The organism is Streptomyces sp. NPDC021100 (genome assembly GCF_044333095.1).
Taxonomy (GTDB): Bacteria; Actinomycetota; Actinomycetes; order Streptomycetales; family Streptomycetaceae; genus Streptomyces.
On sequence record NZ_JBIRQH010000010.1, the window covers coordinates 169,290 to 225,794 of the forward strand.

General features: G+C 75.4%; 52 protein-coding genes and 1 pseudogene (2 of these 53 running past the window's edge). 28 read left to right on the forward strand and 25 right to left on the reverse strand.

Features of this window, described 5'->3' with window-relative positions; all coding sequences use genetic code 11:
* Positions 1 to 1,283 carry the 5' portion of a class I adenylate-forming enzyme family protein gene (locus ACH4PU_RS19940; RefSeq protein WP_398273299.1) on the reverse strand. 316 nt of this gene lie to the left of the window's left edge, so the window shows 1,283 of its 1,599 coding nt (coding positions 1-1,283); it begins with the start codon at positions 1,281 to 1,283; the stop codon falls past the left edge of the window.
* Positions 1,284 to 1,329: 46 nt separating this feature from the next.
* Positions 1,330 to 1,890: an SRPBCC family protein gene (locus ACH4PU_RS19945; protein WP_398273301.1), complete on the reverse strand. Its 561-nt coding sequence runs from the start codon at positions 1,888 to 1,890 to the stop codon at positions 1,330 to 1,332.
* A gap of 178 nt (positions 1,891 to 2,068) precedes the next feature.
* On the opposite strand from ACH4PU_RS19945, the gene ACH4PU_RS19950 reads away from it, so the two are divergent.
* Together ACH4PU_RS19950 and ACH4PU_RS19955 are read left to right on the forward strand one after the other, a co-directional pair.
* Positions 2,069 to 3,136: an amidohydrolase family protein gene (locus ACH4PU_RS19950; RefSeq protein WP_398273304.1), complete on the forward strand. Its 1,068-nt coding sequence runs from the start codon at positions 2,069 to 2,071 to the stop codon at positions 3,134 to 3,136.
* On the forward strand, positions 3,126 to 3,926 hold the full coding sequence (locus ACH4PU_RS19955; protein WP_398273306.1) for an arylamine N-acetyltransferase: 801 nt from the start codon (positions 3,126 to 3,128) through the stop codon (positions 3,924 to 3,926). Before ACH4PU_RS19950 ends, ACH4PU_RS19955 begins: the two co-directional genes overlap by 11 nt.
* Positions 3,927 to 3,962: 36 nt before the next feature.
* On the opposite strand, the gene ACH4PU_RS19960 is transcribed toward ACH4PU_RS19955, so the two are convergent.
* Positions 3,963 to 4,358: a YybH family protein gene (locus ACH4PU_RS19960; protein ID WP_398273308.1), complete on the reverse strand. Its 396-nt coding sequence runs from the start codon at positions 4,356 to 4,358 to the stop codon at positions 3,963 to 3,965.
* 235 nt (positions 4,359 to 4,593) lie between these two features.
* On the opposite strand from ACH4PU_RS19960, the gene ACH4PU_RS19965 reads away from it, so the two are divergent.
* The 4 genes from ACH4PU_RS19965 to ACH4PU_RS19980 all read left to right on the forward strand — a co-directional run bounded on the left by ACH4PU_RS19965 (position 4,594) and on the right by ACH4PU_RS19980 (position 9,769).
* Complete coding sequence (locus ACH4PU_RS19965; protein ID WP_398273311.1) at positions 4,594 to 5,262, forward strand: flavodoxin family protein; 669 nt, start codon at positions 4,594 to 4,596, stop codon at positions 5,260 to 5,262.
* A 46-nt stretch (positions 5,263 to 5,308) separates the two neighbouring features.
* Positions 5,309 to 6,085, forward strand: coding sequence for a VOC family protein (locus ACH4PU_RS19970; protein ID WP_398273314.1), 777 nt, complete (start codon positions 5,309 to 5,311; stop codon positions 6,083 to 6,085).
* Positions 6,086 to 6,617: 532 nt separating this feature from the next.
* On the forward strand, positions 6,618 to 7,868 hold the full coding sequence (locus tag ACH4PU_RS19975) for a 3-deoxy-7-phosphoheptulonate synthase (RefSeq protein ID WP_398273317.1): 1,251 nt from the start codon (positions 6,618 to 6,620) through the stop codon (positions 7,866 to 7,868).
* Complete coding sequence (locus ACH4PU_RS19980) at positions 7,865 to 9,769, forward strand: anthranilate synthase family protein (RefSeq protein ID WP_398273320.1); 1,905 nt, start codon at positions 7,865 to 7,867, stop codon at positions 9,767 to 9,769. Before ACH4PU_RS19975 ends, ACH4PU_RS19980 begins: the two co-directional genes overlap by 4 nt.
* A 108-nt stretch (positions 9,770 to 9,877) precedes the next feature.
* Here the strand turns inward: ACH4PU_RS19980 and ACH4PU_RS19985 are convergent, their stop codons facing one another.
* From ACH4PU_RS19985 to ACH4PU_RS19995, 3 genes are all read right to left on the reverse strand, one after another.
* Positions 9,878 to 10,846 (reverse strand): zinc-binding dehydrogenase, encoded by a 969-nt coding sequence (locus tag ACH4PU_RS19985; protein ID WP_398273323.1) that lies wholly within the window; start codon positions 10,844 to 10,846, stop codon positions 9,878 to 9,880.
* Positions 10,847 to 10,889: 43 nt separating this feature from the next.
* Positions 10,890 to 11,882, reverse strand: coding sequence for an ornithine carbamoyltransferase (argF, locus tag ACH4PU_RS19990; RefSeq protein WP_398273326.1), 993 nt, complete (start codon positions 11,880 to 11,882; stop codon positions 10,890 to 10,892).
* 156 nt (positions 11,883 to 12,038) lie between these two features.
* The gene (locus tag ACH4PU_RS19995; protein WP_398273329.1) at positions 12,039 to 12,857 is read right to left on the reverse strand and encodes a LysR family substrate-binding domain-containing protein; all 819 of its coding nucleotides are present in this window, start codon (positions 12,855 to 12,857) and stop codon (positions 12,039 to 12,041) included.
* A gap of 53 nt (positions 12,858 to 12,910) precedes the next feature.
* On the opposite strand from ACH4PU_RS19995, the gene ACH4PU_RS20000 reads away from it, so the two are divergent.
* Entirely contained in the window at positions 12,911 to 13,312 is a 402-nt protein-coding gene (locus ACH4PU_RS20000) for a DUF5997 family protein (protein WP_398273332.1), read from the forward strand.
* 349 nt (positions 13,313 to 13,661) lie between these two features.
* Positions 13,662 to 14,762 carry a mechanosensitive ion channel family protein gene (locus ACH4PU_RS20005; RefSeq protein WP_398273335.1) on the forward strand — a complete coding sequence of 367 codons (1,101 nt, stop codon included), beginning with the start codon at positions 13,662 to 13,664 and terminating at the stop codon, positions 14,760 to 14,762.
* 202 nt (positions 14,763 to 14,964) lie between these two features.
* On the opposite strand, the gene ACH4PU_RS20010 is transcribed toward ACH4PU_RS20005, so the two are convergent.
* Complete coding sequence (locus tag ACH4PU_RS20010; RefSeq protein ID WP_398273338.1) at positions 14,965 to 15,753, reverse strand: dienelactone hydrolase family protein; 789 nt, start codon at positions 15,751 to 15,753, stop codon at positions 14,965 to 14,967.
* Positions 15,754 to 15,821: 68 nt separating this feature from the next.
* On the opposite strand from ACH4PU_RS20010, the gene ACH4PU_RS20015 reads away from it, so the two are divergent.
* Positions 15,822 to 16,640, forward strand: coding sequence for a helix-turn-helix transcriptional regulator (locus ACH4PU_RS20015; protein WP_398273341.1), 819 nt, complete (start codon positions 15,822 to 15,824; stop codon positions 16,638 to 16,640).
* Between the two features lie 909 nt (positions 16,641 to 17,549).
* On the opposite strand, the gene ACH4PU_RS20020 is transcribed toward ACH4PU_RS20015, so the two are convergent.
* Positions 17,550 to 19,952: a chitinase C-terminal domain-containing protein gene (locus ACH4PU_RS20020; RefSeq protein WP_398273499.1), complete on the reverse strand. Its 2,403-nt coding sequence runs from the start codon at positions 19,950 to 19,952 to the stop codon at positions 17,550 to 17,552.
* A 374-nt stretch (positions 19,953 to 20,326) separates the two neighbouring features.
* Here ACH4PU_RS20020 and ACH4PU_RS20025 point away from each other — a divergent pair, with 374 nt between their 5' ends.
* Entirely contained in the window at positions 20,327 to 20,617 is a 291-nt protein-coding gene (locus tag ACH4PU_RS20025; protein ID WP_185945129.1) for a GlsB/YeaQ/YmgE family stress response membrane protein, read from the forward strand.
* A gap of 215 nt (positions 20,618 to 20,832) precedes the next feature.
* The gene (locus ACH4PU_RS20030; RefSeq protein ID WP_398273345.1) at positions 20,833 to 21,126 is read left to right on the forward strand and encodes a hypothetical protein; all 294 of its coding nucleotides are present in this window, start codon (positions 20,833 to 20,835) and stop codon (positions 21,124 to 21,126) included.
* Positions 21,127 to 21,356: 230 nt separating this feature from the next.
* On the opposite strand, the gene ACH4PU_RS20035 is transcribed toward ACH4PU_RS20030, so the two are convergent.
* Positions 21,357 to 22,592: an MFS transporter gene (locus ACH4PU_RS20035; RefSeq protein WP_398273348.1), complete on the reverse strand. Its 1,236-nt coding sequence runs from the start codon at positions 22,590 to 22,592 to the stop codon at positions 21,357 to 21,359.
* Between the two features lie 68 nt (positions 22,593 to 22,660).
* Positions 22,661 to 23,488, reverse strand: a complete 828-nt coding sequence (locus ACH4PU_RS20040) for an SDR family NAD(P)-dependent oxidoreductase (protein WP_398273351.1) — start codon at positions 23,486 to 23,488, stop codon at positions 22,661 to 22,663.
* A gap of 176 nt (positions 23,489 to 23,664) precedes the next feature.
* On the opposite strand from ACH4PU_RS20040, the gene ACH4PU_RS20045 reads away from it, so the two are divergent.
* On the forward strand, positions 23,665 to 26,955 hold the full coding sequence (locus ACH4PU_RS20045) for a BTAD domain-containing putative transcriptional regulator (protein WP_398273354.1): 3,291 nt from the start codon (positions 23,665 to 23,667) through the stop codon (positions 26,953 to 26,955).
* A gap of 335 nt (positions 26,956 to 27,290) precedes the next feature.
* Positions 27,291 to 28,433: a PP2C family protein-serine/threonine phosphatase gene (locus ACH4PU_RS20050; protein ID WP_398273357.1), complete on the forward strand. Its 1,143-nt coding sequence runs from the start codon at positions 27,291 to 27,293 to the stop codon at positions 28,431 to 28,433.
* Between the two features lie 234 nt (positions 28,434 to 28,667).
* Here ACH4PU_RS20050 and ACH4PU_RS20055 read toward each other — a convergent pair whose 3' ends face one another.
* Positions 28,668 to 30,692: an NAD-binding lipoprotein gene (locus ACH4PU_RS20055; protein WP_398273360.1), complete on the reverse strand. Its 2,025-nt coding sequence runs from the start codon at positions 30,690 to 30,692 to the stop codon at positions 28,668 to 28,670.
* 269 nt (positions 30,693 to 30,961) lie between these two features.
* On the opposite strand from ACH4PU_RS20055, the gene ACH4PU_RS20060 reads away from it, so the two are divergent.
* Positions 30,962 to 32,620 (forward strand): amidase family protein, encoded by a 1,659-nt coding sequence (locus ACH4PU_RS20060; protein WP_398273363.1) that lies wholly within the window; start codon positions 30,962 to 30,964, stop codon positions 32,618 to 32,620.
* 111 nt (positions 32,621 to 32,731) lie between these two features.
* On the forward strand, positions 32,732 to 33,688 hold the full coding sequence (locus ACH4PU_RS20065) for a DNA-binding protein (protein WP_398273366.1): 957 nt from the start codon (positions 32,732 to 32,734) through the stop codon (positions 33,686 to 33,688).
* Positions 33,689 to 33,695: 7 nt separating this feature from the next.
* Here the strand turns inward: ACH4PU_RS20065 and ACH4PU_RS20070 are convergent, their stop codons facing one another.
* Positions 33,696 to 34,091, reverse strand: coding sequence for an ArsR/SmtB family transcription factor (locus ACH4PU_RS20070; RefSeq protein ID WP_398273369.1), 396 nt, complete (start codon positions 34,089 to 34,091; stop codon positions 33,696 to 33,698).
* A gap of 164 nt (positions 34,092 to 34,255) precedes the next feature.
* On the opposite strand from ACH4PU_RS20070, the gene ACH4PU_RS20075 reads away from it, so the two are divergent.
* From ACH4PU_RS20075 to ACH4PU_RS20100, 6 genes and pseudogenes are all read left to right on the forward strand, one after another.
* A complete protein-coding gene (locus tag ACH4PU_RS20075) occupies positions 34,256 to 35,704 on the forward strand; it encodes an MFS transporter (RefSeq protein WP_398273373.1) in 1,449 nt (482 codons plus the stop codon).
* A 182-nt stretch (positions 35,705 to 35,886) separates the two neighbouring features.
* On the forward strand, positions 35,887 to 36,075 hold the full coding sequence (locus ACH4PU_RS20080; protein ID WP_398273377.1) for a hypothetical protein: 189 nt from the start codon (positions 35,887 to 35,889) through the stop codon (positions 36,073 to 36,075).
* A gap of 230 nt (positions 36,076 to 36,305) precedes the next feature.
* Positions 36,306 to 36,839, forward strand: a complete 534-nt coding sequence (locus ACH4PU_RS20085) for a hypothetical protein (RefSeq protein WP_398273380.1) — start codon at positions 36,306 to 36,308, stop codon at positions 36,837 to 36,839.
* Between the two features lie 101 nt (positions 36,840 to 36,940).
* Positions 36,941 to 37,683: pseudogene (locus tag ACH4PU_RS20090) on the forward strand (VWA-like domain-containing protein); the annotation flags it as partial.
* Positions 37,684 to 37,732: 49 nt separating this feature from the next.
* On the forward strand, positions 37,733 to 38,605 hold the full coding sequence (locus ACH4PU_RS20095; protein WP_398273383.1) for an endo alpha-1,4 polygalactosaminidase: 873 nt from the start codon (positions 37,733 to 37,735) through the stop codon (positions 38,603 to 38,605).
* 114 nt (positions 38,606 to 38,719) lie between these two features.
* Complete coding sequence (locus ACH4PU_RS20100; protein WP_398273386.1) at positions 38,720 to 39,703, forward strand: DUF1259 domain-containing protein; 984 nt, start codon at positions 38,720 to 38,722, stop codon at positions 39,701 to 39,703.
* A 14-nt stretch (positions 39,704 to 39,717) separates the two neighbouring features.
* Here the strand turns inward: ACH4PU_RS20100 and ACH4PU_RS20105 are convergent, their stop codons facing one another.
* Complete coding sequence (locus tag ACH4PU_RS20105; RefSeq protein WP_398273391.1) at positions 39,718 to 40,221, reverse strand: metallophosphoesterase family protein; 504 nt, start codon at positions 40,219 to 40,221, stop codon at positions 39,718 to 39,720.
* A gap of 117 nt (positions 40,222 to 40,338) precedes the next feature.
* Between ACH4PU_RS20105 and ACH4PU_RS20110 the strand changes: the two genes are divergently transcribed.
* The gene (locus tag ACH4PU_RS20110; protein WP_398273396.1) at positions 40,339 to 40,722 is read left to right on the forward strand and encodes a DUF6332 family protein; all 384 of its coding nucleotides are present in this window, start codon (positions 40,339 to 40,341) and stop codon (positions 40,720 to 40,722) included.
* Here ACH4PU_RS20110 and ACH4PU_RS20115 read toward each other — a convergent pair.
* The 8 genes from ACH4PU_RS20115 to ACH4PU_RS20150 form a co-directional block, all read right to left on the reverse strand.
* The gene (locus ACH4PU_RS20115) at positions 40,665 to 41,576 is read right to left on the reverse strand and encodes a glycoside hydrolase family 19 protein (RefSeq protein ID WP_398273502.1); all 912 of its coding nucleotides are present in this window, start codon (positions 41,574 to 41,576) and stop codon (positions 40,665 to 40,667) included. The two genes, ACH4PU_RS20110 and ACH4PU_RS20115, sit on opposite strands and share 58 nt — an antisense overlap.
* A 342-nt stretch (positions 41,577 to 41,918) precedes the next feature.
* Positions 41,919 to 43,004, reverse strand: a complete 1,086-nt coding sequence (locus ACH4PU_RS20120) for a lanthionine synthetase LanC family protein (protein ID WP_398273399.1) — start codon at positions 43,002 to 43,004, stop codon at positions 41,919 to 41,921.
* 259 nt (positions 43,005 to 43,263) lie between these two features.
* Positions 43,264 to 43,395, reverse strand: coding sequence for a hypothetical protein (locus ACH4PU_RS20125; RefSeq protein WP_260630472.1), 132 nt, complete (start codon positions 43,393 to 43,395; stop codon positions 43,264 to 43,266).
* 41 nt (positions 43,396 to 43,436) lie between these two features.
* Entirely contained in the window at positions 43,437 to 43,592 is a 156-nt protein-coding gene (locus ACH4PU_RS20130; RefSeq protein WP_398273404.1) for a hypothetical protein, read from the reverse strand.
* 44 nt (positions 43,593 to 43,636) lie between these two features.
* On the reverse strand, positions 43,637 to 46,417 hold the full coding sequence (gene lanL / locus ACH4PU_RS20135; RefSeq protein WP_398273407.1) for a class IV lanthionine synthetase LanL: 2,781 nt from the start codon (positions 46,415 to 46,417) through the stop codon (positions 43,637 to 43,639).
* A 76-nt stretch (positions 46,418 to 46,493) separates the two neighbouring features.
* The gene (locus tag ACH4PU_RS20140; protein WP_398273410.1) at positions 46,494 to 48,419 is read right to left on the reverse strand and encodes an acyl-CoA dehydrogenase; all 1,926 of its coding nucleotides are present in this window, start codon (positions 48,417 to 48,419) and stop codon (positions 46,494 to 46,496) included.
* Between the two features lie 194 nt (positions 48,420 to 48,613).
* A complete protein-coding gene (locus ACH4PU_RS20145) occupies positions 48,614 to 48,985 on the reverse strand; it encodes a hypothetical protein (protein ID WP_398273413.1) in 372 nt (123 codons plus the stop codon).
* Positions 48,986 to 49,203: 218 nt separating this feature from the next.
* Complete coding sequence (locus tag ACH4PU_RS20150; RefSeq protein ID WP_398273416.1) at positions 49,204 to 50,115, reverse strand: LysR family transcriptional regulator; 912 nt, start codon at positions 50,113 to 50,115, stop codon at positions 49,204 to 49,206.
* Positions 50,116 to 50,216: 101 nt separating this feature from the next.
* Between ACH4PU_RS20150 and ACH4PU_RS20155 the strand changes: the two genes are divergently transcribed.
* Positions 50,217 to 50,483, forward strand: coding sequence for a YciI family protein (locus tag ACH4PU_RS20155; RefSeq protein ID WP_398273419.1), 267 nt, complete (start codon positions 50,217 to 50,219; stop codon positions 50,481 to 50,483).
* Positions 50,484 to 50,559: 76 nt separating this feature from the next.
* On the opposite strand, the gene ACH4PU_RS20160 is transcribed toward ACH4PU_RS20155, so the two are convergent.
* Entirely contained in the window at positions 50,560 to 50,919 is a 360-nt protein-coding gene (locus tag ACH4PU_RS20160; RefSeq protein ID WP_398273422.1) for an SH3 domain-containing protein, read from the reverse strand.
* Positions 50,920 to 51,054: 135 nt separating this feature from the next.
* Positions 51,055 to 51,594: a hypothetical protein gene (locus ACH4PU_RS20165; RefSeq protein ID WP_398273425.1), complete on the reverse strand. Its 540-nt coding sequence runs from the start codon at positions 51,592 to 51,594 to the stop codon at positions 51,055 to 51,057.
* 211 nt (positions 51,595 to 51,805) lie between these two features.
* On the opposite strand from ACH4PU_RS20165, the gene ACH4PU_RS20170 reads away from it, so the two are divergent.
* Positions 51,806 to 52,330, forward strand: coding sequence for an EF-hand domain-containing protein (locus ACH4PU_RS20170; RefSeq protein WP_398273428.1), 525 nt, complete (start codon positions 51,806 to 51,808; stop codon positions 52,328 to 52,330).
* Here the strand turns inward: ACH4PU_RS20170 and ACH4PU_RS20175 are convergent.
* Positions 52,327 to 52,512, reverse strand: a complete 186-nt coding sequence (locus ACH4PU_RS20175; RefSeq protein ID WP_398273431.1) for a hypothetical protein — start codon at positions 52,510 to 52,512, stop codon at positions 52,327 to 52,329. The two genes, ACH4PU_RS20170 and ACH4PU_RS20175, sit on opposite strands and share 4 nt — an antisense overlap.
* A 112-nt stretch (positions 52,513 to 52,624) precedes the next feature.
* Here ACH4PU_RS20175 and ACH4PU_RS20180 point away from each other — a divergent pair, with 112 nt between their 5' ends.
* Positions 52,625 to 53,227 (forward strand): flavodoxin family protein, encoded by a 603-nt coding sequence (locus ACH4PU_RS20180; protein WP_398273435.1) that lies wholly within the window; start codon positions 52,625 to 52,627, stop codon positions 53,225 to 53,227.
* Positions 53,228 to 53,257: 30 nt separating this feature from the next.
* Here ACH4PU_RS20180 and ACH4PU_RS20185 read toward each other — a convergent pair whose 3' ends face one another.
* On the reverse strand, positions 53,258 to 54,121 hold the full coding sequence (locus ACH4PU_RS20185) for a UbiA family prenyltransferase (RefSeq protein ID WP_398273438.1): 864 nt from the start codon (positions 54,119 to 54,121) through the stop codon (positions 53,258 to 53,260).
* Positions 54,122 to 54,339: 218 nt separating this feature from the next.
* Here ACH4PU_RS20185 and ACH4PU_RS20190 point away from each other — a divergent pair, with 218 nt between their 5' ends.
* The 3 genes in view from ACH4PU_RS20190 to ACH4PU_RS20200 are tightly spaced (at most 12 nt apart) and all read left to right on the forward strand, a layout consistent with a single transcriptional unit that may run on beyond the window.
* The gene (locus tag ACH4PU_RS20190; protein ID WP_398273441.1) at positions 54,340 to 55,401 is read left to right on the forward strand and encodes a type III polyketide synthase; all 1,062 of its coding nucleotides are present in this window, start codon (positions 54,340 to 54,342) and stop codon (positions 55,399 to 55,401) included.
* A gap of 12 nt (positions 55,402 to 55,413) precedes the next feature.
* Positions 55,414 to 55,938, forward strand: a complete 525-nt coding sequence (locus ACH4PU_RS20195) for an isoprenylcysteine carboxyl methyltransferase family protein (RefSeq protein ID WP_398273506.1) — start codon at positions 55,414 to 55,416, stop codon at positions 55,936 to 55,938.
* On the forward strand, positions 55,935 to 56,505 hold the 5' portion of the coding sequence (locus tag ACH4PU_RS20200) for an NAD(P)/FAD-dependent oxidoreductase (protein ID WP_398273444.1). It continues 443 nt past the right edge of the window; the window shows 571 of its 1,014 coding nt (coding positions 1-571); the start codon lies at positions 55,935 to 55,937; its stop codon lies beyond the right edge, outside the window. Before ACH4PU_RS20195 ends, ACH4PU_RS20200 begins: the two co-directional genes overlap by 4 nt.

Below are 56,505 nucleotides of genomic sequence, written 5' to 3' on the forward strand. Positions count from 1 at the left end.
GGTATCTCGTCCACCTCCCGGTCCGTCAGGTGCAGACAGCCCCAGCGGGTGCGGTAGCCGAGGTCGCCCATCCGCCACCACCCGTCGTCGCTCTGCCGCGAGAACCGCTCCGGCTCGCCCAGATAGGTACGGATCCGCCCGTCGCTGCTGACCTCGATCCAGCCGGGCGAGGACGCCGTGGGCCGCCGCCCGTCCCGGCTCACCACGCGCACCCCGGTCATGCCCGGGAACGGGACGCCCACGCAGCGCCCGTCCGCGTCGGGGGAGCGGCGCCTGCCGTAGGCGCGGGCGACGGTCGGGCCCACCTCGCTCTGCCCGTAGATCTGGCCGAAGCGCGGGAACCGGCGGCCGGACGCGCCGACGAGCGTCCGCACCGTGCGCGGGTGCAGCGCGTCGAACGTGCTGCTGAACAGCTTGACGTTGGCCAGCGGGCGTCGCGGGTCGTCCGCCAGCCGCTCCCAGCTCAGATACGTGTTCGGGTGCGCTTCGAGGACGGCCGGGCGCAGCCGGGCGAAGAGGCCGGCCACCCGCTCCGGATCGGCGTCCGCCAGGACGGCCACCGGGAAGCCGCGCAGCAGCGCCAGGGCCAGGGCGGTGACCAGCCGCGAGTGGACGAACGAGACGTGGATCGCCACCGGCTCCCGCCGCCGCATCAGCGCCGTGGCCAGGGCCTGCGGCCGGTAACGGGCCTGCAGGCTGTGCCCGGTGTGCACGGCCAGCTTGGGCTCTCCGGTGGTTCCCGAGGTGTGGGTGACCAGCGCGGGCCGGTCCGGCGGCACCGGCACCTCCGGCACCCGCGGCGCGCCCGCCCACCCGGCGAGCGACGGCGCGCGGGCGTCCCGGCCGGCGGCCAGCAGCACCCGAGAGGCGAGCCCGAACACCGCGTCGGGCAGCACACCGGCCAGTGTGGCGGCGTCCGTGACCAGCACCGGACGCTCGATCCGGCGCAGCAGCCCGGCCACCGTCGCGCCGTCCAGCCCGGGGGAGAGCAGGACCGGGACGCCGCCGATCCGCGCCACGGCGGCGGCCAGCAGGAAGATGTCGAACGCGTCGCTCTTGCGGACCACCACGTGGTCCTCCGGCCGCACTCCCGCCCGCCACAGCCGGGCCGCGAAGTCGTCGACCAGGTCGGCGACTTCGGGCAGGGTCAGGGTCCGTCCCCGCTCCGGGGCGATGTCGAGGTCGTGGTCGAGGAGCAGGACGTTCGACGGGTACCGGGCGGCGGCCCGCTCGAACAGCGAACCCAGCCGGATGCCCCGGTTCCCTATGCGCTGCAGCAGCATGGCGTCGCCTCGATTCCGATTCCGGAGATGTCCGCGGAGGTGCCGGTCAGCGGGGTTCCAGGGCGCGTTTCAGCCGCGCCGCCGTCGCGGCCATGTCCCGCTCCAGCTTGGCCCCCCACTCGGTGAGGAACCGCTTCCGGTCCGCCTCGTCCATGCCGGCGGTGATCCCGCGGATGCCCTCCGTGGGCGCCCCCATCCGGAAGTGGTGGGTGAGCCGGGTGGCGCCGCCCGGGGCGGGCGCGAGGGTGTAGCCCCAGACGCTGTCCTGGATCCGGCCGGCGCTGTCCAGCATCGCCCACGCGAACCGGCGGCCCGGCTCGGCGACCACCACCTCGGCCCGCGTCGTCCACTCGCCGCGCACCACCGGCGCCCAGGCCACCACGTCGGCCGCGCGCCGGTTGCGGCCCGCGAACACCGTGCCCACCGCGCCGGCGGGGCCGCCCTCCCACTCCCCGCCCACGCACTCCTCGCTCCACCGGTGGCAGCCGGGGAGATCGCTGACCGCCGCGTACACGGTCTCCGGGGGCGCGGGGACGAGGACGCCGGTGCTGATCTCGAAGAGGGGAGCGGTGCCGTCGTCCGCGGTCGTGCGGTTCCCTGCCGTCATACGAGCCAGCGTCGGGGCGGCCGGGCGCCCGCGGCAACGCACCCGCCCGGGGATTCGTCAGGTGTCCGGCGGGAGCCGCCGAGAGGTGACAGACTCCCGCCGCCGCCCGTCGACGGCCCGCGGCGGCGGACCGTACGGTCGCTGCGACGTGCCGAGCCGTCGAAGCGGAGGAACCGCCATGGGGACGAGCACGCCGGGCACCGCCGGGACACCCTGGTCCGGCGCCATCGACGTCCACCACCACACCCTCCCCGCCTGGTACGCCCGGGAGCTGGAGCGGCTCGGCTTCTCCACCGTCCTGCCGGGCGTCGACCCGCCGGCCTGGACCGTCGACACCGCCCTGGAGACCATGGACCGGCAGGGCGTCCGCGCGGCCGTCCTCAACGTCTGGCCGGGCGTCCCCGCCGTCGGCACCGCCACCGGCGCCCGGCTCGCCCGCCGCGTCAACGAACACCTCGCCGGCCTCGTCGCCGGCCACCCCGACCGGTTCGGCGCCTTCGCCGTCCTGCCGCTGCCCGACGTCGACGCCGCCCTCGCGGAACTGGCGTACGCGCTGGACGTCCTGCGCCTCGACGGCGTCTCCCTCGTCACCCACTACGCCGGTACGTACGTCGGCGACCCCCGCCTGGACGCCTTCCACGCCGAGGCCGCCCGGCGCGGCACCCCCCTGTTCATCCACCCGACCGCGCCCCCGGCCGGCGGACAGCCCACCTTCGGACTGCCGCTCTCGCTCTGCGAGTTCACGTTCGAGACCGTACGGGTGGCCACCCAGCTCCTCTACCACCGCACCCCGGAACGCCACCCCGGCCTGCGGATCATCCTCTCCCACGGCGGCGGGGGCCTCGCCTACCACGCCACCCGGCTCACCCTCGGCCCCCTCGTCAGCGCCGGCCTCGGGCAGCGGCTGCCCGCCGACCCGATCGGCCTGCTCCGGAGCCTGTACGTGGACACCGCCATGGTCGGCGACCGGCATGCCTTCCCGGCGGTACGCGCCTTCGCGCGCCCCGACCGGATGCTGGTGGGCACCGACTTCCCGTTCATGCCCGCGTCCTTCGGCGAGGGCAACGGCCGCCACATCGTGGAACACGGCGGCCTCGGCGCCGAGGAACTGGCGCTGCTCGAACACGGCAACGCCGCGGCCCTCTTCCCGCGCCTGGCCGGGGAGGCGGCCGCGGCGCAAGGGACGGGCGCCCGCCCCGACGACCGGACAGCAGACCAGAAAGGGGACCGTCAGCGTGCTCGATGACACCGCGGTGACCGCGTACCTGGACCGCATCTCCGCCCCGCGCCCGGCCGGCGCCACCCTGGACGCCCTGCGCCGGCTCCAGGAACGCCACCTGCTCTCGGTACCGTTCGAGAACCTCGGCTACCACCTGGGCGAGGACATCCACATGGACGAACGGGTCGTCGACAAGATCGTCGGCCGGCGCCGCGGCGGCGGCTGCTACGAGGTCAACCCGGCGCTGGGCCTGCTGCTGCGGAGCCTCGGCTACGAGGTCTCGATCATGCCGGGCCGCGTCTGGATCCACGGCGAACTCACCCCGCCCCTCTGCCACCTGACCCTCAAGGTGCGCGCCGGGGGCCACGCCCTCCTCGTCGACGTGGGCTTCGGCCGCAACAGCCGGCACCCGCTGTCCCTGGAGACCGACGCCGAACAGCCCGACCCGCACGGCACCTTCCGCGTCCAAAGCGCCGACGACGGCGGCATCGACGTCCTCCTCGACGGCACCGCCCTCTACCGCGTGTACGACATCCCCTGCACGGTCGCCGACTTCGGACCGACGCTGTGGTGGTACCGCACCGCGCCCGACTCCCCGTTCCTGCAGAACCTGTTCTGCTCGATGCCGACCGAGACCGGGCGGGTCACCCTCAAGGAGGACCGGTTCACGCTGGTCGACGGGGACCTGCGGGAGAAGCGGCAGGTGACCGACGCCCGGGAACTGCTGGAGACCTACGAGAAGTGGTTCGGCATCAAGCTGGACCGGCTCCCCGTGAAGGCCGCCCCCACGACCACGGCCCCGATGTCCTTCGACTGAGGGGCGGCGGGGGTGCGTCCGGCGCGGGCGCGGCCGTCAGTCCGTACCCGACGGGTTCGAGATCAGATACCGCCAGCGCCCGTCCGGGCCCCGCCGCGCCACGTCGGTGGCCGTGCCCTCGACGTGGACGTGCCCGCCGTCCGGGCCCGTCCCGTCGTGCGCATAGTCGTTGATCAGCAGGGCGGTGTCGCCGACCACGTAGACCCGCCGCAGCGAGACGCTGATCGGGATCCGCCGCCGCACCACGTCCGGCAGCGCGGCGCGCCGCCGCGCGCCGGCCACCGCCTCCCCGGGCCGGCGCACATGCAGGGCCTCCGGCTCGAACAGCGCGTCGAGCAACGCGGTGTCCCGCGCGTTGAAGGCCGCCGCGAACACCCGCGGCAGGTCGGCCGCGGAGACGGGAAGGCGGGCGTCGTCCTGAGGACCGGTCATGCCCCCGAGTACAGCAGCGCCCGGCCGGCGCGGGACAGCCGCCGGCCGGGATGTCTGTCAGCTCCGCGCCGCGACGGCCGTCCGCCGACCTGACAGATCGGACGGCCGGGCGGTGGGCGGCGGCACCGCCCGGGCGGCACGATGGATTCCGCGCCGTCCGCGGCCCGCTCCCACCGGGGTCCGCCGGGCGGCCCCACACCGCCGTCACGGCACCGGTCCACGAGGAGCGAACCTCTTGACCACCATCACCATCCTCTTCCACTCCCGCAGCGGGAACACCTACCAACTCGTCGAAAAGGCCGCGGAGACCGCGGCCTCGGCGGACGCCGAGGTACGCGTCCGCAAGGTCGCCGAACTCCCCGACCCCATGATCCTCGACAAGAAGGCCTACCAGGAGCTGACCGAGGCCACGGCCGACGTTCCCGAGGCGACCCTCGACGACCTCCTCTGGGCCGACGCCATCATGATCGGCACTCCGGTCCACTACGGCCTGCCCGCCCCGCAGATCCTCCACTTCATCGACCACACCGGGCCCGTCGCCATCCCCGGCCGGCTCATGGACAAGGCCGTCTCCGCCTTCGCCTCCGGATCCATGCCGCACGCCGGCCAGCAGGCGGCGATCCTCGCCCTGCACAACGCCATCTGCCACTGGGGCGCCGTCATCGTGCCCAACGGCTCGGCCGCCGCCGTCCTCCACCGTCCCGGCAACGGTGCCCCCTACGGCACCGGCACCATCTCCCGCCACGAGCCGCGCAACGTCACCGACGACAACCTCGGCGCCATCGAGTACCAGACCCTGCGCACCCTCCAGATCGCCCGGGCCCTGCGCCGCGGTCTGGAACCGGAACCGCGCATCACCATGGTCAGCGACGAACGCCTCCGCACCTTCGGCCTCGACATCTGACCGCGCCCCGCCGCGCCCGGCGCGGACGGGACCACGAGGAGCCGGCATGACACCGCGCGACACGCCCTGGCCGCACGGCACGCCGTGCTGGGTGGAGATCCGCGTCGACGACCCCGTCGGGACCGCCGGGTTCTACCGGGGGCTGTTCGGCTGGGAACTCCACGACCAGGGAGCGGAGTTCGACCACTACCTCACCGCCGCCCTCGACGGCCGGCCGGTCGCCGACATCGGCCCCCGCCGCACCGCCGCCCCCGGCAACCCCGACGGCTGGCTGGTCTGCCTCGCGGCCCGCGACGCCGACGCCGCCGCCCGGCGGGTCACCGGACACGGCGGCACTCTGCCGGTGCCCGTCCACGTCATCGGCTCGCACGGCCGGTTCGCCGTCGCCGCCGACCCCATCGGCGCCGCCTTCGGCATCTGGCAGGAAGGCGACTACTTCGGGGCCCGGATCGGCGGCGTGCCCGGGGCGGCCGTGTGGCATCAGTGCGTCACCCCGGACCCGGCCGCCGCCACCGCCTTCCACACCGCGGTCTTCGGCCGCCCCTGGACCCGGGACGGCGACGGCGGCCACCGCACGCTCCTCGACCCCGACGGCCGGGCCGTGGCCGGCGCGGGACCGGCCGAGCACCCGTTCCGGGAGCCCGGTCCGGCGCACTGGGAGGTCACCTTCGGCGTCGCCGCGCTGGACGGCGCGCTCACCCGCGTCACCGGGCTGGGCGGGGCCGTCCTCGCCGGGCCCTCCGCCACGGCGCGGGGAGCGACCGCCCTGGCGGCCGACCCACTGGGGAACCGGTTCCGCGTGGCGGAGGTCGCGAGGGGCTGACCTCGGTGGCTGAACTCCCGCGCTGGTTGCGGATGTCGGAATGCCGGGACGGGGGCGCGCCGCCGTCGGATGTCCTCCGCCGGGCCACGTCAGCGCCGCCGGCCGGCCCGGATGCTCCGCCCTCCGGGCCGGCCCGGCCGGACGCCCGCCGGTCGGCCGGGCGGTCGGCCGGACGGAAGCGCCGGTCGGTTCGAACGCGTCGTCGTGGCCCGGAAGTGTCGCCGCGGCCCGGATGGGTCGCCCGCCGGTCGGAACGGGCTGCCCGCCGGCCCGGACGAACTGCCCGCCGGCCGAATGTGTCGCCGGCCGGTCCGGGCGTGCCACCGGTCCGGGCGCACCGCCCGGCGCGGCCCCACCGCCCGCGGCAGGCGATCCCGCGCCGACCGGCAGCTGACAGACTCCGCCCGACCTGACGAACCGGCACCGCCGCCGCTGGGTGCGCCCCCACGGCCGGTCCAGGCTGGAGAGGTGCATCCTTCACTCCACCCGCCACGCCGCCCACGACCCGGCCGGCCCGACCGACGGAGCCGGCGTGACCGGTGAACCACTGCTCTCCCTGCCCCTGGAGACCGCCCGCCAGCAACCGCGCTGGGACGACCCCGACCAGGTCCGGCGGGTCCGCGAGACCCTGGCCGGACGGCCGGGACCGGTCGCCGAGGACGGCGTGCGCGCCCTCCACGCACGGCTGGCCCGCGTCGCCGCCGGCGAGGCCGAGGTGGTCCAGGCCGGCGACTGCGCCGAGGACCCCGACGAGTGCACGGCCGCCCACGTGGCCCGCAAGACCGCCGTCCTCGACCTGCTCGCCGGAGCCGTGAAACTCGCCGGCGGCCGGCCGGTCCTGCGCGTGGGCCGGATCGCCGGACAGTTCGCCAAGCCGCGCTCCCGGCCCACCGAACGCGTCGGCGGCCGCGTCCTGCCCGTCTACCGCGGCCACATCGTCAACGGCCCGGCCCCCACCCCCGAGGAGCGCCGCCCCGACCCCCTGCGCCTGGTCACCGCCTACATGGCGGCCGTCGACATCATGGGCCACCTCGGCCACCCCGGCCGGGACGACCCCACCCGGATCGACCAGCCGGTGTTCACCAGCCACGAGGCGCTGCTGCTCGACTACGAACTGCCCTTACTGCGCCGGACCGCCGACGGCGGTCTGCTGCTGTCCTCGACGCACTGGCCGTGGATCGGCGAGCGCACCCGCCAGGCGGACGGCCCGCACGTACGGCTGCTGGCCGAGGTGGTCAACCCGGTGGCGGTCAAGATCGGGCCGGACACCGGAACCGGCGAACTCCTGGCGCTCTGCCGGGCGTTGGACCCCGATCGCCGGCCGGGGCGGCTGACGCTCATCGTACGGATGGGCGCCGACCTCGTGGCCGGGCGGCTGCCCGCCCTGGTCCGCGCGGTCCACGCCGCCGGCCACCCGGTCGTCTGGCTCACCGACCCCATGCACGGCAACACCGTGATCACCCCGCGGGGACGCAAGACCCGGTACGTCCGCACGCTCCGGCGCGAGATCCGCGCCTTCCGGGCCGTGCTGGCCGACGCCGGCGCCTTCCCGGGCGGCGTCCACCTGGAGACCACCCCCGACCGCGTCACCGAGTGCGTCCACGACGCGCGGGAGGCCGACCGCGCCGGCGAGGTCTCCACCACCTTCTGCGACCCCCGGCTCACCCCGGAACAGGCCCTGGAGGTCCTGACCGCCTGGGGCGAGCCGACCGGGCCCGTCCCGCCGGCGCGGGCGGCCGGAGCGGCACCGCCGCGCCCGGCGGCGGAAGGGCGGCCGTCATGACGGACGGCGCCGCGCTCCTCGACCGCGTCCTGGCCCCCGACCCGCCGCCCTTCGCCCTCCTCTACCGCCCCGGCACCGCCGGCGGCGACCGGATCGACGTCCTGACCGGCACTCTCACCACCCCCCGGCGCGTCGCCGACCTCCCGCTGCCCGCCACCGCCCACGGCCCGGCCGCCGCCGACGTCCTCGCCGTCCTGCCCTACCGGCAGCTGGCCGAACGCGGCCTGGCCGCCCCCGACGACGGCACGCCCCTGCTCGCCCTCACCGTGCGCGAACAGGCCGCCGTCGGACGCCGGGCCCTCCTCGCCCGCGTCCCGGACACCCCCCTCCGCCTGACGGGCGGGCACTTCGACCTCGACGACGACGCCTACGCGCGGCTCGTCCGCACCCTCGTGGACGAGGAGATCGCCGCCGGCGCCGGCGCCAACTTCGTCCTCAAGCGCCGCTTCCTCGCCGACGTCACCGACTGGTCCCCGGCCGCCGCCACCGCCTTCTTCCGCCGCCTGCTGGTCCGCGAGTCGGGCGTCCACTGGACGTTCCTCGTCCACACACCCGGCCGCACCCTGGTCGGCGCCAGCCCCGAACGCCACGTCACCCTGCGCGCCGGCACCGCCGTGATGAACCCCATCAGCGGCACCTACCGCCACCCCGGCACCGGACCCACCCTCGCCGGCGTCCTGGACTTCCTCGCCGATCCCAAGGAGACCTACGAGCTGTTCATGGTCCTCGACGAGGAACTGAAGATGATGGCGGCGGTCTGCGACCGCGGGATCCGGGTACGCGGCCCCTTCCTGAAGGAGATGGCCCGCCTCGCCCACACCGAGTACCTCATCGAGGGCCGCACCGACCGCGACGTCCGCGACATCCTGCGCGCCACCCTGTTCGCCCCGACCGTCACCGGCAGCCCGCTGGAGAGCGCCGCCCGCGTCATCAGCCGCCACGAACCCCACGGTCGCGGCTACTACAGCGGGGTGATCGCCCTCATCGGCCGCGACGGCCGTGGCGGCCGCGCCCTGGACTCCGCCATCCTCATCCGCACCGCCGACGTCGACCCCCGCGGCCGGCTGGCCATCGGAGTGGGCGCCACCGTCGTCCGAGACTCCGACCCGGCGGCCGAGGCCGCCGAGACCCGGGCCAAGGCCCGCGGCCTGCTGGCCGCCCCGTCGCCCGGCGGCGGGACCGCCCTGGCCCGGCACCCCGCCGTACGCTCCGCCCTCCGCGCCCGGAACGCCGGCCTCGCCCGCTTCTGGCTCCACGGGCCCGGTCCCGTCCCCCGCGACGGCGGCTTCCTGGCGGGCCGCCGGATCCTGGTGATCGACGCCGAGGACGGCTTCACCGCGATGATCGCGCACCAACTGCGCGCCGAGGGCGCCCTGGTGACCGTCCGCCGCCACGACCGTCCCAGCCCCCTCTCCGATGTCACCGGCCACGACCTCGTCGTCACCGGACCCGGCCCCGGCGACCCCCGCGACCTCGCCGACGCCCGGATCGCCCGCCTGCACCACCTGACCGGCCGCCTTCTCTCCGCCCGCCGGCCCTTCCTGGCCGTCTGCCTCAGCCACCAGATCCTCGGCCACCGCCTGGGACTCGTCCCGCGCCGCCGGCCCGCACCCCACCAGGGCGTGCGGAAGGAGATCGACCTCTTCGGCCGCCGCGAGCACGTCGGCTTCTACAACAGCTACGCGCTCCACAGCCCCGCCGGCCGGCTGGACCTCCCGGGCACCGGGCGGGTGGACGTCTGCCGGGACTCCGTCACCGGCGAGGTGCACGCCCTGCGCGGCCCGCACTTCGCCGGCGTGCAGTTCCACGCCGAGTCCGTCCTCACCCCGGGCGGCCTGCGCGTCCTCCGGCCGCTGCTCACCGGCCTGTTCGAGGCACCGCGGCACCGGGTCCGCCCCTGAGACGGCCGCGATTTCTGAGGCCGCCACGACTCCTGAGATGACCTCGTCCTCTGAGATGGCCGCGCCTCCTGAGACGGCCGCGTCCTCCGAGACCACCGCGGCCGCGCCTCACCGGACGTCCAGCACTACCCGGCGGCCGCGCAGCCGGCCCGACTCCAGCATCCGGTGCGCCTCGGCGGTCGCGCTCAGCGGCAGCCCGACCACCTCCCGGGGGCGCAGCCGGCCGGCGGTCAGCACGGCGTCCACACACCCGGCCGCCGCCGCCAGTTCGGCCACCGTGGCGTTGGTGAGGGCGAAGCCCACGACCGAGCGGTCCGCCACGTAGAGCGGCCCGACGGGCAGCACCGGCCGGCTCGCCATCCCGGCCAGCAGTACCAGCCGGCCGCGCGGCGCCAGCGCCTCCACCGCGGCGGGCACGTCGTTGGCCCCCGCCGCGTCGGCGTACAGGTCGACGCCGCCGGGGCACACCCGCGCCAGTCCGCCGGCCGCCGCCTCCCGCCGGTCCAGCACCACCTCGGCGCCCAGCGCGCGGCAATGGGACTCGTCGGCGGCCCGGGCGACCGCCACGACCCGGGCCCCCGCCGCGGCGGCCACGGCCACCATCGCCGACCCCACGTTGCCCGCCGCGCCCACCACGGCCACCGTCCGCCCCGGCCGCAGCCCGCCGTGCGTGACCAGGCCCAGGTAGGCGGTGGCCACCGGGTGCACCAGCGTCACCGCGAGCCGGGGGTCCACCCCGGGCGGCAGCCGGTAGAGCCGCTCCGCGGGCACCGCCGCCAGCTCCGCCGCCGCGCCCTGCCGGCCGCCGTGGCCCATGCTGTTGCACCACACCGGGGTACCCGCCGGGAACCCGGCGGCGCCCGCGCCCGCCACCCGTCCGACCAGGTCGCGGCCGACCACGAAGGGGAACTCCACCGGCGTGCGCACGGCGCCGGAGCGGACGAAGGCGTCCACGTGGTTGACGGTCGTCGCCGCCACCTCCACCAGCACCTCGCCCGGGCCGGGGCGCGGCGCGGGCAACTCCCCGAAGCGGATGGCCTCCGCCGGTCCGAACTCCTCGATGTACGCGGCGTCCACGCGGCCATTCTGGCCGTCCCGCCCGGCGCTGTCCCGTCCCCGCTCAGGCCGGCCGCAGGCGGGCCGCGGTGATCAGGGTGTGGAGCACCGCCTGGGCGGTGGGGAGGCGGTTGGCGGCCTGCTGCCAGGCCAGGCAGCGGGGGCCGTCGAGGACGTCCGAGGTGATCTCCTCGCCGCGGACGGCGGGCAGGCAGTGCAGCACCACGGCGTCACCGGGGGCGTGCGCCAGGAGCCGGCCGTCCACCCGGTAGCGGGCCAGGTGCCGCCGGCGCTCGGCGGCCTCGTCGCGCCGGTCCATGGGCACCCACACCTCGGCGTAGACGGCGTGTGCGCCCCGGACGGCGTCCTCCGGATCCTCGGTCAGGGACACGGACCCGCCCGTGCGCCGCATCGTCTCGCGCGCCTCGTCCAGCAGGCCGGGATCGGTCCCGTAGGCGGCGGGACGGGCGATGGTCAGGTGCATGCCGGTGGCGGCGCAGGCGGAGAGGAAGGAGTTGCAGGTGTTGCTCCCGCCGTCGCCGACGAAGGCGGCCCGCAGACCCTTCAGCATCCCGAAGTGCTCCCGCAGGGCGAGCAGATCGGCGAGGGACTGACACGGGTGGTGGCTGTTGCTCAGCGCGTTGACGACCGGCACCGCGGACACCTCGGCCATCCGCTCCACGACGCCGTGTTCGAAGGTGCGCACGGCGACGGCGTCGAGGTACGACGACAGGACCCGGGCCGTGTCGGCGACGGTCTCGCCGTGGCCGAGCTGGAGCTCGTCCCGGTTCAGCACCACGGCGGCCATGCCGAGCCGCTGGGCGGCGGCGGCCAGCGACACCCGCGTCCGCGTGGACGGCTTCTCGAAGACGCATCCGACGGCCCCGCCCCGCAGGCTGTCCGCCCACCCCAGCGGCTCCCGTTTCATGGCCTCCGCCCGGTCCAGCAGGGTCCGCAGGACGCCCGGGTCCAGGTCGCCGACCCGCAGCAGGTGGTCCGGGACCGCGCCGTCCGCGGCGGGGGCTTCCCGGCGGGCCGCCGGTGACGGTCGGGTCATCGCGCGCCTCCGGGTCGGGGGTCCGCCGCCGCGGGTCCGCCGGCGGGCTCTGCCCCGAGTCTGGCCCGGGTGCGGGGGACCGGCACTCCGCCCGCGCCGCGCGGGTGAACCGTGCGCGGGCACCCGCGGACGCGGACCCTCGCGGACGGGGACCGGTCAGCGGCCCCCGCGCCGCCGGCCGCCGGCGGAGCGCTGGGCGCCGCCCTTGCCGCCGCCCTTCGCGGTGTTCTTCCCGGCGCCCTTCCCACCGCCCTGTCCCGCGGTCTTCCTGCCGCCCTGCCCGGCGGCCTTCCGGGGCGCGCCGCCGCCCTTCCGGCCGGCGGCCCCCGCCCCGCCCGTCCGGCGCTCCTGGGCCGACGGCAGTTTGGGCCCGCGCGTGCTGTTGGCGGTACGGCCGCGGACGACGCCGATGAAGTGCTCGACGAGCTCCGTGGTCCGCTCCTCGGGCCAGGACAGGGCGACCCGCGACTGCGGGGCGTCGGTCAGCGGCCGGTAGGTGAGGTCCTTGCGGTGGTGCAGCCGAGCGAGGGACTGCGGGACGACGAGGACGCCGATGCCGGCCGCGACCAGCTCGACGGCGTCCGCGGTCGTGGCGGGCCGCTCCAGCGCGGGCCGGCCCGGCAGCCGCTCCCAGCCCAGGGCGTCGTCCAGCGGGTGCAGGACGATGTCGTCGGCGAGATCGGCGACCGTCGCTTCGTCCACCGCCGTGAGCAGGTGGTCCTTGGGGACGATCACCACGGTGGTCTCGGTGTACAGCGGGATGGCGCTCAGGTCCGTCCCGTCCACCGGGAGCCGGAGCAGCGCGGCGTCGGCGCCGTCGGCGCGGAGCACGCCGGGCGCCTCGTGCGGGGGCACCGACAGCAGGGTCAGCGGCACCTCGGGCAGGCGGTCGTTCCAGATACGCACCCATTTGTCGGGTGTCACTCCCGGGACGTAGGCGAGCCGGAACGTGGGGGAGTCTTGCGAGCCTGTCACCCGCCCAGGTTACCGGTCACGGAGCGTGCCGATCGCCCCGTACCCTTGGTCGCATGACCACGCACAAAACCGCCCAGACGATGAAGCCCGCGACCGCGGCGAAGAAGCTGGGGGTGTACCTGGAAGCCACCCCCGCCTCGTTCCGGGAGGGTGTGGTCTCCCGCCAGGAGCTGAACGCGCTCCAGGCCGACCCGCCGGAGTGGCTGCAAGACCTGCGGCGCGACGGGCCGCACCCCCGGCCGGTGGTCGCCGCGAAGCTCGGCGTCTCCATCGCGGGCCTCGCCCGGGGCGGCGTCACCGAGGCGCTCACCACGGAGCAGATCGAGGCGCTGAAGCAGGAGCGGCCCGAGTGGCTGGAGCGCGAGCGCACCACGCAGGCCGGGGTCCGCAAGGAGGCGCAGCGGATCAAGGAGCGGGACGCCCAGCGGGCCGCCGCCGAGTCCGCCGGTTCCTGATCGCTTTCCTCCTCCGTACTTCCGCTGGCCCGGCCCGGGACCCCTCCCGGGCCGGGCCCGCCGTCTTTCCGGCCGCCTTCCGTCCCGCCCTTCCGGCCTGCCCTTCCGGAATCCGGCCGAATCAGCGCGTCCGGTTTGATGGCTTGTCATCGGCTATGCCCTGACGGCCGGTCAGAACCGGCCCCGGCCGTGGTGCAGGATGGCGTTTTGTGCCGGGTCATGTCTGTGTCCTGGCGCTTTGGCGATCGTTCCGGACAGGTAGGTAGGACGAAGTGACGGTTGGCTGTGTCGGACTGCCGGTGGCGCGGAGCGCCGCCGGGGCGTGGTCCGGGAACCGCGGAGGGCGCCGGTGACCGGGGATCTGACGGTGCACGACGCGATCGCCGCGGGCATCGCGGTGGTCGCCGGGCTGCTGGCGGCCGGGCTGCTGCGGGTGATCCTGCGGTGGCTCGGCGAACGGGCCCTGCGGACGCGCTGGATCGGCGACGACATCATCGTCGACATCCTGCGCACCCTCGCCCCCTGCGCGGCGGTGGCCGCCGGCGTGGCGGTGGGTGCGGCTGCCCTGCCGCTGAACCACCAGGTGGGACACACCGTCAACCAGACGCTGGTGGCGGTGGTGATGCTCAGCGCCACCTTCACCGCGGCGCGGGTGATCAGCGGCCTGATCCGGACGGTGACGCAGTCCCGCTCCGGAGTGGCCGGCCAGGCCACGATATTCGTCAACATCACGCGCATCACGGTCCTGGCGATGGGCTTCCTGGTCATCCTGGAGACCCTCGGCATCTCCATAGCCCCGCTGCTCACCGCCCTCGGCGTCGGCGGTCTGGCCATCGCCCTGGCCATGCGGGACACGCTGGCCAACCTCTTCGCGGGTGTGCACATCCTGGTCTCCAAGACGGTCCAGCCCGGCGACTACATCCGGCTCAGCAGCGGTGAGGAGGGCTATGTCGTCGACATCAACTGGCGCAACACCGTCGTCGAGCAGCTCTCCAACAACCTGGTCATCATCCCGAACGCCCAGCTGGCCGGGACCAACATGACCAACTTCAGCCGGCCCGAGCAGCCGCTGACCGTCACCGTGCAGGTCGGCGTCGGCTACGACAGCGACCTGGAGCACGTGGAGAGGGTCACCAACGAGGTCGTCGCGAGCGTGATGCGGGACGTCGCCGGAGCCGTGCCCGACCACGAACCGGCCGTGCGCTTCCACACCTTCGGCGACTCCCGGATCGGATTCACCGTGATTCTCGGGGTCGGCGAGTACAGCGACAAGTACCGCATCAAGCACGAGTTCATCAAGCGCCTGCACCAGCGCTACCGCGCCGAGGGCATCCGCATCCCGGCCCCCTCGCGCACGGTCTCGTTCCAGGGCGGCGAGGGCGAACCGCTGATCCCGCACCCGCGCACCCCGTCCGAGGGCGCGAGCGGCCGGCCGGCGCCCCGGCCGTAGCTCCTTCCCCGCCCAGCAGGTCGGCCGGGCGCGGGGAGGGAATCGGCCCGGCTCGGCCGATTCCGTGACGCGTCCACGGCCGGCCGGCACCACGAGGCGATCGGCCTCGCCGCCGGCGACCGTGGCCCGCGACCTCCCGCCCGGCGGGAGCACGGCCCGTCTCTCAGGAGCCGGTGAGCATGAGCCGCGGGCCGGCTCCCCCTCACCGGCACGCCCGCGACGGCCGGTCCGTGGTGCCGGTCAGCAGTGCGTGGACGCGCCGCCACGCGTCGGCCGACGTGCTGCGATCGGTACCGAGGAAGCCGTGTCCGACGCCGGGGTAGACGACCATCTCATGGCGCGTACCGGCCTCGCGCAGTGCGGCCGCGATCTCGCGTTGCTGTGCGGGCGGGATGAGGTGGTCTTCCTCGCCGACGAGGAAGAGGACGCGCCCGGTGATCTTCGGGGTGAGCGACAGCGTCGGTTCGGGCCGGCTGATCGGGATGTCGGTGGTCGGCAGCCAGCCGCCGTAGAAGACGGCCACCGCGGCGAGGTCGAACTCGGTGGCCGCGAGGTAGGCCATGTGACCGCCCACGCTCAGCCCGACCATGCCGACGCGCTCGCTGCCGGCCGCGCGCAGGTGGTCGACGGCGGCGCCCACGTCACTGAGCAACTGGGCGCGCGTCATCAGCTCCAGCAGTGCAAAGCCTCGCTCCCGGCCCGCCGGGTCGCGGGGCAGCTCGCTTCCGGGAGCGGTCCTGTGGTGGAAATCCGGCGCGAGGGCCACGAACCCGAGTGCCGCGAGCCGGTCGCAGACCTCGCGGACACCGGCGTCGACACCGAAGAGCTCCATGCCCACCAGGACGCCCGGGAACGGGCCGGGAGCCGACGGCCGGGCGACGTAGGCCCCCATCGCGGGCCCGTCGCCCACCGGGATGTCCCGGTGTTCCGTACGGATGGAGTAGGACCCGGACACGCCGGAGTCCGTGTTCATGACGTTCATGAGGTTCATGGCGCCAACGTAGCCACGCCCTAGAGTGGTATCCACAGGATGCTTTTCCCAGTAACGGAAGTACCAGGATGCCTCAGTTCACATCCAGGTCCGGGGAGTTGGGAGAGCTGCTCCGCTCCCGCCGCGAGCGGCTCCGACCGGCCGACGTCGGTCTGCCCGCAGGGGCTCGACGCCGGACCCGCGGCCTGCGCCGGGAGGAGGTGGCCCAGCTCGCGGCCATTTCCTCGACGTACTACACCTATCTGGAGCAGGGCCGCGACGTACGCCCCTCCCGGCAGGTGCTCGATGCGCTCTCGGCGGCCCTGCGGCTCGACGCCGCCGAGCGGAGGCACATCCACGGACTCGTCCACGGCGCGCCCGCCGAAACCCCTGCCCTCGCCGAAGTGCTGCCACCCGCCCTCGTCTCACTCGTCGACCGGCTCGACCCCTGCCCGGCCTATGTCACCGGCCGGTGCTGGGACGTGCTGGTCTCCAACCGGGCCGCCCGCGCCTTGTGGACCGACTGGCCGGCCCGGCCGCCGGAAGCCCGCAACCTGCTCTGGTGGATGTTCACCGACCCCGGCGCCCGTCAGGTGATGGTGGACTGGCCCGCCGAAGCATCCGCGCTGCTCGGCCGATTCCGCACCGCCGCGGCACGACATCCGGGTGACCCCGGCTTCGGAGCGTTGCTCGAACGCCTCCACGCGGTGAGCCCCGAGGTCAGGGAATGGTGGCCACAGCACCGGGTCACGCCCCTGAGCTCCGGCACCAAGCGGCTGCGCCACCCTGCCCTCGGCGAGATCGAGTTGGAGCACGTCGTACTCCGGCTCGCCGACGATCCCGAGCGGAAACTGGTCACCTTCACCGCCCCGGACCAGGTCCAGGCCCGGATCTCCCGGCTGTTGTAGACAGACCTCATCCCGCCGGCGGCCGCGCACGCGGGCACCGCTCCGCGAGATACGTGCCGTCGCCTCTCCCGGCCCGTCTCCCGGTTCCGGCGACGGCCTCCGGGTTCCGTCGTCCCGGAAAATTCCCGTCGGCGGCGTCCTGGCACCGCCCTGAGGCCAGGCCCCCGCACCCATGCCGGGGTGTTCGGAGGAAGCCCCTCGCCTGCCCGGGAGGCAAGAACCCGGCGGAACAGCCGGTCCGCGTCGCTGGCGGGGTCCGTGCCCGCGTCCGGCGCGTGGACGGCCCGCAGCCGCCGCACGCCCGAGCGGGGCGCCGAGCAGACCAGGGCGGTGAACACGGGGCCCGCGCCGATCACCGTCACCGCGCTGTCCCGGTAGGTCTGGAACCGCCGGGCCGCCGAGGAGGCGTGGTACTCGACGAACGCGATCTCGGCCGCGTAGGTGTCGAGTTCGCGGGCGGTCAGGCCGTGCGGCAGGTCCTCGGCCGCGTCGACGAGGCAGTTGGCCGAGTGCAGCCGGCCGACCAGCCGTTCCATGGCGGTGCGGGTGCCGTCCGGCAGGCCGCGGACGAGCGCGTCGAGTGCGGTCGAGCCGTCCAGGTGTGGCGCGAGCCGGTCCAGCAGCCGGCAGGCGGCCGGTCCGCGCAGCGCGACGTCGGCGCCCGCGCCGAAGACGTGGGCTCCGTCGGGAGTGGGCACGTACAGTACGTCGGACTTCAGTTTCGGCAGCATCCCCATACTCGCGTCGATGATCCCCCCGAGCATGGGGAGCCGCCTGCCGCGCCGTCCCGACGGAGGAACCACAGGATCGACCACAGGATCCGGTGCCTGGGGCTTGCGGGAGCGGCCGAACGCCCCCCGGCGGTGGGGCGACGCGCCGGGGGACGGGATCAGGGGTGCGACGGCGGGGTCAGCAGGCGCCGAGGTCCTGCCAGACCCCCCACTCGCCGGTGGTGCCGGGCTCGTCGCCCTGCGTCCACCACTTGGCCTTCCAGGAGTGCGCCTTCCAGGAGACGGTCGCACCGCCGTTGTAGACCGCCCCCTTGTCCCACGCCGGCGCGGTACAGGTGCCGCCCGTCGGGGTCGCGGTCGGGCTCGGGCCGCCGGTGGGGGTGCCGGTGGGCGTGGCCGTCGGGGTGCTTGTCGGGGTGGGGGAGGGGCCGCCCGGGTCGGTCACGGTCGTGCCGCGCGTCAGGTCGCCGGCCAGCGCCCAGGTCTTCCCGCCGAAGCTCACGGTCCAGTTGGACGGCGTGGACGTCGGCAGGTAGTAGACCAGGTCGAGCACGGCGGTGGCGCCCGGGGCGAGCGGCTGCGAGGCCGGGAGCTTCACGGACGTCCGGTTGTAGTCGCCCTTGAGACCGCCGATGTTGTCGGGCGCGGTGTGGTCGCTGCGGATGACCTGCAGCCCCCACCCGGACTGGTCCCGGGCGTTCCCCGGCGCCGAGTTGGCGTAGTCGAACTGGAACTCCGTGCCGCCCGGCAGTGCGGTCTTCGTCCGGTTGGTGATGCGGACCTTGGGGTTGATGGGGTAGTTGCTGTCGCCGAGGGGGAAGTCGGTGAAGGCGACGTCGATGTCGAGGGCCTGGTCGGGCAGGGTGGTCGTCGCGCGCCGGGCACCGTAGGCGGGCGCGGACCTGAACGCGTCGTTCATGACGCTCGTCAGGGTGTCGCCCGGCTCGTACTGGCCCTTGCCGGCGTTCCATCCGTAGTCGCCCGCGAGCTCCCAGATCATGGTGCCGCCGAGGCCCTTGTCCACCACGTACTGCGCCTTGGCCTTGACGGACTGCTCGTCCTCCGTGGAGAGGAACACCTTCTTGTCGGCGTTCCACAGCCAGGGCGCGGTCAGGGTCGCGTCGTACTTGCGGGCGTAGGTGCCGGCGGGCTTGGTGCCGGCCGGGAAGCCGTACTTCGTCAGGTAGTCCCCGGCGATGCCCTTCTCCAGGTTCTTGGCGTGCCACATGGGGTTGGAGCCGGCCGGCGACTCCTTGCCGTCGTCGTCCTTGTCGTGCCAGAGGTTGTCGATGCCGACGGCGCCGTCGCCGCAGGTGGTGAGCCCCGAACCGGCCGGGCACGTCGTCGCCTTGGCCGTGCCCCACAGGCCGTCGGTGCCGCCCGTGACGTTCTTCCAGCCGCGCGTGTAGTACGGCAGGCCGAGGTTGATGCGGCCGGCGGGCAGCGCGCCGCGGAAGTAGTGGTACGCCCAGTCGGCGTTGAGGTAGCCGATGCCGCCGTACTGCGGGGTGGTGTAGACGCCCCACTTGGCGAGTTCGGCGTCCTTGCCGTCGTCGTACAGCGCGGCGTTGGGGCCGACGAACTCGTTCCAGGCGCCGTGCAGGTCGTAGGACATGATGTTGACGTAGTCCAGGTACTTGGTGCTCTGGTACGTCTCCATGCCGCGCAGCAGGTAGCCGGAGGAGGGCGCGGCGACGGACAGCAGGTAGTGCCGGCCGTCGGCCGCCCCGGCCCGGTCGAGGCGCTCGCGGAGGGTCTTCATCAGCGCCGCGTAGCCCTTGTTGAGGCCGCCGCGCCGGGCGTTGGCGAGGGGCCAGTCCTTGGGGTGTCCGGCGTCCTTCATGGACGTCGGGTACTCGTAGTCGATGTCGACGCCGTTGAAGCCGTACTTCCGGACGAAAGCGACCGCGGAGTCGGCGAAGGTGTCGATGCCCTGCTGGTTGACCGAGCCGTCGGCGTTGGTCGCCGTCTTGTAGAAGCCGCCCGAGTCGACCCGCTTGCCGTTCTCGTCGATGTAGCCGCCGGTCTCGGCCCAGCCGCCGACGGATATCAGGGTCTTCACCTGCGGGTGCTGCTTCTTGAACTTGTTCAGGAGGTTGAAGTGGCCCTTGTAGGGGAGGTCCGGGTCCATCTCCGCGCCCTTGACGCCCGGCCAGGTCATCCCGGTGGCCGGATTGCCCGTGCCGTCCGCCCCAACGGAGATCCGGTCGTCCGGACCGACGTGCGCGAAGGCGTAGTTGAGGTGGGTGACCTTGTCCCAGGGGATGTCGGAGGCGAGGTACGCCGGGGTGCCGTCCTTGCCGGTGCGCCAGCCGGTGAAGTAGCCGATGACGCGGCGCTGGTGGTCCGCGCCCATCTTCTCGCGGCCGGCGGTGTCGTAGACGGTGCAGTAGGGGACGTCGACGCCGGGCGTCGCGTAGAGGCCGTCGGGGCGGCAGGCGGCGTGGTCCTCGGCGGCCGAGGAGGACCCCGTCTGCACCGTGGCGGCCAGCAGCCCGGCCAGGGCCGCGCCCGCCGCGGCGACGGCGGCGCCGCGGCGCGCGCGGGTGCCGCTACAGGATCCGCCCGGGGGTCTGCCCAGTGATCTTCCCTGTGGTCTTCCCGGAGGGAGCAGGTCTCGGAACAACACGATCGGTCCTCCAGTGGGGGGCTCGTGGAGCGGGTGGGGGGTGCCGTGCCGTGGCCCGGGGTGTGCGCGCACCGGCGGGCCGTACTCCTCGGAGGTGTGGCAGAGGCTAAAAGGACTAGACCAGTGCGTCAATAGGTGCGGACCAATGCACCGACGGAGCGTCGGGCGCGAGGGACGGACGGCAGGGGACGCGCCCGGCGCGGGATGCGGACCGCCGTTCTCGGGAGGGCGGGACCGGACGTGCCGACGACTTGGCCGGCGAACGGTGTTTGCGGACGAAGCGGCAGGTTAAGCGCCATGCAGCACCGACCAAGGAGGGACACATCATGGGAATTCTCGCGTGGGTCGTCATCGGGCTGCTGGCCGGAGCGATCGCCAAGGCCCTGATGCCGGGCAAGGATCCCGGCGGTGTGCTGGTGACCATGCTGATCGGTGTGGTCGGCGGTCTGCTGGGCGGCTTCCTCGGCAAGGTGATCTTCGGCGTGGAGTCGATCAACGGCTTCTTCCACCTGTCCACGTGGATCGCCGCGATCGTCGGTTCCGTCATCATCCTGGCGCTCTACCGGGTCTTCACCGGCCGGAGCGGACACGGGCACGGCCGCCACTCGCACGCTTGACCAGGGCGTAGGGCCCGGGGCGTACCCGGGCGCGGCAGGACCGGGCGCGTGACGCCGGCGGTGCCTGCCGCACGAGGGCCGGCCCGTGAGGGCCGGCCCTCTTTTTGATGTCGGTCTTTCGGCGCCGAAGTCCCGCCGTACTGACATCGCCCCGCACTCTTTGACACAGTGTGGGCACGGTGAGCGGCTTCGTCTCGCCGCGGGACGGAGGGCCGGTGACCGTGTTCGAACCCGAGCGGGCGGAGGTGCGGATACCGCGCGCGGCGCTGGACGCCATGGCCGCGGCGCTGAGCGTGCGCACGGCGGCGATGCGCGTCTGGCCCGACGGCATCGAGTGGATGTACCCGATGGGCACCTGGGAGGAGCCGCACCTGGAGGTGGCCCTCATGCCCGGGGGTGACGAGGTGTGGCTGCGGATGTCCACCGACCGCTCCCGCGTCGTCGTGTGGACCATCCGGCAGTGGCTGGACTTCGTCAGTGACCTTCCTGGGGCGGCGCCTCCCGGCTGACCGGCGGTCGGCGCGCCGGTGTTGACGGTCCCGCCGCTCCGGCGAAGCCCCGCTCATCCCGGCTTCGCGGCCGCCTCCGCCCTCCGTGGCGCGGACCCGCGGCCGACTCGCCGCCGCGCGGCCCGCGTCCGGGCCGGCGCACCCGGCTCACGCCCCGGAAGGCGGAACGGGCCGGGTCCCGGGGACGGCCGTCACCATGCCGTGGTCGTCCCCCAGGGGCCAGGAGTGGATCAGACGGCGCCGTCCGCGCGCTGCGCCGGGAACCCGTGGACGCGGGCGCCGACCACCACGGCGAACACCGGCACCAGCAGGAGGAGGACCGACCACGGCAGCGAGCGGTGGCCGAGCCCGTCCAGGAGGAGGCCGCCGACGACCCCGCCGGCCGCCATGGCCACGTTCCAGAGGGTGACCAGCAACGCCTGCGCGGCGTCCGCCGATGCGCCGCCGGCCTGGCCCACGGCGGTCTGCAGGAGGGTCGGGACACCGCCCCAGCCGAGGCCCCACAGGGCGGCCGCGACGTAGACGAGAGCCGGGCTGCCGGAGAAGAGGGCGAAGCCGGCGGCGGCCGCGGCGACCAGGAGGGTGGAGGCGAGGGTGAGGGCCCGCAGCCGGCGGTGGATGTGGGCGCCGACGCACCAGATGCCGAGCAGCGAGGCGATGCCGAAGACCAGGAGGACGAGGTCGGCCGAACCGCCCATCCCCAGGTGGTCGAGGAAGGTGGCGATGTAGGCGTAGAGGATGGTGTGGGCCAGGACGAAGACCGTGGTGACGAACAGGGCGGGAGTCACCCCGGGCACCTTCAGCACCCGCGGCATCGGGACGCGGGCGCCGCGTTCCCGGCCGGCGTAGTCGGGAACCGTCGCGGCGATCCAGCCGAGGACGGCCACGGTGAGCGCGGTCATGGCCAGGAACGCCACCCGCCAGCCGAGGGCCTTGCCGAGGAACGTGCCCGCGGGCACGCCCAGGGACAGGGCCACCGGAATGCCCGCCATCGCGATCGCTATCGCCTTCCCCTCCAGCCGGGCGGGCGCCATGTGGCGCGCGTATCCGACCAGCAGCGCCCAGGCCAGCCCCGCGGCTACACCGGCCACCGCGCGGGCCGCCATGGTCAGGGCGTAGTCCGACGACAGGGCGGTGACCGTGTTCGCGACGGCGAATCCCGCCATCGACGTCAGCAGCAGGCGCTTCCGCCGCCACCCCGCCGTGGCCGCGGTCAGGGGGATCGCCGTCAGGAACGTTCCGATCGCGTAGACGGTGACGGTCTGGCCCGTCGCCGACTCGCTCACGCCCAGGTCACCGCTCATCGCGGGCAGCAGGCCGGCCGGCAGCGTCTCCGTCAGGCTGGTGATGAAGACGGCCGTGGCGAGGGCGAGCAGGGCCAGGAGCGGCAGTTTTCGGCTCGGGGCGGTGACAGCGGTGGCGGTGGAACGGGTGGGGGACGAGGACGTCCGCTCTGCGGCGCGCATGATGGGGCCCAACTCTCTCTTTCGCCGGGTGTGTTCGGGATGCGGTGGGTGGTGGGGGTGAGCGAGGTCTACGAGGAGCCGGTGAGCGGCGGACGGTGGTCCGCGGGACGGTCCTCCCGTGCGCCGTCGTCCGGAGGCCACGGACACGGCGGACCGGCAGCCGCTCCCCGGCCGTCCGCCCGGCCGAGTCCGCCGTCGACGGTGAGCTCGGCGCCCGTCGTGTACGTGGCCTCCGCGGCCAGGAAGAGCGCGGCGCGGGCCACTTCGTCGACGGTGCCGGGACGCCGCATCGGCACGCGCTCCCCGGCGACCCGGCCGGCCGCGCCTCCGCCGCCCGGCAGGGTGATCAGACCGGGCGCGACGGCGTTGACGCGGATGCCGCTGCCGGCGAACTCGGCGGCGAGTGACCGGGCGCAGGCCCACGGCCCGCCATCCGCCCCCGCCGCCGGCTCGCCGTACGGCGCGGAGGGCATGGCGAGGGCGGGCAGGGCCGCTGCGGTGAAGACGACCGCGCCGCCGTCGTGGACGAACGGGAGCAGGGCCCGTACGGCGCGGCAGGCGTTCCGGACCGGCGCCGCGGCCGGACCGCCGTGGCTGCCCGCCGCGCAGGGCGGGTCCGACGGGCCGGCGTGGACGAAGAGGAAGTCGACGGAGCCGAGCGCGCTCTCCACGACGGGGGCCAGTGCCTCCGGCGACGCGGCGGCACCGGCCGGTCCGGTGCCGACGACCCGGGCCCGCGGGCCGAGTTCGGCGGCGGCCGCGGCGAGTTCCTCGCTCCGCGCCCGGCCGGTCAGCAGGACCCGCGCACCACCTTCGACGAGCCGCTTTGCGACGGCCAGGCCCAGCCCCGTCGTACCGCCGAGGACCACGGCCTTCCTGTCTCCGTACCTGGTCATGCGCTCCTCCTGCCGGGTGGTCCCGCCGCGCGGGTTCCGTGGCCGCCGGTTCCGCCGTGCCGGTCTGCGGCGGCTGACGGGGACGAGCATGCTTCCGGGCGCTTCGGGAGCGCTGAGGGTTCGCTGACGACCGGCTGATGATCACCTCACCCGGGGAACCTGTGTACGGTTTCCGCATGCGATACGGGGTGCTCGGTCCGCTGGAGGTGTGGGACGGCCGAGGGGAACCGGTCAGGGTGCCCGAGGTGAAGGTCAGGGCGCTGCTGGCCGATCTGCTGGTGCACGAGGGGCGGCCGGTGTCGGCCGACCGGCTCGTCGACGACCTGTGGGGCGACCGGCCGCCCGGCAACCCCGCCAACGCCCTCCAGGCCAAGGTCTCCCAACTGCGCAAGGCCCTCGGCCGCGACCGCGTCGTACGCCGGCTCCCCGGCTACCGGCTGCACCTCGACCCCGCCGCCGACGAGGTGGACGCCGACCGGTTCCGGTCCCTGGTCGACGCGGCCCGCCGGGAGACGGCGCCGCGCGCACGGGCCGCCCTGCTCACCGAGGCCCTGGAGCTCTGGCGCGGCCCCGCCTACGCCGACTTCGCCGACGAGGAGTTCGCCCGCGCGGCCGTCCGGCGGCTCGAGGAACAGCGCCTCGCCGTCCTGGAGGAACAGGCCGAGGCCCGCCTCGACGCCGGCGACCACCTGCTGCTCACCGGTGAACTCACCGACCTCGTGGCGCGCCACCCCCTGCGGGAACGCCTGCGCGCCGTCCAGCTCCGGGCCCTCTACCGTTCCGGGCGGCAGAGCGACGCGCTGGCCTCTTACACGGATCTGCGGAACCGCCTGAGGGCCGAACTGGGCCTCGACCCGGGCCCGGAACTCGTCGCCCTCCACGAGGCGATCCTGCGGCAGGACGCTTCGCTCGCCCCCGGACCGGGGAGGGGTTCGGGGACGGTAGCGGGATCGGCGGCAGAACCTTCCCCCGCCCCCGACGCCTCCCCCCGCCTCCCGGACGTTCCCCGCCCCCCGTCGAACCTCCCCGCCCCCCTCACCGCGCTCATCGGAAGGGACCGCTGCCTGACCGAACTCGGCGGGCTCCTCCGGGCGGAACGCCTCGTCACCCTCACCGGCCCCGGAGGCGTCGGCAAGACGCGGCTCGCCGTGGAGGCGGCGGCCCGCCTCGTCGACGCCACCGCGCCGGAGGCGCCGGACCCCGCCCCCGACGGCGTATGGCTCGTGGAGCTCGCCGGGCGGCACGGCTCCGCGGCGGTCCTCGCGCAGGCGGTCTCCGCGACCCTGGGCATCCGGGACGACGTCCCCTCGGGGCTCCCCGCCTTCGGCGGCGCGGCCCCGACGCCCGTCGAACGGCTCGCGGCGGCCCTCCGCGACCGGCGGACCCTCCTCGTCCTGGACAACTGTGAGCAAGTCGTCGACTCGGCGGCCGAGTTGGTGGCCCTGCTGCTACGCACGGCGCCCGGGCTGCGGGTCCTGGCCACCAGCCGGGAGCCGCTCGGTCTCACGGGGGAGACGGTGTTCCTGGTCGAACCGCTCGCCCCGGCCGAGGCCGCCGAGCTCTTCATGGCCCGGGCCGCCGCCGCGGCACCGGGTTTCTCCCCCGCGGAGGCCGACGACGGGACGCGCGACGCCGTCGCCGAGATCTGCCGCCGCCTCGACGGCCTCCCGCTCGCCCTCGAACTGGCGGCGACCCGCGTGCGCGCCCTGGGCGTCAAGGAGCTGGCGGCCCGCCTCGGGGACCGCTTCCGGGTCCTCACCTCCGGGCGCAGGGGCTCGCCGGCCCGGCAGCAGACCCTCCGGGCGGTGATCGACTGGAGCTGGGAACTGCTCGGCGCGCCGGAGCGCATCGTGCTGCGGCGCCTGGCCGCGCTCGCCGACGGCTGCACGCTGGACGCCGCGGAGGCGGTGTGCGCGGGGGACGGCGTGGCCGCCGAGGAGGTCCTGGACCTGATGACCCGGCTCGTCGACCGCTCCCTGGTCGTCCGCGTGGACGGCCCGCCCGGCACGGGTCCGCGCTACCGCCTGCTGGAGTCCGTGGCCGCGTACGCCATGGAACGCCTCCACGAGATGGAGGACCTCACCGGCGTACGGGACCGGCACCTGCGCCACTACCTGGACCTCGCCGAACGGGCCGAACCCCGCCTCCGCGGGGGCGAACAGCGGACGTGGCTCGCCCGCCTCGACGCCGACGCCGCCAACCTCCGGGCGGCGCTCGACGAGGCGGTGCGGCGCGCGGGGGAGGGTGGCGGTACGGACGAGGCGGTCCGCCTCGCCACCGCCCTCTGCTGGTGGTGGCTGCTGCGCGGGCGGCTGCACGAGGGCCGGCGCACACTCGCGGCCGTCCTCGCGGTCGCCCCGGACGCGGCCGGACTCCGTGCCCGGCACCGGGCCTTCGCCCTGCTGACCGGCGACCGCTCCGGCGCCGAGGTCCCCCCGGAACCGGAGGCCGGCGACCCCGTCCGGCACGGCCGGACCCTCTGGCTCCTCGCCCACGGACTGTTCGCCGCGGGCTCCGTCGCCGCGAGCGAGGAACTCAACGCCCGTGCCCTCGCCCTCTTCACCGAGGCCGACGACCGGTGGGGCACGGCCGCCGCCCTCGGGCTGCGGGCGACGCACGCGCTGGCCCGGGGCGACCTCGGCACCGTCGCCCGGGACGGGCTGCGCAGTGCGGCCCTCTTCCGCGAACTCGGAGACCGCTGGGGCGAGTTGCAGACCGTACAGCCCCTCGCCGTCCTCGCCGAGATCAAGGGGGACTACGCGGACGCCGCCCGCCGCCACCACGAGGCGCTGCGCATCGCGCGCGACTTCTCCCTGCACACCGAGGTCTCGGCCCGGCTCTCCGGGCTCGGCCGCCTGGCCCTGCTCGCCAAGGACTGGGGCCGCGCCCGTGACCTGCACGAACGTGCCCGGAGGCTGGCCGTCGAACAGGGCTACCGGTACGGCGAGATCCACTCCGACATGGGGCTCGCCCTCGGCGCCCGCCGCTCGGGCGACCTCGACGCCGCCGAGACGTACCTGACGCGCATCCGCGACGGACACGCGGACGTGTCCTCGCCCGTGGGCGACCACCTCCTCCACGCCGAGTTCGGCTTCACGGCCGAACTGCGCGGCGACGCCCGGGCGGCCGCCGCCCACCACCTCGCCGCCCTGGACATCGCCCGCTCCCTCGCCGAACCCCGCGCCCTCGCGCTCTCCCTGGAAGGCCTGGCCGGCGTGGCGGCCCTCGTCGGCGGCCCGGATCACGCCACCCGCGCCGCCTGGCTGCTCGGCGCCGCCGACGCCGCCCGCCGCGGGGTGGGCGCCCCGCTCCCGGACGCCGAGCGCGGCGACGTCGACCGCGTCACCGAGGCCGCGACGGCCACGATCGGCCCGCACGCCTTCGCCGACGCCTTCCGGGAGGGCGCCTCCCGGTCCCTGGAAGAGGCGATTCTGGCGGCCCAGGACCTCGTCGCTCCCAGGGAGTGAGACGGGCGGCGACCGGTGCGTGCCGCCGTCGTACCGGTCGAGGGGCGCGGACGGGGAGCGCGCCGGTCACCCGCGGCCGCTCGGGCAGCGGCGGTCGTGCCGCCGCGGACGGGGAGCGCGCAGCGTGACCGGTACGCCGCCGGTCCGGGACGGCGTGCCGGCTTCGGGGCCACCGACCGCGCCCGGGCCGCGGGCAGGGCGCCTCCCTCCGGCGTGCGCCCCAACGGCCGGTGCCTGACTGGCGGCTCCCGACGGGCGCGGGGATGCTGGGACGAAACGGGCAGTACGAGGCGGAGCAGGCACGGGGCAGGGCAGGCACGAGCGGGAGCAGGCGGGTGAGGGCACCGAACGCGCGGCGCGGCACGACCGCCGGACGCGGGCGCCCCGGACGGCCGCCGCTCCTGCCGCTGCTGCCGGTCCTGCTGCTCGTCGCCGGCGCCCTCCTCGACTACGCGACGTCCCCGCACTTCAGCGCGGAGGCCCTCTACACCGCCGCGCCCATGACGGCCGCCGCGCTGCTGTCCCTGCGCGCCACGGTCCTCGCCGGACTGGGCGCCTGCCTGGTCGACGCGGCCCTGCTGCACCACTTCGGCTTCCTGGGGGACTCGGGCGGCCGCAGCGAGCTGGCGGCGGTCGCCACCGTCTCGGCCCTCGCCGTCCTCGTCAACCGCCTGATGTACCTGAGCGACGTCCGTCTCGCCTCGGCGCGCCGCGTCGCCCTCGCCGTCCAGCGGGCCGTGCTCCCGCAGCTCCCGCCCTCGATCGGCTGCCTGCGCATCGCGGTGCGCTACCGGGCGGCGGTGGGGGACGCGGAGATCGGCGGCGACCTCTACGGCGTGCAGGACTCGCCGTACGGGGTGCGGTGTGTGATCGGCGACGTGCGCGGCAAGGGCCTCGAGGCGGTCAAGGCGGTGGACGTGGCGCTCGGCGCCTTCCGTGAGGGCGCCGAGGACGCCCCCGCCCTGCCCGGCCTCGCGGCCCGGCTGGAACGCGCCCTGCGCCGCGAGGCGAGCGGCCGCAGCGGACCGGAACGGGCCGAGGGGTTCGTCACCGGCGTACTGGCCGAGTTCCCGCCGGGATGCGCGGAGCTGCGCCTCGTCAACCGCGGTCACCCGCCCCCGCTCCTGCTGTCCGACGGGACGGTACGGGCCTTGGAACCCTCCGAACCGGCCCTCCCGCTGGCCCTGGCCGACCTCGGCGCCGGCCCGGACCGCGTCGACACGGTGCCGTTCCCGCCGGGCTCGACCCTGCTCCTGTACACCGACGGCCTCACCGAGGCCCGCGACCGGGACGGTGTCTTCTACGACCCGGAAACCGCCCTGGAGGGATGCCACTTCACGGGACCCGACGCGCTGCTGGAGACCGTGCTCGCCGACGTGACCCGGCACACCGGCGGCCGCATCACCGACGACTTGGCCCTCCTCGCCCTCACCCGGGACGGGGCAGGGGACGGGAACGGGAACGGGCCGGGGGCGTGAGGGCCGCCGGGCGGCCGGTGCGCAGGAGCCGAACTCCGCGCGCGACGGCCGGGGGTGCCGTCGTCCGCCCGTGCCTGCCGGGCCCGGCCACCGCACCGGCTGTGGTCGCCGTGCGACGACCGCCCGGCCAGGGCCCGTCCGGCCGGGGCCCGTCCGCGTCCGCCGGTGCCGGCTGCCCAGCCCCCTCAACCGGCTGCCCTGCCCCCCTCAACCGTCCTCCGCCCTCCGCCCTCCTCAACCGTCCTCCGGCTCTCCCAGCCGGACCGCCGCGACGACCACGACCTCGTCCCGGTCGGCCCACCGCCGTGACGTCTCCTTGTGCGGGTTGATCCACACCCCGTAGCGCGGGCCGTGGGCGGCGCCGGCGTGGTCGCGGTAGCCGATGGCGCACTCGCCGTGCCGCCGGGCGGCCTCGACCACCGTGGCGAAGGAGGCCGTGCCGCCGGCCCGGACGTAGCGGGAGGCCGGGCGGAGCAGGATCTCGTTGCCGCCGGCGGAGAACAACTCGTGGAAGACGGCGGCCAGATGGCGGTTCTGCGAGATCTGGGCCATCAGCAGGCCGATGAGCTTGCCGCTGACGATGAAGTCGGCCCCCGGGCTGACCGGGGCGAGGGCCCGGTTGCGGTCGTCGGTCATCTCGGTGACGACCGGCAGCTCCCGCCCGGACGCCGCCTCCAGCGCGCGCAGCAACAGCAGCGTGACCAGCGTGCGGTCGTCCGGCTCCTCGGTGGCGCCGCCCGGGCCGGGCACGGGGTCGGGGCCGAGGACGATGACGCTGTCGTACGACGCGGCGTCCACCGCGTCGACCGTCTCCCGGTCGGCGGGGTCGCCGGGCCGCAGGACGACGGACAGGGCGGCCCCGGCGTCGTCGTCGGCGGCGCGCACGGCGGCGGCCGTCGCGGGCGCGGCCTCGGCGACGACGTCCACGACGGAACCCGGTGCCGTGTACCGGCGCAGCCGGCCCACGATGAGCGGGGCCCGCCGGTTCCAGCCCAGCAGGAGCACCCGCTCCGGGCGCCGCCGCTCCGGCGGGACGTCCGTGACGATCGCCGCTTCGTCGACGGCCGGCGGCCGTTCCGCCAGGACGGCGGTGTCGTCGTCGCGGGTGACGACCACGATCCGGTCCGCCGCGCCGATCACCGCCTCCGACGGCGGGTTGAGCGTGAGAGCGCCGTCGGCGCGGATCAGGCCCACGGCGGACGACGTCGTGTACGCCAGGAGCGCCTCTCCGAACGTCCGCCCGGCCAGGGCCGGTTCGCGGACGGTGTAGAACTCGTCGCCCGCGAAGTCCAGGAGCTCCTGGTAGACGAGGGACAGGCCGGGCCTGCGGGCGGACTGGACGATGAGCCGGGCGGTGATGTCGTCGGTCTCCAGGACCACGCCGCCGTCCCCCGCGGCCAGGGAGGCGGCGAGCCGGTAGCGGGCGTCGCGGACGGCGGCCACGACCCAGGCGCCCGCCCCGTTCGTCATGCCGTCCCCGCCCCCGCCCCCGCCACCGCCGCCGCCCTCGACGCCCGGGGGAGTGCCCGCTCCGGCGTCGTCCGGCCCGTACGCGGACCGGGCCGCCGCCCGCAGCGCCAGCAGTGTCTTGACCACCTCGGCGTCCCCCGACGGCCCGTCCCGCGGCAGGACGAGGACCGAGCCGGCGGTGTGCGGGCTCACCCGGGGCAGGACGGCGGGATCGGTGGTGGAGCCGCTGCGGCAGATGAGCCGGGTGCCGCCGGTCGGGCCGACCTTGATGTGCAGCGCGTCCTCCATGGCCGTCTTGTCCCGGTCGGCCAGGACGGCGACGGCGGCCCGCCGCTGGTTGGCGTTGGCGGCGACCAGCTCCGTGACCACGGTGAACACCTGCTCGGACCAGCCGAGCACCACCACGTGCCCGTCCTCCAGCACCGTCGAACGGCCCCTGCGCAGGGCGGCCATCCGCTCGTTGACCCCGGCGGTGATCAGACCCACGAGGGCGGAGACGTAGATCAGGGCGACGAGGGCGAGGATCACCGACAGCAGGACCTCCGCCGGCGGTCCCACCAGCCCGCCCAGTCGCAGCGTGTCGCCCGTCTGATGCCAGACCCGGGCCAGCTTCCCCGGGAGGGACGCGGGCGCGTCCCGCGCCGTCCACACCATCAGCGCGCTGACCGGGACGACCACGGCCAGGCAGGCCAGGACGAGCCAGCCGATGAGGGCGGAGGCACCCCGCGCCAACGTGTTGTCGAACCAGTAGCCCGCCTGTTTCACCCACCGTAAGCGCCGCCGCGCCATGACCGCCCCCTCGCTGCCCGGCCGTCGCCCACCCGGCCCGGTCTCCCCTTCGCACCCCTCGCACACCGCCGCCCCGGGCTCGCGGGAGCCCGATCACGTGATTACAGCGTGACAGGGTGAGGCCAGAAGAACGGACGTACGCATACTTTTTCACTCCTTCGGGGGGTGCGTCCCCGCTCCGCCCCCGCCGCCCGCCGGACCGCCCGCGCGGCGGGCGGGCGCCATGGCACCCTTGCGCCCGCCCGCGGACATGCAGTGCGCTGGCTCGTATGAAGAGAAGCGAGTGGAGCACGAGACGAACGAGGCGACGGTCAACCGCCGCCCTGGTCACCGCCCTTGCCACGGTCACCCTGGCGGCCGGAGCGGCATTCCCGGCGACACCTCCGGCCTCCGCCCACCACCCGTCCGCGCCGGCACCGCGGCCCGCTCTGCCCCATGCACCTGCTCTGCCCCACGCACCAGGCCTGGCCGGTCCGGCCGGTCCGGCCGATCCGCCGGGCCTCGACCTCGACACCGTGACCATCCCCCGGCTGCAGGCCCGCATGGCCGACGGCTCCCTGACCTCGTCCGCGCTGACCCGCGCCTACCTGCGGCGGATCGCCGCCGTCGACCCCAAGGTCAACGCGGTGCTGCGCACCGACCCGACCGCCCTGCGCCAGGCGGAGGCCAGCGACGCCAGGCACCGGCGCGGCACCCCGCGCGGCCCCCTCGACGGGATCCCCGTCCTGCTCAAGGACAACATCGACACCCGGGACCTGCCGACCACGGCCGGATCCGCCGCCCTCACCGGGAAGCCGCCACGGGCCGACGCCCCGCTGGTGACCCGGCTGCGGGCGGCGGGCGCGGTGATCCTGGGCAAGACGAACCTGTCCGAGTGGGCCAACTTCCGCGCCGCCAAGCCGACGTCGGGCTGGTCGGCGGTGGGCGGCCAGACGCACAACCCCTACGTCCTGGACCGCAACCCGTGCGGCTCGTCCTCCGGTTCGGCCGCCGCGCTCGCCGCCTCGCTGGCCCAGGTGGCGATCGGCACCGAGACGGACGGTTCCATCGTGTGCCCGGCCGGGATGAACGGGGTGGTCGGCCACAAGCCCAGCCTGGGGCTGGTCGACCAGGCCGGCGTGGTCCCCCTCTCCGCCGAGCAGGACACCGCGGGACCCCTGGCGCGCAACGTCACCGACGCCGCCCTCACCCTCGCCGTCCTCACCGGTTCCCGGGCACTCCCCGCGGAGCCCCGTCCCGCCACCCTGCGCGGCAAGCGCATCGGCCTCTGGCGCCTGCCCGAGCTCGGCCCCGACGTGGACGCCCTGATGACCCGCACCGCCCGGACCCTGCGCGCCGCCGGCGCGGACGTCGTCGAGGTGACGCCGCCCTACCAGCAGCGCCTCGCCGAACTCGAATACCCCGCGCTGCTGAGCGAGTTCCACCGGGACATCGACGCCTACCTCGCCACCCGCGACGGCCCCCGCGACCTCGCCGCGCTGAACGAGTTCACCCGGACCCACCCCGCCGAGCGGACCTGCTTCGCCGGCCGGGAACTCTTCGAACGCGCCCTCGCCGCGCCCGCCGCGGGCGGTCCGGAGCACCGGGCGGTCCGCGCGGAGCTCAAGGACCTCGCCCGGCGGTCCGTCGACGAGACCCTGGCCGCCCACCGGCTGGACGCCCTCGCCGCCCCGGCCAACCCGCCCGCCTGGACCACGGACTGCGCCCGCGGCGACAACGACGTCATCCCCTCCTCCACCCCCGCCGCCGTGGCCGGCTACCCCTCCCTGGCGCTGCCGGCCGGATTCGTCGGCGAACTCCCCGTCGGCCTCCTGCTGACGGCCGGCGACCGGCAGGACGCCCGCCTGCTGTCCCTGGGCGCCGCCGTCGAGCACCGGCTGCCCGCCCGGCGGGCGCCGCGGTACCTCCCGACGACGGGTTCCCCGTAAGCCCCGGCAGCCCGCTCCGGCGCGTGAGTCCCGGCAGCGCCCTGCCCCGTGAGGGCCGCCGGCGCACCGGCCGGCAAGTCCCGGCAGCGTCCGGCCCGTTACGATCGGCCGATGCGCCGCACATCCGCCGGCCGGTCCGCCGCGACCGCGCCGCACGACCTCGTCGCGGCGGCCCGATCCGCCGCCGGCCGCCTGGTCGCGACCGACGCGGCGCGGGGCGCCACAGCCGCGCTGCCCGCCCTGCGCGCGGCGGCGCGGCGCTTCCCCGACCCCTTCGCCACGGGCGGCGCGTACCGGTGGGACGGGGACCGGCTCGCGGCGCTGGCCGAGCTGTACGAGGTGATGGGCTGGATCCTCTTCGACGCCGGACGCCACGGGGCCGCCCGGTGGGCCAACCACCGGGCGCTGGCCCTCGCGCGCCTCTCCGGCGACCGGTGGACGGAACGGCTGGTGCTGCTGAACGACAGCATGCTGATGAGCCATCTGGGACGGCCGCGCGCCGCCCTGGAGGACGCCGCCCGGGTGCCCGGCGCGCGGCGGCTGCCCGCCCTGGTCGACAGCCTCGTCCTGATCCGCCGGGCCCACGCGGTCGCGGCGCTGGGCGGGGAACGCGAGGCGGTACGGCTGGTCTCCCGCGCGGAGAGCCGCTTCCTGGACGGCGTCTCTGCGGACGACCCGCCATGGGCCTGGTGGATCGACCACGACGAGGTGCTGGGCCACCGCGGCTGGGTCATGGCCCGGCTGGGCCGCTGGGACGAGGCGCTCCCCTTGCTGCACCGGGCCTCCACCGCCCCCGGCCCGTCCTACCGGCGGCTGTTCACCGCGCACCTGCTGGCGTCCCTGGTGCGGGCCGGCGCGTGGCGCGAGGCGGAACGGCTCGCCGACGGCCTCGTGCCCGGCGTCCCCGCGATCGGCTCGGCGCGGACGCTGGGCACCCTCCGCGCCACCACGGCGGCCCTGCTGCGCGGGGACGGCCGGCCCCCCGCCGCGCTGCGCGAGGCGGCCGGCCGGCTGCGGCAGGCGCTGCCCGCCGCCGCCGTACGGACTCCCGGCGGCCGTAAGGGGTAGAGGCGCGCTACCGCCCCCCGTCGTCCTCGCGCAGGACCAGGGCGAGCAGCCCGGGGAAGCGGGCGTCGAACTCCGGGCGGCGCAGCCGGTTGAGCCGCTTCGGCCCGGCGTCCCGCTGCTCCAGCAGTCCCGCCTCGCGCAGCACGGTGAAGTGCCGGCTCAGCGTCGCCTTAGTCACCGGTACGTCGAAGCTGCCGCAGGGGCGCACCCAGTCCCCGGCCGACGCCAACTCCCGTACCAGCGTGCGCCGTACGGGGTCGGCGAGCGCGAGGAGCGCCGCCTCCAGCGAGACCTCCGCCGGGTCGGTGTGGGCGGGCACCGGACGGTGGTGCGCCGCCCGCGTCCCGGCCGGCTCCTGCTCCTGCCCCGACTCGCGTGCCCGTGACCGTGTCTCTGCCGACATGTTCCGTTCTCCTTCTTCCGTAGGTACGCAGCGGTGGATTGCGGAGTGTTCGACGATGTGCGTACACTCCTGATTGTTCGCCTCTCGACGAACACTCTAGCCGGGGAGCCGCATTCCGCGACCCCCTCCCGCTCCGCCGCTGTGCCGAGGCAAGGAGAAGGACCATGACACCCATCCAGCCCCCGTCCGAACGCCGACCGGACCGTCCCGCCCTCACCCTCCTCGCCGCCTGCCTGGGCTTCGTCGTCGTCATCCTCGACGTCAGCATCGTCAACGTGGCCACGAAGGCGCTCGCCGGCGACTTCGGCGGCAGCATCTCCGGCCTCGAATGGGTGATCAACGGCTACACTCTCACCTTCGCCGCCTTCCTCCTCACCGCCGGCGCCATGGGCGACCGCTTCCACCCCGGCCGGATCTTCGTCGGCGGCTTCGGCCTCTTCGCCGCCGCCTCGCTGGCCTGCGGCGCCGCCCCCTCGCTCGGGGTGCTGATCGCGGCCAGGATCGTGCAGGGCGTGGGCGCCGCGATGATCGTGCCGTCCTCCCTGTCGCTCGTGAACGCCGGCTTCCCCGACCCCGCCCGGCGCGCCCGCGCCATCAGCCTGTGGGCCGCCGCCGGCGGCCTCGCCCTCGCGCTCGGCCCGGTGATCGGCGGTCTGCTGGTGGACGCGCTCGGCTGGCGGTCCGTCTTCTACGTCAACGTGCCCCTCGCCGCCGTCGGCATCCTCCTCGCCCGGGCCGACGCCCGCCCCGCTCCCGCCCGCACCGCGGCCCGGCGCTCCCTCGACCTGCCCGGCCAGGTGCTCGCCGTCGTCAGCCTGGGCGCCCTCACCGCCGCCACCGTGGAGGCCAACTCCCGGGGCTGGGCCTCGGCGGCCGTGCTCGGCTGCGCCGCCGTCTTCGCCGTCGCGCTGGCCGGCTTCGTCGCGGTGGAGCGGCGCGGCACCGACCCGATGCTGCCGCCGCAGCTGTTCGGGAACCGGACGTTCACCGCCACCACGCTCATCGGCGCCCTGCTCAACTTCGCCTTCTACGGCCTCATCTTCGTCTTCAGCATCTTCTTCCAGGAGGCGTGGGGATACTCGCCCAGCGTCGCCGGCCTGGCCTTCCTGCCCATGACCGCCGCCATCATGGCCGCCAACCTGGCCTCCGGCCCGCTGGTCCGGCGCCTCGGCGCCCGCGTGGTGCTGGTCCTGGGCAGCGCCCTCGCCGCCCTCGGGTACCTGACCGCCGCCCCCGCCGTCGGCGCGCACTCCTACGCCGCCGTCGTCGCCCAGTTCCTCGTCGCCGGCATCGGCCTCGGCCTGGCCGTACCGGCCATGACCAACGCGATGCTCGGCGCGGCCGACCCGGCCCACGCGGGGATCGCCTCGGGTGTGCTCAACGCCTCCCGCCAGATCGGCGGACTGCTCGGCGTGGCCGTGATGGGCCTGCTCGTCGGCGACGGCACCGCCGGGCAGCTCGTCCCCGGACTGCGCGCCGCGCTGCTCTGGGCCGGGGGAGCCCTCGCCGTCGCGGCCCTCCTCAGCGCGGTGGGCGTCCGCGCCGCCACCCGGACCACCGCCACGGCCCCCGCCGGCACGGGTCGTACGCCGGCCCCCGCGCCCACCCGCTGACACCCATCCCGGTAGTGCCGACGCCGCACCGCCCACGAGCCACGGCTCGCGGACGGTGCGGCGGCCGCCGTTTCGGCCCTCGCCCTGCGGACGTGCGACTGCCCGGCCGCTTCGTACCCCACCCGGACCGCCGGTCGTCATCATGCCCCCTGCCTGGTGCCAGGGCGCCGTGACCAGGGCCTGTGACCAGGGCGGACGAACCCCGTCATCCGACAGACGCGGCCCCGGCCGCCGCCGACTTCCGCGCCGCCGCCGAACTCGGGGTACACGCCGTGCCGTTGTTCCTCTTCGAAGACGGCAGCGCGGTGAGCGGCGCGCAGTCGCCGGACGCCCTTCTCGCCGCCCTCCGCCGGGTCCCCGCGGGCCGTTGACCGGATACCACGCCCGCCCTCGCTCGCGCACTTGTTCGAGAGTGGTGACGTACTTCTCACATCCCCGTCGGACCTGATGACATTCCCGTCCCGCTCCGGTGTTCTTACCGCCGATGGCAGCCCTGATATGGGCATGACGAGGGGATCGGTGGGAAATGGACAGGCAATTCCGGCCATGGTGGAGCCTGCGTCGACTCGCTTCCAGGACCGCGGGAACCGACCGGGCGACCGTGCGCGGCAGGATCGCCGCCGCCGTGGCCGCGGTCGCGCTGCTCGTCGCCGGCCTCACCGGAGTGACGGCGGGCGAGGCCGCCGCCAGGGACGGCAAGTGGTCCTGCTCGGGGGCTCCGGTCCCGGACGGCTGGGTCATCACCGGCTACGACCGCAACGGCTGCCAGGGCGCGGGATCCTGGTACCAGCAGCCCGTCAAGGACGGGATCTGGACGTGCTCCGGCTCGCCGATCGTGTCCGGCTACGTCATCACCAACTACGACCGCAACGGCTGCACCGGCATCGGTGCCTGGTACCACCAACTCGCCCACGACGGCCGTTGGACCTGCGCCGGCTCCCCGATCCCGGCCGGCTACGTCACCACGAACTACAACCGCACCGGCTGCAACGGCATCGGCTCCTGGTACCAGCAGCAGATCCGCAACGGCATGTGGGCCTGCTCCGGCTCCCCCATCCCGCCGGGATACCGCAACACCACCTTCTCGTCGACCGGTTGCAGCGGCGTCGGCGCGTGGCTCATGGTGCGCACCTGAGCGACACTCGACGGGCGCGCACCACACCGGACGCGCCCCGCGGCCGGTCCGTCCCGAACGGGGGCGGACCGGCCGTTCCCGTGGACGGCGCGTCATTCCCTGGCGGCCCCCGTCCCGGGCTGGAACGGGAGTGGGAGCTGGGACCGGAAGGGGCGGACGCGCTCAGCGAGCAGGACGGGACGCCGTCCGGTTCCGGGTGGCCCAGGGCATCACCGCCCGTCCGGGGGACTCCCCGCGCGGCTGGCGCCGCTGGGCCGAGGAGGTGTTCCACCCGCCGCAGCCGTGGCGGGAGTTGCTCGGTGCGGCGGTCCGCTCGGCCGCCACCGGTTCCGGCGCGGGCGAGGACTACTCCTACGGCCGGCCGGCGCACCGCTCGGCCGGGGTCCCCGGTGTGGTGCTGCCGAGCCTGCGGCGCCGGCCGCCCCGGGTGACGGTGGTCGTCGACACCTCGGGTTCCGTCAGCGACGCCGAACTGGGCAGCGCGCTGCTGGAAGTGGCCGCCATCTCCCGCGCCGTCGGCGGCCGCCGCGACCTGGTCACCGTGGTGACCTGCGACGCGGCGGCGCAGGGCGTGCACTCCCTCTTTCGCGCCGAAGGGATTCCGCTGGCGGGCGGTGGCGGCACCGATCTGCGGGCCGGGTTCGCGAGGGCGCTCGCCTCGGGGCGTCCCGACGCCATCGTGGTCCTGACGGACGGTCGGACACCGTGGCCGGACGTCCGGCCGCCGTGCCGGACCGTGATCGGCCTGTTCCGGCGGCCGGACGCGCATCCGCCGTGGGACGAGGAGGACCCCGACCACGTCCCCGACGCGCCGCCCGCGTGGGCGCGGGTGGTGGAGATCGGGGGTGAACCGCGCGGACGGACCGGCGACGGCCGGAACGTAAGGTGGCTTCGTGACGATTCTCCGCACCCGCGCCGCAATCGCCGTCATGGCCCTGTCCACGGTCCTTGTCACGGCTTGTTCCGCCACCGGATCCGACGAGGACGCCGGCTCCCGGGCGTCCGCGCACGCCGACGCCCCGGACACGGCACGGACACCGGAGAAGGTACGGATACCGGACGCGAACACCGCCTTCGACTACCAGCTCGGCGGCGCCTACCCGCCGCCCGGCGGCGTACGGGCCGTCTCCCGCGACCGCGCGGCCCGGCCCGCCGCCGGGATGTACAACATCTGCTACGTCAACGCCTTCCAGACGCAGCCCGGCGACGCCGTCGACTGGTGGAAGAAGCGCCACCCGGACCTGCTCCTGAAGAACGACGACGGAGACCTGGTCGTCGACGAGGACTGGAAGGAGCCCCTGCTGGACATCTCCACCCCGGCCAAGCGCGACGCCCTGATGAAGATCGTCGGCCCCTGGATCGACGGCTGCGCGGACGCCGGCTTCGACGCGGTGGAGCCGGACAACCTCGACTCCTACGAGCGCTCCGACGGAAAGCTCACCCCGGAGCACGCGGAGGCCTTCGCCCGCCTCCTGACCGCCCGCGCCCACCGCAAGCGCCTGGCCGTGGCCCAGAAGAACACCGCCGACCTGCTGCCCCGGCGCACCCGCATCGGCTTCGACTTCGCCGTCGTCGAGGAGTGCGCGCGCTACAAGGAGTGCCCCGACTACAGCGAGGCGTACGGCGGCCGCATCTTCGACATCGAGTACGTGAAGAAGGACTTCACCGCCGCCTGCCGCTCCTGGGGCGGAAAGCTGTCCATCACCCTCCGCGACCACGACGTCCGCCCCGCCGGTTCCCGGGGGTACGTCCGCGCGTCCTGCTGACACCGCCCCGCCGATCCGGCGCGCGGAGCCGCTGCCCCGGACGGGCGCTCCCGTATCGCCGCCCCGAACGTCCCGGTGTGGGATGGGGGGACGGCAACCGGAACGGAGGCGTTCATGCGACAAGGCCGACTGTACGGCGCGGACAAGGACAGGCGGAGGGCGGCGCGGCGGTCCCTGGTGGCGGGGACCGCGCTGCTGTCGGTGCTGTTCACGGCCGGGGTGGCGCGGCCCGGCGACGCGCATCACGCGCGGCGGATCCAGCCGTCGGTCACCCGGGAGTCCGACTGGCGGGACGTGGCGACGGCACTCGGGCACCAGGGCGTACTCGTCGACCGCCGGGCCTACGGCATCGGGTTCCCCCGGGCCGACCTCGACGTGGTCAGCAAGGGCTACCACGTCAAGGCCATCGGGTCGTTCGTCTCGTTCATCCGCTACCCCGACCGGCAGACCATGATGATGGGCGAACTGGCGGTGACCGAGCGGGAAGTGCGCAAGGTGCTCGACGTCCTGAACGCCCACGGCATCGCGCAGACGTCCCTGCACAAGCATCTGCCCACCCACAGCCCGGCGCTCTGGTGGGTGCACTTCCACGCCATGGGCACCAAGCCGCTGAGCATGGCCCGGGGGCTGAGGGCGGCGCTGGACGCCACCGGCACCCCCGCCGTCTCGGGCACTCCCAGAAAGGTCGCGCTGGGCCTGGACCAGCCGGCGGTCGACAAGGCACTCGGCGCCCGGGGACGCGCACAGGGCCGGGTCTACAAGGTCACCTTCGCCCGGAAGGAGACCGTCGCCGACCACGGCCGGATCCTGCCCCGGATGACCGGCGCCACCTCCGCGTTGATCTTCCAGCCCGTCGGCGAGGGCAAGGTGCTGCTCAACGGGGACATCGCCGTCGTCGCCAAGGAGGCCCCGGCCACCATGAAGGCGCTCCGGCGCGGCGGTGTGGACATCATCTCCTTCCACAGCCACATGCTCACCGACGAGCCCAGGCTGTTCTTCCTCCACCTGTGGGCCGTCGGCGACCCGGTCCGGATCGCCAAGAACCTCAGGAGCGCCATCGGCCACACCAACGCCGCTGCCACCGCGACGACGTCCTGACGGGGGAGGAGACGTCACACCCGCCGGGGCAGCGCGTGCAGCCGTACGCCGGTGAGCCGGCCCTCGGCGACGCGGGCCGTCATGTACGTGCAGTGCGGCTGCCGGCGCCGGTCCGTGGGCGAACCGGGGTTGAGCAGCCGCAGCCGGCCGTCGGCCGTCGAGTCCCAGGGGATGTGGCTGTGGCCGAAGACCAGCACGTCCAGATCGGGGAAGCGCTCCGCGCAGCGCCGTTCGCGCCCCTGCGCCGCGCCGGTCTCGTGGACGACGCCGAACCGCAGCCCGCCGAGCTCCGCGTACGCCACCTCCGGCAGCCGGGACCGCAGTTCGGGGCCGTCGTTGTTGCCGTACACGGCGAGCAGCCGCCGCGACCGCGCCTCCAGCAGGTCCAGCGCGGCGGCGTCCACCCAGTCGCCCGCGTGGATCACCACGTCGGCCCGCGGCACCAGGCCGAGGAGCTCCGGCGGCAGGGCCTTGGCCCGTTTCGGCAGGTGGGTGTCGGACATCAGCAGCAGTTCCACGCGGCCGACGGTAGCCCGGCCGCCGCCCCACCGCCGGGAGCACGGCCGGCCGCGTTCCCGCCACGCCCGGCCGGGAACGACCGCCCGCGCTCCCGCCGGGGATGAGAGGCCGGACGCATGGGGAGTGGAACGCGCGGTCAGGCGGAGCGGGACGCCGTCACCGTCGAGATCGGATACGCGCTGTTGAGCGGGTGCTTTCTGGGATTCGTGGTGTTCGCGGCGGTCGCCGGGCCGGTTCTCGTGTGGGACCTGCCCGCCGGCGTCGGGAAGGCGCTGGTGGTCACCGGGACGGTGCCGGCATCCGTCCTCGGGGTGGTGCGCGTCGTCCACCTGCTGTGGCGGTTCGCCGGGGCGGCGGCCGGCCCCGGGGACGGCCGAGCGCATGGACGCGGGCGGACGCGGGTGCTCGGAGCGCCACCGGCCGCCCGCGTCCGCCCGCCGGCTCAGCAGTACAGGTCGCCGCCCGGCGCGACGCCGAGGATCTGGGCGAACTTCCGGTAGCTGTCCACCCGGTGCTGCACCTGCGCGGGGTTCCGGCCGTCACACTCGACGGACCCGTTGATGCTGCGGACCGTCTGGCCGAAGCCGCGGCCGTTGACCATGGCGTCGTGCGGCGTCATGCTGCCCGGGCCGCGCTGGGTGTTCCAGTACCAGAGCGCCGTCTTCCAGGCGACGGACGCGTCGTTCTGTACGAGCCACGGGTTCTTCAGCAGGTCCAGACCGAGCGCGTCCCCGGCCGCCTTGTAGTTGAAGTTCCAGCTGATCTGGAGGGGCCCGCGCCCGTAGTAGGCGGCCTGCCCGGCCGGACAGCCGTAGGGCTGCTTCCCGTCGCAGTACGTGGGGTAGTTGGCGGTGTTCTGCTCCACGATGTACACCAGGCCGCCGGTCTCGTGGTCGACGTTGGCGAGGAAGGCCGCGGCCTCCTGCCGGCGGACCGTGTCGCTGCCCGTGTTGGCGAAGCCCGGGTACGCCTTGAGGGCCGCGACCAGGCCGCTGTACGTGTAGAAGTTGTTCCGGTTCGGGAACATCTGCCGGAACTGCGCCTCGCTCACGACGAAACCGCCCGGCTGCGGATTGCCACCGGAGCAGGTGTACGGGTCCCAGTACCAGGTGCTGATCAACGGGTCGTACCCCGGGTTGTCATGCTCCGCGATGTAGTACTTGCCGTCCGTGTAGCGGACGACCGTTCCGGCGGGATACCAGGTGCCCGCCGTCCAGTTGGGCGCGTTGTCGCAGGTGCCCGCGGCACGCGCGGGGGGTGCGGCCGGCGCGGCGGAGGCCGTGGGGCCGACGACGGCGAGGCCCGTCGCGGCGACGATGGCCGTCAGCAGCGCGGCTAAGCGGTGTCTCACGATCACGAGAACTCCTGGGGTCGGAGGGGCGGATGGCTCGGGTACGGCGGACGCGGTCAGGGCGTACGGCGGTCGGACGGCAGGGCTTCCGGGACGGACACGGGAGCCGTGTCGTCCGCGGAAGCCGCCGGGGGAGGGCGCCGTGACACGGACACCGCGTCACACGCATGCGTTTCCGCCCCGCCACATGACCGGCTGCTCGCATCGGGCAGTGAACAGCCTTCGTTGAAAAATTGTCAACGCGCCCCCGCGCCGGGTCGCGCAATCAGGCCACAACGGAAACGGGCGGCACTATCGGACGGAGGACGTGTCGCCGATCCCTTCCGGCCGTTCGCCCCGACCGCGTCACGCCAGGAGGAGCGCCCGGTCCCATCCCGGTTCGACGTCCGTCGCCGCGCCCAGGAGAGCGAGCGTCACCCCCGCGGCGCCGTCGAGGAAGCCGGGACCGCCGCCGGAGGGCAGCGGACCGGTCGCGAGGCGGGCGGCGGCGCCGGCGAGTTCGGGGTCGCCCGTGTCATGGGCGAAGCGTGCGGTGATGTGGAGGAGTCCCGCCACACCGTGGCAGAGGCCGGGGTCGCCGTCGACGCGCCGCCGCGCGGGCGGGCGCCGGAGGGCGGCCTTCAGCGCCCGCACCGCGAGGCCGCGCGGCCCGTCGTCGCCCAGCGCCGTACCCGCCAGCCACAGGGCGCGGGCGATCCCCGGACCGCCCCGGCACCACGAGGCGCGCAGCGGACGGCCGGTGGCCGGACCGGCCCAGTCCGGGCCCCAGGCGTCGTCGGCGTGCCCGGCGACGAGCGCCGCGGCCAGCCGGGCGGCCGCCTCGCGCTGTCCCGGAACGGCGACGTCCGCCGTCAGGGCCAGCGCGAGGAGGGCGAGCGGACCGGCGATCCCGTGCGCCATCCCGGGGTCGGGCCGGTCGGGGAAACGGATCCGGGACAGGGCGGCGAGCACCGTCCGCAGCGCATCCGCCGCCGCCGGATCGTCCCGGCGGCACAGCAGGTACGCGCCCGCGCCCGTCAGGCCCGCGACCACATCGACGGCCCGGGGCGCGTACGGGCCGTCGGCGGCCCGCCGGGCCCGCGCGCCCGCCGCGTCGACGACCTGACGGTGCGCCGCTGGTGCGTCGTGGGACAGCGACCAGGCGGCGAACGCCACTCCGGCCGCCCCGCCGAAGAGCCCCGGCGAAGCGCCGAACCGCGCGTAACCCCGCAGTGCGGCGGCCAGATAGCCCTCGGCGAGGGCACCGTACCCCCGCCCGGGCCGGGCGCGGTCGAGCCGGCGGTACGCGAGGGCCAGGCCGGCGCCGCCGTCGGCCAGATCGGGCCGGACGCGGTGGGGCACGCGGTGCGGTCGCGCGGCGGCGGCGAGCCGGGCGAGGACGGCGGCGCGGTCGCGGGCGGGCAGGAGGGGGGACCATGCCGCGTCGGTCACGTGGGTTTCCGTTCGGGGCGCGGGACGTGGGTTGCGTGCGGCACGTACGGTGCGGGGGCGGCGACGGTGTCGAAGAGGGCGGCGCGGTGTCCGTCCCGCGTCGGTCACGTGGGGGTTCCGCTCGCGACGCGGCACAAGTGGACGGAATCGATGGCGGCGAGGCCGTCGAGGGCGACGGCACGGGCGCCCCCGGCGGCGGCCGGGGTTCCGCGCGGCCGGTCCGGATGACGCGGCCGGCCGCGCGGAACCGGTGGACGGCTTACGGCGGACAGCGCGGCGGGTCCGTGCACTGGCCACTCGTGTGGTCCGTGTCGCAGCACATGACCGGTTCCAGCGCCTGCTCATCCGTCTCGGGCAGTTCCTGGAGCTCCAGAACGGCGTCCTCCATCATCCTCACCTCCTTCCCCTCCTCCCCACGCGGCCCATGGGTCCTCAGGAGAGAGGGCAGCGCGGGGGATCCGTGATGTCCCAGCTGGTCTCGGCGGTGTCGCAGCACATCCACGGCTCCCGCACCGGGCCCTCCGCCTCGGGCAGTTCCTGCAGCACGAGGACGTTCTCGTCCATGGCCGCCACTTTCCTCTCCGGCACGGCGTCACTCCTGGCAGCGGGGTGTGTCCGTGCAGCAGTCGGTGTCACAGCGGCTGGTCGTCAGGCTCACCTGGCAGTGCAGGGCCGGCTCCAGCCGCCCGCCGTCCGTCTCCGGCAGCTCCTGCAACCGGAGGACCAGTTCTTCCGCGTCCGTCACCTCCTCCGCGTCCGTCCGGCCCGTCCGCCATCCAGGGGCGCCCGCCCCCGTGCGCCAGCCGCAGCAGCAGGTCGAGGGCGCCGGCCAGGCCGACTTGATAGCTCACGCAGAACTCGCGCAGCGTGTCGTCGGGGACGAGCATCCGCCCGTCCCGCCGCGCCGCCCGCGCGGACAGGCAGAAGGCGGCCTCCGCGGCCCGGACGCGGTGGGCGGTGTCGCCGGTCAGGTCGGCGACGTCCAGCAGGAACTGGGCGTTTCCGGCCACGCCGTGGCACGCGCCGGTGCCGACCCGCCAGCGGTCCGCGTACACCGCGCGGGCCGCCCGCTCGGCGTACTCCCGGAACAGCGGTTCACCGGTGGCCCGCCACAGGCGGACCAGCGTCGTGCCGATGCCGGAGGCGCCGTTGCACCAGAAGTCGAGGCCCATCCGCTCCGTACGGCCGGGCCCCTTGGGCCACAGGGCGATGTCGCCCCGGTCCTCCGCCACCGCGCACAGGGCGTACCCGCCGCCGGCCGCGATGTCGACGAGGTCCGGCCGGCCGAGGTCGCGGCCCGCCGCCAGCAGGAACGCGGCGTGGCCGGCGACCCCGTGGGCGAAGCCGTACAGGGCGGAGCCCGCGAGCTCCCGGCGGTGCTCCGGGCCGAGCGGCCAGTCCACCCCGCCGCCGGCCGCGGCGGTACGGCGGAGCACGCCGTCAGCGCACCGCGACGCCCGTTCGGCGAAGCGCGGGTCGCCGGTGGCGTGCCACAGGTGCAGCTGGGCGAGCCCGGCGCCGGCGAGGCCGTGACAGACGTCCGGGTTGTCCCACTCCAGCGGGATGCGCAGGGCGAACGCGCGGGCGCGCGCGGCCAGTTCGGGATCGTCGAGGGTCAGCGCCGCGTCGTGCAGCGCCCAGGCCGTGCCCGAGCGGCCGAAGTAGAGGCCGGGCAGGACGCGGCCGGGGAGCGCCAGCCGGGCGGCGATCCAGTCGGCCGCCGTGCGCAGCAGCGGTACGAGCCCGGGCGCCCGGCCGGTGCGGACGGCCCGGTCGAGGACGGCCAGGACGCCCGCCGCGCCCTGCTGGACGTTGCACGGGTCGCCCTCCGGCAGCGAACGGGGGCGGGGCCAGAGATGCACCTCATGAGGCGTCACCGTCGCGGCGATGTGGGCCAGCCCGTCGTCCAGCAGCCGGTCCAGCGCCGCGCCCTCCAGGACGGGACCGGACGTCTCCGGCGCTTCCTCGGCCGCCTCCGCGTCGAGGAACGCGGCGGCCCACTCCAGCGTCCGGCGGCCGGCCGCCTCGGCGGTGAGGCCGAGGACGAGCGGGGCGAGGGCGCGCAGGGCGGGGCGGTCCGCGGCCGCCGCCCCGGCCATCACGGCGAGCCGGTCGCCGACGGGCCGTTCGGGCGCGGTGTCCGGCGCGAGCAGCGGGTTGATGCCGGTGACGGCGTGCAGCAGGGTGGTGCCCAGGCCGAAGCAGTCCACCTCCGGGCCGGGCACGGGCACGGTCCCGGTCAGGGAGAGGTACTCGGGGGCGGTGAAGCCCTGGGTGCCCGCGACGTGGGCCGTGCCTCCGGCGCGGACCGCGCACTCCAGGTCGACGAGGACGGGCGTGCCGTCGGGCCGGACGACGACGTTGGTCGGTTTGAGGTCGCGGAGGACGAAGCCGGCCGCGTGCGCGGCGCGGACCAGGCGGGTCAGGTCGCGGGCGAGGTGCCAGGCCGTCCCGGCCGGCAGCCGTCCCCCGTTCCGCGACGCCTCGTCCGCCGCCCACCGGTGCAGGTTCTCGCCGTCGATCAGGTCCTCGGCCAGGAACACATGGCCGCCGGCCGTGAAGACGCCCCGGGGCGCGGGGGTGATGCCGAGCGGCGCCAGCCGCGCCAGCACCTCGGCCTCGTAGCGCAGCCAGTCGCGGGCGTCCGTGCCGCCGGGCCTGGCGCCGACGTGGGCGCGGGCCTCCTTCAGCAGGACGTCCTCACCGGTCCGCCGGTCGAGGGCGCGGTAGACGCCGCCGCGGTTGGAGTGGCGGACCGCCTCGCGGACGAGGTAGCGGTCCGCGAGGAGCACGGGGGCGCCGCGCCCGCGGGAGCCGGCCGGCCGGACGGGCGGGTCGAACGGCGGCCGGGCCCAAGGAGGCGGCGAGAACCAGGCGTTGCGCTCGTCGGGGACCAGGCTGCCGTCCGGGGCCCGCAGCCGCCCCCGGTAGAAGCCCTCGTCGTCGAGTTCGCGCGGCGGCGCGAAGCAGCCGAACCGGTAGTGCACCAGGCTGTCCGGCCGGTACCGCCGGTCGGACAGGATCGCCGGCCCGGCCAGCCCCAGCGTGGCCCGGTGCAGTTCCTCGGCGAGCGCGCGCGACTGACCGTCGTCCGCCGGGTAGGCGGTGAGGAACTTCCCGGAGTGCTCGCGCGGCGCCCGGACGGAGGTGAGGTCGGCGGTGATCCGCGGCGACACCGCGAACTTGAACGCGCACCCGTGCGCCACCAGGACGCCCGCCGCCTCCTCCAGGACGCGGGGGGCGGACTCGACGGTCGCCGGCAGGTGCAGCTTCCAGCCCTGCCGCCGCGACCGGTGGCCCACCGGCCGCACCATGCACCACGTCTCACCGTCCCGCAGCGTCCACCGGGACCGCCCGGTCCCGAGGACCCGGAGGACGACCGCCTGATAGCTCGCCTGGAGGCTCACCGTCACACGGCGAGCGTGACACGGCCGCCCGTCGCGGTCGAGAGCTTCGCCGGAACGGTCTTGGGCCCGTGCCCGCGTCGTCCTACGGCACGCCCGCTTCCGGCCGATGGGCGTCGTCATCCGGCTGCCGGGACGGCTCCCCGGACGGCTCCCGGGACGGTTTCGCGGCCGGCTCGTCCGCCAGGAGCGGCAGGGACGCCAGGTGCTCGGCGGGAATCCGGAACGCGTCCGTCAGGACCGTCAGCAGCGGGGCGAGGCGTGCGGTCAGGGTCCGGACGGCCGTGGGGAGGGCGCGGACCTGCTCGGCGGTCATCTTCCCGTCCGCCAGCAGCCGTCCGGAGCGCGGCGTGACCTCCTCCAGGAGGAAGAGCGCGCACAGCTCGTCGAGGACGGCCCGGGCTCCCGGGCTCGCGGCCCGGGCGCCCGCGGCGAGGAACGCGTCGGCGGCCAGGCCGAGCGCGGCGGACCGGACCATGTTCAGGGCGGCGTCCGAGGCGTGGTTCCACCGGCCGAGCGCGTCCGTGGCGTGTCCGTGGCCGTCCGTTCCGGGGGCGGAGCGGAGCAGGGACCGCGCGGACGCGTGCCACTGGCGCTGGTCGGCGGTGAGGAGACCGCGCAGGAAGCGCGGGTCGGTGAGATCCTCGCCGCCCGTGGCCGGGGCGGTGTCCGGGACGAGGTCGTGGCCGAAGACCATTTCGGCGGCGGCCTTGCACCAGATGGCCAGGTTGTCGCCCTCGGCGGTGATGGCCCCATCCGCGTTCGCGGGGAATTCGGCCAGGCCGTTCACGGGGAACAGGGCCCGGGCGCCGCAGCGTTCCCGGCACTCGAGGGTGATGTCGCGGGCCCGCCAGGTGATCCAGCCCTTGGCGACGGCCACCAGCCGTTCGGTCTCCGCCTGTTCGTCCGGCCCGGCGGTGAGCCGGCGTTCGGTGACGGCCCGGTGCAGGAACGTCATGGCGTACGCGGCGGCGACGTGGCCGAGCAGGGGGGCGTGGTGGCTGCGGTGGGCGGCCAGGGGGATGCGCCGGCCCGCCACCGGCCCGGAGACGGTCCGCAGATGGGCGTAGCGGACGGCGATGGCCAGCGCGGCGCGGCAGCCGCCGAGGGTGGCGGCGCTCATGCACAGCTTGCCGGCGGTGACCCGGCGGATGGCGTGCAGGACCCGCTTGCGGGGGTTGCCCACGGCGCCGGCGAGGCCACCGCCGGGGAGCAGCCGGCCGTGCGGGCCCTGGACCAGCGCCGTTCGCGGCAGCCGTACGTGGTCGAAGGCGGTGACGCAGTGGTCGACCGGGCTGCCGGTCCGCTCCGGCAGCGCCTCCACGGTGACGCCCGGCAGTGTGCCCCGGTGATCGCTCAGCGGGGTGAGGAACAGGAACACGCCGTGGTCCCGGCCGCCGGCCAGCAGGCGTGCCGCGACGACCGCGCTCTTGGGGCCGCCCGCCGCACCGGTGTTGGGCATGAACTTCCGCGCGCCCGGGGTGGGGGTGTGCAGGACGAACCCGTCGTGCTCGGGGTCGTGGCGCGCGGTGGTCTCCAGGGCGGCGACGTCGTTGCCGTGCGCCTGTTCGGTACAGAGGAAGGTGCCGACGCGGGCGAGCGTGGTGAACTCGGTCAGGTCCCGGGGCGGTGACACGTCGTCGTCGAGGAGGCTGCCCAGGAAGAGGTTGTAGTGGATGCCGGCGACGGTGGCCGTCGCGCCGTCCACGACCGCCGTCCACTCGTGCAGGGCGGCCAGGCCGCGCGGGTCGCGGGCCAGCCGACCGGGGCTCGGCAGCCCGGCGTTGAGGGCCCTGAGCCGTGCGTAGGCGAGCCGCTGCCGCTCCTCGGCCGGGAGGCCGGGCCGGTAGCGGAACACCTCGGCCGAGACCGCCGCGCGCCAGTGGCCGTGGGTGTCCTCCGGCCCGTCCCGGAACAGCAGGTCCGCGAGCTCTTCGGCGCCGGGGCCGGAAGGGCGCGGCGCGGCGGGAGGCGGTACGGACGGGGCCGCGGGGGCGGTGGTGATCGGCACGTCGTGCCCAACGACGGCCCGGCGGTGGGGGAGCGGCGTGTTTGTGAGGATCGTGTGAAACGGATCGTGTCCCGGCTGGGCCGAGTCGGCCGAAAACACTCGGCGACTCGTACCGCGTCGACGAGTAGCGCGTCCGCGGGGCTCCGGGACCCTGACCCCGGGCGCGGAACCCCGCTCCCGCGCGCCGCCGTCGCTCAACGGCGGTAGTACAGGTGCCAGTAGTAGTCGTAGTCGTCGTGGTGCCGCTTCTCCTTCTTGCAGCGGTAATCGTGCCATTTGTGCTGCTGCTTCCCCTTGTCGCCGACCTTTTTGCACTCGTGCTCGCTGTCGTACCAGCCGTCCGGCTTCCAGGAGGACGACGACTCCTCCGTGTTCGCTCCGCCGCTCGCCGCGTCGTCGCCCGACGCGCCGCCGGAGTCGCTGCCCGCCGCGCTGCCCGCCGCGCTGCTCGACGCGCTCGGCGAGTCGTCCGGCGGGGCGGCGAAGGCCGCTCCGGCCGTGCCGGCGAGCAGCAGCCCCGAGATGACCACCGCCGCCGGGGCGCGGAGGAAATTCCTCGACTTCACGGGATTCCCCTTCTTCTTCCGAACCTCGTTCCGGGTTCCTGACCCTCATGGTGGGCTCGGTCCGGGTACCCCAGGAAGCCGCCGCCGCAGGCGTGTTGGGGCGGGTTTCCCTCGCGTACCGCGCGGGCGGGCGCGAGTCCCACGCGGCGTGAGGAGGGGGAGGCCGCCATATGGCGGCCTCCGCTTCCGCCGCCCCCGCGCGCGCCGCCACCCGGCGGTCACCCGCCGCGGACGGCCCGGGACCCGGGGTCCGCGCCGGCCACCGGTTCGGCCCACGGCGTGTGCGCCGCCGCGGCCAACAGCAGCCGCTCGCGCGGCGGTTCCGGGCCGACCGGGCGCCAGACGAGGTCCGGGTCGCCGAGGGAAGCGGCGCGCGTGCGCAGGGCGACCAGGCCGTGGTCGCCGATGAGGCGGTGCCGGAAGAGAGTGTGGCCGCCGTCCGCGTCGACCCGCGTCTCCGGCGTCCAGCCGTGCGCGCCCACGTGCGCGAGGACCTCCGCCGCGTAGCCCGGCGCCCGTGCGGACGGGAACCACAGCAGACGCTGACCCGCCAGATCGGACCAGGTCAGCTCCGGCCGCTCCGCCAGCGGGTGCCGGACGTGCAGCAGGACGCCGAGCGGTGCGTCGGCGAGCGTGCGCACGGCCAGGCCGGAGGTGTCGACCGGCGCGCGCAGGATGCCGAACGCCAGGGTGCCGTCGTGCAGCAGCTCTCCCTGCCGCCCGGAGTCCGCCTGCCGGTAGGCGAGGCGCAGCGGCCGGCCGCGCGCCATCACCTCCTCCGCGACGGCGAGGACGGCCTGCGGCACGCCCCGGCACACCCCGACCGCCGCCGTCGTGTACGGGACGGCGCGCGCGGCGGCGACGGAGGACCGCAGCTCCTCGAAGGCCCGGCCGGCGCCTTCCAGCAGCAGCCGCCCCGCCTCGGTCGGCACCATGCCGTGCGGCAGCCGCCGGAACAGCGGCGTGCCGACGCGGCGTTCCAGCCGCCGGATCTGCTGGCTGAGGCTGGGCTGGGCGATCCGCAGCCGCCGGGCCGCCTCCGTGACGGTCCCGGCCTCGGCGACCGCGGCGAAGTACCGCAGATGCCGCAGCTCGATCCCCGCCAGCTCGCCCTCGTCCGGTCCCTCCACCCTGACACCCCTCTTGAACTGCCGCTATAGGCCACATCCTATGCCCCACCCCGGGTGATCGGTCTTGGCGCGGGGAGGGGGCGGCGGCGCTTACTGGAGGCATGTACGTGATCGTGTTTCGTTACCGCGCCCCGCTGGAGAGGATCGACGAACTGAAGGAGGCCCACTACACGAACCCCGACGGCGTCTTCGCCAAGGGCCTGGCCCGGCTGGCCGGCCCGCTGGAGCCGCGCACCGGCGGGCTGGTCCTGGCCGACGGGGAACGGTCCGAGATCGAGGCCGCCCTGGCTTCCGACCCGTTCGTCACCAGCGGCGCCGCCACGGCCGAGATCCTCCGCTTCCGGCCCGTGTGGACGGCGGAGGGATGACGGACGAGGGGGCCCGGCGGACGTTCGCCGGGCCCCCTCGTTCACTGCCGTCCCCGCGCGGGGCGGAGCGTCCGGGTCAGCGACCGCAGAACGGCGGGATGATGTTCTTGTGCGCGACCCAGCCGCGGGTGCCCTTGGCCAGGCCGCCCTTGCTCTTGGACTTCAGCTGGACGTAGTCCCAGCCGCCGGACTTGCGCAGGATCCGGATCGGGTCCCCGAAGTAGAGCTGGCCCTTGACCGCCCCCGACGTGCTCGCCTTGCCGCGCAGGCGGGTGCCGTCGGTGTAGATCATGGCGTTGTCCTCGTGGCACTCCTTGGCCGCCACGGTGGCGGCCCGCGGAGCGGCGGCCGGGGTGGCGGCCTGGGCCGGGACGGCCAGGGCGCCGGCGGTGCCGATCAGGGCGGCCGTGGTGAGTGCGAGGGATATACGACGCACGGATCCTCCGGAAGTGGTACTCGTTCGATGCGGCGGACGCCGCGCGAACACCCTAAGAGACGAGAGGGTCCGTTCCGCTTACGATCTTGTCACGTCCCTGCCACAAGTCGAACGCCTCGCGGCGGCGGGCCGAGGCTACGGCAGGATCTCCAGCTGGACCGAGCTCCTCGTGCCCCGGAGACCGGTGGCGAGGCAGTCCGTGGGGAGTTGGGCGGACGTCGCGGTCACCGTGCGGCGGACCGGGTGGCCCTTGCCGCGGCCCTCCACCACCCGGCCCGACTGCTCCGAGGTCAGGGCGCCCGCCGCGCGGACGACCGTGGCGCTGTCGATGCTGATCCGTGAACGCGTGCCGTCGGCGTAGCGGACCGTCTCGGTGCCGCTCGCGAAGGTGACGGAGAGGCAGGACGCCGAGGGTGAGGACGAGGTGAAGGAGCCCGTGGCGGGGGTGGTGCGGCCGGGGGCGGTGGTGCAGTGGTAGCGGATCTCCGCCTCGTTGCGGGTCGGCTGGGGCTGGAGGGTGAGCGGCGGATCATAGCGGCTGGTGGCGTCGCCGGTACAGGTGACGGACCCGCTGTCGGCCGCCTCGCCGGCCCGGCCGGCCGGCGCCACCACACATGAGGAGACCACCAGCACCAGAGATCCCAGTGCGACCGCCGCACCCCGCCCACCGAACACGCGTCCTCCCGCAAGTCCCGTTCCGCTACAGGCCCTTCCACCTACCCACGGCCGTACCCTCCGCCCCGGGCGCTCCGGTGCGCGGCACCGCGCCCGTCCGTCCCACCGCGCCGCCGCACGCGCCCGTCCTTCCGGCGGACGCTTGGCGTCCCGGCCGCGCAGGGTAGGAAGTGCCGGAAGAACGACCGGTGCTCGGCAGGAGGAGACCTCTGTGACCCGTACGACGACGACCCTCACCACCGCCGCGACGACCGCGCGGGAGCGCGTGTTCGCCATGATGGACGCCGACGGCGACCGGGTCGTCACGCGGCACGACTACCTCTCCCGCATCGACCGGACCGTGCGTGCCACGGGACGTACGGAGGACGACCCGCTCGTCGTCGCCGCCCGCGCGGAGGGCGCCCGGGCGTGGGGCGCGATGGACGCCGACGGCGACGGGCGGCTGACGTTCGACGAGTACGCCGCGTGGGTGGACGCCGAGAAGTTCGACACCGTCTGCCGGTTCGCCCTCGGGGCGCTCTTCGACCTCGCCGACGCGGACGCGGACGGCGCCCTGGACGCGGGGGAGTTCACGGCCCTGCGCACCGCGCTGAACAACCGCTCCGAGAACGCCGCCGCCGCGTTCGACGCGCTGGACACCGACCGCGACGGCCGCGTCACCCGCGCGGCGTACCTGGCCGCGATCCGCGCCTACGTCGTCGGCGAGAGCTCTCCGATGGGCGAGGTCCTGTACTAGCGGCCGTGTGCCGGAGGCGGCCTACGGCCGGACGCCGCCGAACGCCCGCAGCCGATCGACAGCGTGCCCCCCACCGTGAGGTCGAGCAAGCCGGGCAGCACCGGGCCGGCGCGGCCGTGCCCGTTCAGCCAGGTCTCCAGCTCGTACCAGGTGCTCCCGCTCGGCGTCGAGGAGCGGATCACCCCGTTCGTCCGATCCCGCCCGGGAACCCGTCGGCGCCCCGGGGGCGCCGGGCGTACGCCACGCGGACCAACGCGCCGTGCCCGCGCGCCGTTCCGGGGTAGCCGTGACGAGGTGAGAGCACTCGTCGTCAACTGCACCCTGAAGAAATCCCCCGAGCCGTCCAACACCGAGGCGCTGGCCCAGGTCGTCGCCGGACGGCTCACCGAACTCGGCGTCCGGGTCGACCACGTGCGCGCGGTCGACCTCGACATCCGGCCCGGCGTCAGCTCCGACATGGGCGACGGCGACGCCTGGCCCGCCGTCCGGGAGAAGATCCTCGCCGCCGAGATCCTCGTCATGGCCTCCCCGACCTGGCTCGGCCGGCCGTCGTCCGTCGCCCAGCGGGTCCTCGAACGCATGGACGCCATGCTGAGCGAGACCGACGACGAGGGGCGCCCGGTGGCGTACAACCGCGTCGCCGGCGTCGTCGTCACCGGCAACGAGGACGGCGCCCACCACGTCATCAGCGAGATCGCCGGCGCCCTCGGCGACATCGGGTACACCGTCCCGGGGCAGTCCTGGACGTACTGGCACCTGGGCCCCGGGCCGGGGCCGGACTACCTGGACGAGTCCCAGGGGCACGAGTGGTCGCACAAGACCGCGCGCGCCATGGCCGCCAACCTCCAGGGCGTCGCCGCGGCGCTGGCCGCCCGGCCGCTGAGCGCGCCGGGCTGAGCCGGGCGCTCGCGCGGACACGCCGGCCGGTCAGCCCGTCACCCCGCCCTCGGCGAACAGCAGCGCCACGTCCGCCCCCGCCACCAGCACCGCCGCCGCGAACGGCGCGCCCGGGCGGCGGGCGGCGAGCGCGGACCCGGCGAGGGCGGTCACCGCCGCCCCGGCCAGGGCGGCCGCGCCCGGGAGCGAGAGCGGGCCCGGCGGGCTGAGCGCCAGGACGGCGGTGGCCGCCACGAGGACGGCCGGCAGGATCCGCCGCACGGCGGCCGCGCCCAGCCGGTGCGGCAGCCCGCGCACCCCGGTCGCCAGGTCGCCGGCGATGTCCGGGAGCGTGTCGGCCAGATGGGCGCCCGCCCCCAGCAGCGCCGCCGCCAGAACGGTCCACCAGGCGGGCCACGGCCGCCCGGGCAGACCGAGGGCGACGAACGCGGGCAGGGAGGCGAAGCCCAGGGCGTACGGGAGCCAGGACCAGACCGTCGCCTTCCACCGGAGGTCGTACGCCCACGCCGCCGCCACCCCGGCCAGGTGCACGGCCCCGGCGAGCGGGCCGACGGCCAGCGACAGCGGCACGCACAGCGCGAGCGCCGTCCCCGCCGCCGTCCACACCGTGCGGGGGAGGACCGCCCCCGCCGCGACGGGCTTCCCGCGGCGGCCCACGGCGGCGTCCCGGGCGGCGTCGAACGCGTCGTTGCACCAGCCGACGGACAGCTGACCGGTCAGCACCGCGCCCGCCACCAGGGCGGATCCGCCCGGGGAGTACCCGGCGGCCACGGCCAGCGCCGTCACCAGCACCGTGACCGCCGCCGCCGGGCCCGGGTGGCAGGACGCCGCCAGGCCCGCCGCCGGCCCGCTCCGGCGCGCCCGGTCCGGGTCCCACGCGTCCGTCGACTCCACCCCGCGATCGTAGAGCGGGCCGCCCGTCCGGGCGGTGGTCCCGCACTCGTCCGGACGGGCGGTCCGCGCCGCCGGAAGCACACCGGAGGAGGCACCGGGGAACACACGGGGAAGCGGACGAACGGGCGTTCCCGGGCGTTCGGCTCCCCTCCGCTCGCGACACCCCGCGTCACCCGTGAACCCAAGCGCCACCCGTGACACCCCGCCCCAGGAGACCCATGACGCCCCGGATCGCCGCCGTCCACGGCCTGCACGCCCCGCACCGCTACCCCCAGCAGGCCATCACCGACATGATCGCCGGAGCGTTCCACCGCAACGGCGGCGACCGGCGGCGGCTCGGGACCCTGCACCGCAGCACCCGCGTGCGCACCCGCCACCTGGCGCTCCCCCTGGACGAGTACCCGAGACTGACGGGCTTCCAGGCCGCCAACGACGTCTTCATCCGGCAGGCCACCGCCCTGGGGGCCCGGGCGGTCGACGGCGCCCTGCGCACCGCCGGACTGCGGCCCGCCGACGTGGACCTGCTGATGTTCACCTCCGTCACCGGGCTCGCCACCCCCTCCGTCGACGCCCGCCTCGTCCAGCGGCTCGGCCTGCGCCCCGACGTCAGACGCCTCCCCGTCTTCGGCCTGGGCTGCGTCGCCGGCGCCGCGGGCATCGCCCGCCTCCACGACTACCTGCGCGGCTGGCCCGAGCACGTCGCCGTGCTGCTCTCCGTCGAACTCTGCTCGCTCACCTTCCAGGTCACCGACACCTCGCCCGCCAACATGATCGCCAGCGGGCTGTTCGGCGACGGCGCCGCCGCCGTCGTCGCCTGCGGGGAACGGCGGGCCCCGGCGGCCGGGGGCCCGGCGGTCGTCGCCACCCGCAGCCGGATGTACCCCGACACCGAGCACGCCATGGGCTGGGAGATCGGCGACTTCGGGCTCCGCGTGGTGCTCGACCCCTCCGTCCCCGACATCGTCCGCCACCACCTGGCCGACGACGTCCGTACCTTCCTCGGCGACCACGGGCTCAAGCCGGACGACGTGACGGCGTGGGTCTGCCACCCCGGCGGCCCCAAGATCCTGGACACGGTGACCGAGGTCCTCGGCCTCGCCCCCGACGCCCTCGACCTCACCTGGCGCCACCTGGCCGAGGCCGGCAACCTCTCCTCGTCCTCCGTCCTCCACGTGCTCCGCGACACCCTCGCCGAACGCCGCCCGCCACCCGGCTCGCCCGGCCTGCTGCTGGCCATGGGCCCCGGCTTCTGCTGCGAACTCGTCCTCCTGCGCTGGTAGGCCACCGTGACCGTGCCCTGGTACGCCCTCCTCCTCGCCGCCGTCGCCGCCGACCGCGGCGCCGAACTCGTCCTCGCCCGCCGCAACGCCCGGTGGAGCCGGGAGCGCGGCGGGCTGCCCGTCGACGGCGGCCACTACCCGTGGATGGTCGCCCTGCACACCGCGCTGCTGCCGGCCTGCCTCCTCGAAGTGCTCGCCGCCGACCGGCCGTTCCGGCCCGTGCCCGGCTGGACGATGCTCGGCGTCGTCGCCGCCGCGCAGGGGCTGCGCTGGTGGTGCGTCCGCACCCTGGGACGGCGGTGGAACACCCGCGTGATCGTCGTCCCCGGCCTCCCGGCGGTGGCTACCGGCCCCTACCGGCTGCTGCGCCACCCCAACTACGCGGCCGTCGCCGCCGAGGGCGCGGCCCTGCCGCTGGTGCACGGCGCCTGGGCCACGGCCGTCGGCTTCACGCTGCTGAACGCCTGGCTGCTCACCGTCCGCGTCCGGTGCGAGGAGGCGGCGCTCGCCCCGGCCCGCGCCCCCTCCGCCGCGTGATCGACGTCCTGGTGGCGGGCGGCGGGCCGGCCGGCCTGGCGGCCGCCGTCCACGCGGCGCTCGCCGGACTGGAGACGGTGGTCGTCGAACCGCGCGCCACGCCCGTGGACAAGGCGTGCGGCGAAGGCGTCATGCCCAGCGGCGTGGCCGCGCTCCGGGCGCTCGGCGTCGACGTGGCCGGGCATCCGCTGCGCGGCATCCGGTACGTCGACGGGCCGCGCCGCGCCGAGGCGGACTTCCGCGGCGGCACCGGGCTGGGCATCCGGCGGACCGTGCTGCACGCCGCCCTGTACCGGCGGGCGGCGGAGGCCGGTGTGCGGTTCGCGCCCGGCCGGGTGGGCGCGGTCGTCCAGGACGCGGACGGGGTGACGGCGGGGGAGTGGCGGGCGCGCTGGCTCGTCGCGGCGGACGGCCTGCACTCCCCGCTCCGCCGCGCCCTGGGCCTCGGCCTGCCCGCGCGTCCCGTCGTCCGCTACGGCCTCCGCCGCCACTTCCGCGTCAGCCCGTGGAGCGAGCACGTCGAGGTGCACTGGTCCCGGCACGGCGAGGCGTATGTGACGCCGGTGG

Coding starts and splice junctions, on each gene's coding strand:
- ACH4PU_RS19950 (WP_398273304.1), top strand. CDS start 2,069: ATGGGGACGAGCACGCCGGGCACCGCCGGGACACCCTGGTCCGGCGCC.
- ACH4PU_RS20040 (WP_398273351.1), bottom strand. CDS start 23,488: ATGACCAGGTACGGAGACAGGAAGGCCGTGGTCCTCGGCGGTACGACG.
- ACH4PU_RS20065 (WP_398273366.1), top strand. CDS start 32,732: ATGCGCCGCACATCCGCCGGCCGGTCCGCCGCGACCGCGCCGCACGAC.
- ACH4PU_RS20190 (WP_398273441.1), top strand. CDS start 54,340: ATGACGCCCCGGATCGCCGCCGTCCACGGCCTGCACGCCCCGCACCGC.
- ACH4PU_RS20100 (WP_398273386.1), top strand. CDS start 38,720: ATGCGACAAGGCCGACTGTACGGCGCGGACAAGGACAGGCGGAGGGCG.
- ACH4PU_RS20045 (WP_398273354.1), top strand. CDS start 23,665: ATGCGATACGGGGTGCTCGGTCCGCTGGAGGTGTGGGACGGCCGAGGG.
- ACH4PU_RS19980 (WP_398273320.1), top strand. CDS start 7,865: ATGACGGACGGCGCCGCGCTCCTCGACCGCGTCCTGGCCCCCGACCCG.
- ACH4PU_RS20010 (WP_398273338.1), bottom strand. CDS start 15,753: ATGAACCTCATGAACGTCATGAACACGGACTCCGGCGTGTCCGGGTCC.
- ACH4PU_RS20035 (WP_398273348.1), bottom strand. CDS start 22,592: ATGCGCGCCGCAGAGCGGACGTCCTCGTCCCCCACCCGTTCCACCGCC.
- ACH4PU_RS20110 (WP_398273396.1), top strand. CDS start 40,339: ATGGGGAGTGGAACGCGCGGTCAGGCGGAGCGGGACGCCGTCACCGTC.
- ACH4PU_RS19960 (WP_398273308.1), bottom strand. CDS start 4,358: ATGACCGGTCCTCAGGACGACGCCCGCCTTCCCGTCTCCGCGGCCGAC.
- ACH4PU_RS20015 (WP_398273341.1), top strand. CDS start 15,822: ATGCCTCAGTTCACATCCAGGTCCGGGGAGTTGGGAGAGCTGCTCCGC.
- ACH4PU_RS20075 (WP_398273373.1), top strand. CDS start 34,256: ATGACACCCATCCAGCCCCCGTCCGAACGCCGACCGGACCGTCCCGCC.
- ACH4PU_RS19970 (WP_398273314.1), top strand. CDS start 5,309: ATGACACCGCGCGACACGCCCTGGCCGCACGGCACGCCGTGCTGGGTG.
- ACH4PU_RS20060 (WP_398273363.1), top strand. CDS start 30,962: ATGAAGAGAAGCGAGTGGAGCACGAGACGAACGAGGCGACGGTCAACC.
- ACH4PU_RS20125 (WP_260630472.1), bottom strand. CDS start 43,395: ATGATGGAGGACGCCGTTCTGGAGCTCCAGGAACTGCCCGAGACGGAT.
- ACH4PU_RS20000 (WP_398273332.1), top strand. CDS start 12,911: ATGACCACGCACAAAACCGCCCAGACGATGAAGCCCGCGACCGCGGCG.
- ACH4PU_RS20155 (WP_398273419.1), top strand. CDS start 50,217: ATGTACGTGATCGTGTTTCGTTACCGCGCCCCGCTGGAGAGGATCGAC.
- ACH4PU_RS20070 (WP_398273369.1), bottom strand. CDS start 34,091: ATGTCGGCAGAGACACGGTCACGGGCACGCGAGTCGGGGCAGGAGCAG.
- argF (WP_398273326.1), bottom strand. CDS start 11,882: ATGACCCGACCGTCACCGGCGGCCCGCCGGGAAGCCCCCGCCGCGGAC.
- ACH4PU_RS20055 (WP_398273360.1), bottom strand. CDS start 30,692: ATGGCGCGGCGGCGCTTACGGTGGGTGAAACAGGCGGGCTACTGGTTC.
- ACH4PU_RS19945 (WP_398273301.1), bottom strand. CDS start 1,890: ATGACGGCAGGGAACCGCACGACCGCGGACGACGGCACCGCTCCCCTC.
- ACH4PU_RS20025 (WP_185945129.1), top strand. CDS start 20,327: ATGGGAATTCTCGCGTGGGTCGTCATCGGGCTGCTGGCCGGAGCGATC.